At 47.1% G+C, this 57,671-nt stretch carries 51 protein-coding genes and 3 pseudogenes (1 of these 54 running past the window's edge); 10 read left to right on the top strand and 44 right to left on the bottom strand.

The window, feature by feature from the left end; genetic code table 11:
• From AEA42_RS06125 to AEA42_RS06110, 5 genes and pseudogenes are all read right to left on the bottom strand, one after another.
• Positions 1-1,009 carry the 5' portion of an efflux RND transporter periplasmic adaptor subunit gene (locus AEA42_RS06125; protein WP_269464979.1) on the bottom strand. The gene continues 44 nt to the left of window position 1, outside the view, so only the first 1,009 of its 1,053 coding nucleotides appear in the window; it begins with the start codon at positions 1,007-1,009; its stop codon lies off the left edge, out of view.
• 2 nt (positions 1,010-1,011) lie between these two features.
• Positions 1,012-1,266 (bottom strand): hypothetical protein, encoded by a 255-nt coding sequence (locus AEA42_RS23030; protein WP_269464978.1) that lies wholly within the window; start codon positions 1,264-1,266, stop codon positions 1,012-1,014.
• Between the two features lie 362 nt (positions 1,267-1,628).
• The gene (locus tag AEA42_RS06120; protein WP_011788492.1) at positions 1,629-4,283 is read right to left on the bottom strand and encodes a heavy metal translocating P-type ATPase; all 2,655 of its coding nucleotides are present in this window, start codon (positions 4,281-4,283) and stop codon (positions 1,629-1,631) included.
• A 506-nt stretch (positions 4,284-4,789) separates the two neighbouring features.
• Positions 4,790-5,158 (bottom strand): annotated as a pseudogene (locus AEA42_RS06115) (metalloregulator ArsR/SmtB family transcription factor).
• Between the two features lie 44 nt (positions 5,159-5,202).
• Complete coding sequence (locus AEA42_RS06110) at positions 5,203-6,231, bottom strand: cation diffusion facilitator family transporter (protein ID WP_011788490.1); 1,029 nt, start codon at positions 6,229-6,231, stop codon at positions 5,203-5,205.
• A gap of 345 nt (positions 6,232-6,576) precedes the next feature.
• Here AEA42_RS06110 and AEA42_RS21725 point away from each other — a divergent pair, with 345 nt between their 5' ends.
• Both AEA42_RS21725 and AEA42_RS22855 read left to right on the top strand, forming a co-directional pair.
• Positions 6,577-7,275: an FAD-dependent oxidoreductase gene (locus AEA42_RS21725; RefSeq protein WP_015066563.1), complete on the top strand. Its 699-nt coding sequence runs from the start codon at positions 6,577-6,579 to the stop codon at positions 7,273-7,275.
• Positions 7,187-7,555, top strand: coding sequence for a hypothetical protein (locus tag AEA42_RS22855; RefSeq protein ID WP_223420022.1), 369 nt, complete (start codon positions 7,187-7,189; stop codon positions 7,553-7,555). The genes AEA42_RS21725 and AEA42_RS22855 overlap by 89 nt, the downstream gene beginning before the upstream one ends.
• Positions 7,556-7,595: 40 nt before the next feature.
• Here AEA42_RS22855 and AEA42_RS06100 read toward each other — a convergent pair whose 3' ends face one another.
• From AEA42_RS06100 to AEA42_RS22150, 4 genes and pseudogenes are all read right to left on the bottom strand, one after another.
• Positions 7,596-7,949 carry a metalloregulator ArsR/SmtB family transcription factor gene (locus AEA42_RS06100; RefSeq protein ID WP_011788489.1) on the bottom strand — a complete coding sequence of 118 codons (354 nt, stop codon included), beginning with the start codon at positions 7,947-7,949 and terminating at the stop codon, positions 7,596-7,598.
• Between the two features lie 429 nt (positions 7,950-8,378).
• Positions 8,379-8,528, bottom strand: a pseudogene (locus tag AEA42_RS21720) (IS4 family transposase); the annotation flags it as partial.
• A 183-nt stretch (positions 8,529-8,711) separates the two neighbouring features.
• Positions 8,712-9,137, bottom strand: coding sequence for a Cu(I)-responsive transcriptional regulator (cueR, locus tag AEA42_RS06095; RefSeq protein WP_011788488.1), 426 nt, complete (start codon positions 9,135-9,137; stop codon positions 8,712-8,714).
• Positions 9,138-9,444: 307 nt separating this feature from the next.
• The gene (locus tag AEA42_RS22150) at positions 9,445-9,738 is read right to left on the bottom strand and encodes a hypothetical protein (protein WP_055647240.1); all 294 of its coding nucleotides are present in this window, start codon (positions 9,736-9,738) and stop codon (positions 9,445-9,447) included.
• Between the two features lie 386 nt (positions 9,739-10,124).
• On the opposite strand from AEA42_RS22150, the pseudogene AEA42_RS06080 reads away from it, so the two are divergent.
• Positions 10,125-10,640, top strand: a pseudogene (locus AEA42_RS06080) (Cd(II)/Pb(II)-responsive transcriptional regulator).
• An 86-nt stretch (positions 10,641-10,726) separates the two neighbouring features.
• On the opposite strand, the gene cueR (AEA42_RS06075) reads toward AEA42_RS06080, so the two are convergent.
• The 8 genes from cueR (AEA42_RS06075) to traL form a co-directional block, all read right to left on the bottom strand.
• Complete coding sequence (gene cueR / locus AEA42_RS06075; protein WP_011788480.1) at positions 10,727-11,191, bottom strand: Cu(I)-responsive transcriptional regulator; 465 nt, start codon at positions 11,189-11,191, stop codon at positions 10,727-10,729.
• Between the two features lie 25 nt (positions 11,192-11,216).
• On the bottom strand, positions 11,217-13,712 hold the full coding sequence (locus tag AEA42_RS06070) for a heavy metal translocating P-type ATPase (protein ID WP_011788479.1): 2,496 nt from the start codon (positions 13,710-13,712) through the stop codon (positions 11,217-11,219).
• 408 nt (positions 13,713-14,120) lie between these two features.
• Positions 14,121-14,510, bottom strand: coding sequence for a TraA family conjugative transfer protein (traA, locus tag AEA42_RS06065; RefSeq protein ID WP_011788478.1), 390 nt, complete (start codon positions 14,508-14,510; stop codon positions 14,121-14,123).
• Entirely contained in the window at positions 14,507-15,079 is a 573-nt protein-coding gene (locus AEA42_RS06060) for a TraV family lipoprotein (protein WP_015066557.1), read from the bottom strand. Before AEA42_RS06060 ends, traA begins: the two co-directional genes overlap by 4 nt.
• Positions 15,080-15,153: 74 nt before the next feature.
• A complete protein-coding gene (locus AEA42_RS06055; RefSeq protein ID WP_011788476.1) occupies positions 15,154-16,443 on the bottom strand; it encodes a TraB/VirB10 family protein in 1,290 nt (429 codons plus the stop codon).
• 2 nt (positions 16,444-16,445) lie between these two features.
• On the bottom strand, positions 16,446-17,342 hold the full coding sequence (locus AEA42_RS06050; RefSeq protein WP_020743644.1) for a type-F conjugative transfer system secretin TraK: 897 nt from the start codon (positions 17,340-17,342) through the stop codon (positions 16,446-16,448).
• Positions 17,326-17,952 carry a TraE/TraK family type IV conjugative transfer system protein gene (locus AEA42_RS06045; RefSeq protein WP_000667170.1) on the bottom strand — a complete coding sequence of 209 codons (627 nt, stop codon included), beginning with the start codon at positions 17,950-17,952 and terminating at the stop codon, positions 17,326-17,328. The genes AEA42_RS06050 and AEA42_RS06045 overlap by 17 nt, the downstream gene beginning before the upstream one ends.
• The gene (gene traL, locus AEA42_RS06040) at positions 17,949-18,230 is read right to left on the bottom strand and encodes a type IV conjugative transfer system protein TraL (protein ID WP_011788474.1); all 282 of its coding nucleotides are present in this window, start codon (positions 18,228-18,230) and stop codon (positions 17,949-17,951) included. The genes AEA42_RS06045 and traL overlap by 4 nt, the downstream gene beginning before the upstream one ends.
• Positions 18,231-18,518: 288 nt before the next feature.
• Here traL and AEA42_RS06030 point away from each other — a divergent pair, with 288 nt between their 5' ends.
• Entirely contained in the window at positions 18,519-19,106 is a 588-nt protein-coding gene (locus AEA42_RS06030) for a hypothetical protein (protein WP_011788472.1), read from the top strand.
• A 26-nt stretch (positions 19,107-19,132) separates the two neighbouring features.
• On the opposite strand, the gene AEA42_RS06025 is transcribed toward AEA42_RS06030, so the two are convergent.
• From AEA42_RS06025 to AEA42_RS05970, 12 genes are all read right to left on the bottom strand, one after another.
• A complete protein-coding gene (locus AEA42_RS06025) occupies positions 19,133-19,768 on the bottom strand; it encodes a DUF4400 domain-containing protein (protein WP_011788471.1) in 636 nt (211 codons plus the stop codon).
• On the bottom strand, positions 19,755-20,315 hold the full coding sequence (locus AEA42_RS06020) for a hypothetical protein (protein ID WP_011788470.1): 561 nt from the start codon (positions 20,313-20,315) through the stop codon (positions 19,755-19,757). The genes AEA42_RS06025 and AEA42_RS06020 overlap by 14 nt, the downstream gene beginning before the upstream one ends.
• A gap of 9 nt (positions 20,316-20,324) precedes the next feature.
• Complete coding sequence (gene traD / locus AEA42_RS06015) at positions 20,325-22,148, bottom strand: conjugative transfer system coupling protein TraD (RefSeq protein WP_011788469.1); 1,824 nt, start codon at positions 22,146-22,148, stop codon at positions 20,325-20,327.
• 48 nt (positions 22,149-22,196) lie between these two features.
• Positions 22,197-24,338 (bottom strand): MobH family relaxase, encoded by a 2,142-nt coding sequence (gene mobH / locus AEA42_RS06010; RefSeq protein WP_055647238.1) that lies wholly within the window; start codon positions 24,336-24,338, stop codon positions 22,197-22,199.
• A 101-nt stretch (positions 24,339-24,439) separates the two neighbouring features.
• Positions 24,440-27,313, bottom strand: a complete 2,874-nt coding sequence (locus tag AEA42_RS06005) for a DEAD/DEAH box helicase family protein (protein ID WP_055647237.1) — start codon at positions 27,311-27,313, stop codon at positions 24,440-24,442.
• Between the two features lie 3 nt (positions 27,314-27,316).
• The gene (locus tag AEA42_RS06000) at positions 27,317-29,017 is read right to left on the bottom strand and encodes a site-specific DNA-methyltransferase (protein ID WP_055647236.1); all 1,701 of its coding nucleotides are present in this window, start codon (positions 29,015-29,017) and stop codon (positions 27,317-27,319) included.
• The gene (locus tag AEA42_RS05995) at positions 29,007-30,641 is read right to left on the bottom strand and encodes a site-specific DNA-methyltransferase (RefSeq protein WP_055647235.1); all 1,635 of its coding nucleotides are present in this window, start codon (positions 30,639-30,641) and stop codon (positions 29,007-29,009) included. The genes AEA42_RS06000 and AEA42_RS05995 overlap by 11 nt, the downstream gene beginning before the upstream one ends.
• A 46-nt stretch (positions 30,642-30,687) precedes the next feature.
• Positions 30,688-31,455: a hypothetical protein gene (locus tag AEA42_RS05990; RefSeq protein WP_055647234.1), complete on the bottom strand. Its 768-nt coding sequence runs from the start codon at positions 31,453-31,455 to the stop codon at positions 30,688-30,690.
• Between the two features lie 2 nt (positions 31,456-31,457).
• On the bottom strand, positions 31,458-34,277 hold the full coding sequence (locus AEA42_RS05985; protein ID WP_197278423.1) for an SNF2-related protein: 2,820 nt from the start codon (positions 34,275-34,277) through the stop codon (positions 31,458-31,460).
• An 18-nt stretch (positions 34,278-34,295) separates the two neighbouring features.
• The gene (locus AEA42_RS05980) at positions 34,296-35,228 is read right to left on the bottom strand and encodes a WYL domain-containing protein (RefSeq protein ID WP_055647233.1); all 933 of its coding nucleotides are present in this window, start codon (positions 35,226-35,228) and stop codon (positions 34,296-34,298) included.
• A 317-nt stretch (positions 35,229-35,545) separates the two neighbouring features.
• Positions 35,546-35,845, bottom strand: coding sequence for a hypothetical protein (locus AEA42_RS05975; RefSeq protein WP_055647232.1), 300 nt, complete (start codon positions 35,843-35,845; stop codon positions 35,546-35,548).
• A gap of 73 nt (positions 35,846-35,918) precedes the next feature.
• Positions 35,919-36,827: a 3'-5' exonuclease gene (locus AEA42_RS05970; RefSeq protein WP_055647231.1), complete on the bottom strand. Its 909-nt coding sequence runs from the start codon at positions 36,825-36,827 to the stop codon at positions 35,919-35,921.
• Positions 36,828-37,468: 641 nt separating this feature from the next.
• On the opposite strand from AEA42_RS05970, the gene umuD reads away from it, so the two are divergent.
• Positions 37,469-37,918, top strand: a complete 450-nt coding sequence (gene umuD, locus AEA42_RS05965; RefSeq protein WP_031500429.1) for a translesion error-prone DNA polymerase V autoproteolytic subunit — start codon at positions 37,469-37,471, stop codon at positions 37,916-37,918.
• Positions 37,919-37,925: 7 nt separating this feature from the next.
• Positions 37,926-39,194 (top strand): translesion error-prone DNA polymerase V subunit UmuC, encoded by a 1,269-nt coding sequence (gene umuC / locus AEA42_RS05960; RefSeq protein ID WP_055647230.1) that lies wholly within the window; start codon positions 37,926-37,928, stop codon positions 39,192-39,194.
• Positions 39,195-39,204: 10 nt separating this feature from the next.
• Here the strand turns inward: umuC and mobI are convergent, their stop codons facing one another.
• Positions 39,205-39,648 carry a conjugative transfer protein MobI(A/C) gene (gene mobI / locus AEA42_RS05955; RefSeq protein ID WP_023584022.1) on the bottom strand — a complete coding sequence of 148 codons (444 nt, stop codon included), beginning with the start codon at positions 39,646-39,648 and terminating at the stop codon, positions 39,205-39,207.
• 464 nt (positions 39,649-40,112) lie between these two features.
• On the opposite strand from mobI, the gene AEA42_RS05950 reads away from it, so the two are divergent.
• The 4 genes from AEA42_RS05950 (at position 40,113) to AEA42_RS05935 (ending at position 42,889) form a co-directional block, all read left to right on the top strand.
• The gene (locus AEA42_RS05950) at positions 40,113-41,087 is read left to right on the top strand and encodes a ParM/StbA family protein (protein ID WP_055647229.1); all 975 of its coding nucleotides are present in this window, start codon (positions 40,113-40,115) and stop codon (positions 41,085-41,087) included.
• A gap of 2 nt (positions 41,088-41,089) precedes the next feature.
• The gene (locus tag AEA42_RS05945; protein WP_055647228.1) at positions 41,090-41,356 is read left to right on the top strand and encodes a hypothetical protein; all 267 of its coding nucleotides are present in this window, start codon (positions 41,090-41,092) and stop codon (positions 41,354-41,356) included.
• Between the two features lie 14 nt (positions 41,357-41,370).
• Entirely contained in the window at positions 41,371-42,597 is a 1,227-nt protein-coding gene (locus tag AEA42_RS05940; protein WP_055647227.1) for an integrase arm-type DNA-binding domain-containing protein, read from the top strand.
• 88 nt (positions 42,598-42,685) lie between these two features.
• On the top strand, positions 42,686-42,889 hold the full coding sequence (locus tag AEA42_RS05935) for an AlpA family transcriptional regulator (protein ID WP_055647226.1): 204 nt from the start codon (positions 42,686-42,688) through the stop codon (positions 42,887-42,889).
• Between the two features lie 337 nt (positions 42,890-43,226).
• Here the strand turns inward: AEA42_RS05935 and AEA42_RS05930 are convergent, their stop codons facing one another.
• The 14 genes from AEA42_RS05930 to AEA42_RS05865 all read right to left on the bottom strand — a co-directional run bounded on the left by AEA42_RS05930 (position 43,227) and on the right by AEA42_RS05865 (position 57,327).
• Positions 43,227-43,664 (bottom strand): ClpXP protease specificity-enhancing factor, encoded by a 438-nt coding sequence (locus AEA42_RS05930; protein ID WP_037414173.1) that lies wholly within the window; start codon positions 43,662-43,664, stop codon positions 43,227-43,229.
• A complete protein-coding gene (sspA, locus tag AEA42_RS05925; RefSeq protein WP_037414175.1) occupies positions 43,664-44,293 on the bottom strand; it encodes a stringent starvation protein SspA in 630 nt (209 codons plus the stop codon). The genes AEA42_RS05930 and sspA overlap by 1 nt, the downstream gene beginning before the upstream one ends.
• A gap of 96 nt (positions 44,294-44,389) precedes the next feature.
• A complete protein-coding gene (locus AEA42_RS05920; protein WP_055647225.1) occupies positions 44,390-45,088 on the bottom strand; it encodes a cytochrome c1 in 699 nt (232 codons plus the stop codon).
• Positions 45,088-46,302: a cytochrome bc complex cytochrome b subunit gene (locus AEA42_RS05915; RefSeq protein ID WP_011715793.1), complete on the bottom strand. Its 1,215-nt coding sequence runs from the start codon at positions 46,300-46,302 to the stop codon at positions 45,088-45,090. Before AEA42_RS05915 ends, AEA42_RS05920 begins: the two co-directional genes overlap by 1 nt.
• Entirely contained in the window at positions 46,302-46,892 is a 591-nt protein-coding gene (gene petA / locus AEA42_RS05910; protein WP_037414180.1) for a ubiquinol-cytochrome c reductase iron-sulfur subunit, read from the bottom strand. Before petA ends, AEA42_RS05915 begins: the two co-directional genes overlap by 1 nt.
• A 371-nt stretch (positions 46,893-47,263) precedes the next feature.
• Positions 47,264-48,157 carry a protease modulator HflC gene (gene hflC, locus AEA42_RS05905; protein WP_037414182.1) on the bottom strand — a complete coding sequence of 298 codons (894 nt, stop codon included), beginning with the start codon at positions 48,155-48,157 and terminating at the stop codon, positions 47,264-47,266.
• Between the two features lie 3 nt (positions 48,158-48,160).
• Complete coding sequence (gene hflK / locus AEA42_RS05900) at positions 48,161-49,306, bottom strand: FtsH protease activity modulator HflK (RefSeq protein WP_037426991.1); 1,146 nt, start codon at positions 49,304-49,306, stop codon at positions 48,161-48,163.
• 36 nt (positions 49,307-49,342) lie between these two features.
• On the bottom strand, positions 49,343-50,650 hold the full coding sequence (gene hflX / locus AEA42_RS05895; protein WP_037426988.1) for a ribosome rescue GTPase HflX: 1,308 nt from the start codon (positions 50,648-50,650) through the stop codon (positions 49,343-49,345).
• A gap of 23 nt (positions 50,651-50,673) precedes the next feature.
• The gene (gene hfq, locus AEA42_RS05890) at positions 50,674-50,946 is read right to left on the bottom strand and encodes an RNA chaperone Hfq (protein WP_011070934.1); all 273 of its coding nucleotides are present in this window, start codon (positions 50,944-50,946) and stop codon (positions 50,674-50,676) included.
• Between the two features lie 92 nt (positions 50,947-51,038).
• Positions 51,039-51,965, bottom strand: coding sequence for a tRNA (adenosine(37)-N6)-dimethylallyltransferase MiaA (miaA, locus tag AEA42_RS05885; protein WP_082389612.1), 927 nt, complete (start codon positions 51,963-51,965; stop codon positions 51,039-51,041).
• Positions 51,958-53,868, bottom strand: a complete 1,911-nt coding sequence (mutL, locus tag AEA42_RS05880; protein WP_055647224.1) for a DNA mismatch repair endonuclease MutL — start codon at positions 53,866-53,868, stop codon at positions 51,958-51,960. The genes miaA and mutL overlap by 8 nt, the downstream gene beginning before the upstream one ends.
• 14 nt (positions 53,869-53,882) lie before the next feature.
• Complete coding sequence (locus tag AEA42_RS05875; protein ID WP_037414192.1) at positions 53,883-55,274, bottom strand: N-acetylmuramoyl-L-alanine amidase; 1,392 nt, start codon at positions 55,272-55,274, stop codon at positions 53,883-53,885.
• An 8-nt stretch (positions 55,275-55,282) separates the two neighbouring features.
• Entirely contained in the window at positions 55,283-55,747 is a 465-nt protein-coding gene (tsaE, locus tag AEA42_RS05870) for a tRNA (adenosine(37)-N6)-threonylcarbamoyltransferase complex ATPase subunit type 1 TsaE (protein ID WP_037414194.1), read from the bottom strand.
• 80 nt (positions 55,748-55,827) lie between these two features.
• A complete protein-coding gene (locus AEA42_RS05865) occupies positions 55,828-57,327 on the bottom strand; it encodes a bifunctional ADP-dependent NAD(P)H-hydrate dehydratase/NAD(P)H-hydrate epimerase (protein WP_055647223.1) in 1,500 nt (499 codons plus the stop codon).
• Positions 57,328-57,671: the final 344 nt, after the last annotated feature.

Below are 57,671 nucleotides of genomic sequence, written 5' to 3'. Positions count from 1 at the left end.
CCTGATCGGCCCCAGCCGCCCCAGCGGCCTTGGCAGACTCCGCAGGGACTGCCGGGGCACTAGCCGCAGTCTTAGTCGCGTCGGGAGCGCCGGCGGCCGGTGCTGCCGGCCCCTGCATGGGCACCATGCGCGGCGTGACAGTCATACCAGGTCGTACGAGGCCTTTGATTATGATTTTTTCGCCACCCTGCAGGCCACCGTTTATAACGCGCAGACCGTCGACTACGGGACCCAGCTCAATCGGACGATACTGAGCTTGGTTGTTTTCACCCACGACCAGAACATAGTTTCGGCCTTGATCGGTGCCAACCGCTTGGTCGTCGATGAGGACGGCCTGCCGAGAGCTTGCGGTGGAGAGCTTGGCCCTCGCAAACAGCCCAGGCGTCAGCCGTCCATCAGGGTTGGGGACGACCGCGCGAGCGCGGATCGTGCCGGTACTTCTATCAATCGCATTGCCGACGAAGTCGAGCACGCCCTTGTACGGAAAGTTTCTGTCAGTGCTCAAGCCTACTTGAACGGGCAACGAAGCATGAGTCCCTGAACCAGGTCTCGAGCGGCTCACCACATTGACGTAGGTTGCCTCATCGATGTCGAAATAGACGTGCACAGGATCGATGGACACGATCGTGGTAAGTAGCGTGGCTGCTCCTGCACCGCCGCCGCTGACCAGGTTGCCCTCGGTCACCAGCACTCGGTCCACGCGCCCGGCAATTGGTGCCGATACCCGCGCGTAGGACAGGTCGAGCTGCGCCGCTGCGACTGTGGCCTTTGCCGCCTGTACCTGCGCCTGACGCGCATTGCGTGCGGAGACTGCATCGTCATAGGTCTTCCGAGACAGGGCGCCAGTGGCAACAAGCCGCTCGGCACGATCAAAGTCGGCCTGAGCCTGACTGGACAGCACCTCAGCCTGCCGCAACTGCGCCGTGGCGGTGTCGAGCGCGACTTGGAAAGGCCGTGGGTCAATCTGGAACAACAATTGCCCCTTGCGTACCAGACTTCCCTCGGGCACGCTCACCGCGTCGACGGCCCCCCCACACGCGAGCGCAACTCGACCACCTTCGGTGCGGCCAAAAAGCCGGTGAACTCAGTTGACGGCGTGATTGTGCGCGTGATGGCCTCAGCCACAGGCACCTGCGGTGCCATCGGTGCGCCAGCTGGTGGTGCTGCTGGTTTACTTTCATCCTTGCCATCTCGGGCAGCCACCGCTATCCCCCCGACGGCCGCGATGACGCTAGCTACCAAAATGATCCTGATTTTTTTATGCATGGAAGTTACCTTTTTTATTACGGGGCTTCGGTCCATCCGAAGCGGTTCGCATATGTTTCTAAAGGCTAGCCCTTACAACCACGTCAAGGTCAAGCCTTTTTCGATGACCATGACGAGCATGGGACTGGACTACAAGCTCTGGAACCTTCCGGCCTCCCGGTGAACGCATGAGATGCAGTTACGGCCGAAAGGGACGCATCTGAGCCCATTATCCACGTCCGATCATCCCATCTATTTAAACTCGTTGTTCTAAAGGCATTCGTTTATCGCCTAACATCGATGTTTTCGGAGATCGATTTACAGATGAAGATATGGAAGGGCTTGGCGCCGCAACAACGGCAGTTCAAGCCCTCTGCAATACCTCAATGGGCATCCTGTACGGACACAGAGCTTTGATGACCTCCGTTCTGGCCATCGGCTGGCTCTTGGGCACCCTTAAAGCGGAGTAGGCGCAGCGCATTGAGCGTGACCAAAGCGGTGGCACCGGTGTCGGCCAGCACAGCAACCCAAAGGCCAGTGATACCCAGCACACTGGTGACTAGGAACAGGCCCTTGAGGCCAATGGCGAACACTACGTTCTGGTGGATGTTGGCCATCGTCGCGCGGGACAGCGCCACCAGGTGCGCAACGTCCGTGACGCGGCTCTTGAGCAGAGCAGCGTCTGCGGTCTCTAGGGCCACGTCGGTGCCGCCGCCCATGGCGATCCCTACATCGGCGGTCGCCAAGGCCGGCGCGTCGTTGATGCCGTCGCCGACCATCGCCACCTTCGCGTCGCGCTTCAAGTCGTTGACCAGGCGCAACTTGTCTTGCGGAAGCAACTCACTCTCCCACTCGATATCCAGCTTGCCGGCGATGGCCTGCGCAGTTCTCCGATTGTCACCGGTGAGCATGACCGAGCGCACACCCATCGCCTTGAGCTGGGCCACGCCTTCGCGGGCGTCACGGCGAGGTTCGTCACGCAAGGCCAACAGGCCCATGACATTCTTGCTTGCTTCGTCGAACAGAACCACCACCGTCTTGCCACCATCTTCCAGCTTGGCGATTTCCTGCTGGTGCGCGAGGGTCAGCGTGGCCATCTGCCCTGCATGGACGGGCGATCCCACGGCTAGCTTGCTGCCGTTCACGGTAGCGCGAACTGCCTTGCCCGGGATAGCGAATGCTTCGGTGGCTTGTGGAACCTCCACATCGAGGCTCTTGGCGTGGGCAACGATTGCCTTCGCCAACGGGTGATTCGATCCAGACTCGACGGCGGCGGCGAGCGCCAGTACCTGTTGCTGCTTGGATTGCCCGAAAGGCACGACTTCAGTGATGCGCGGCTTGCCCTCTGTCAGCGTGCCAGTCTTATCGAAGGCGACTGTGCGAACGCGACCAATGGTTTCCAAGGCGTTGCCACCTTTAATCAGCAAACCTCGGCGAGTAGCAACAGCCAGTCCCGAGGCAATGGCCGCCGGCGTTGACAAAACCAAGGCGCACGGGCACGCGATTAGCAGCAAAGCAAGACCACGGTACAGCCAAGTGCCCCAATCACCACCCATGGTAAGCGGGGGAACCACGACGATCAGCGCCGCGATGGCCATCACGGCCGGGGTGTAGTAACGGCTGAACTTTTCGATGAAGCGTGCCGTCGGCGCCTTGGAGGATTGAGCTTGCTCGACGAGCTGGATGATGCGCGAGATGGTGTTGTCCGATGCAGCCTTCTCAACCAGAACTTCAAGCACACCGTCGACGTTGATCGAGCCGGCAAATACGTCATCGCCACCGGCCTTTTGACGCGGCACGGACTCCCCTGTGATCGGAGATTCATCGAGACTGCTTTCGCCGCGGAAGATCTTGCCGTCAGCGGGCACTCGATCACCCGGGCGCACCAAAACCCGGTCGTTCACGCTCAGGGAGGCAGCGGGCACTTCGCGCTGCCCACCATTGGCGTCGAGCAAGACAGCAGTTTTAGGCACCAGAGAAGCCAGCGCTTTAATGCCGGCGCGGGCGCGGCCAGCGGCCACACTTTCAAGCAGCTCGCCGACCGCGAACAGGAACACCACAGCAGCGGCCTCCTCGGCCTCGCCAATCACGAGCGCGCCCAGCGAGGCGACAACCATCAGTGTTTCGATGGAGAACGGGGAGCCAGATATGGCCAGCGCGAAGGCTTTGCGCGCGAACGGGAGTACGCCAGCGATCACGGCAGCGGCGAAGATCCATTCGGCATAGCCGGGGATAAATTGAGCAACTGCATAGGCCGAGCCCATGAGAGCTGCTAGGCCCTGCACATGCTTACCCTTCTTCGTCTGCCACCAGCGTTGAGTGATAGCTGAGGGCACGCGGGCAGGCGCGGCAGGCGAGGATCCATCAAGGCGGCGCACGTCGGAGACGCCGAAACCCAGGCTTTTGATGGTCTTCTCGATGTCGCCAATATGTGTAGGACTTCCAGACGCGAGCGTCAGCTCAAGCGTTTCTGCCGTGAAGTTGATGCGGGCATCTGATACGCCCGCCATGCGAGCAAGAGCCGTTTCAATCTTGCCAACGCAGCTCGCGCAGTCCATGCCTTCCACGTGCATCGAAACGTTGGGTGGGTTACCAGGGGGCTCGCGGCGAGCGTGTGAGGTGTGATCATGTCCACTGCAGGAGCCGTGTTCATGCCCGCCGTTTGTCTTTTGCGTGTGGCCGTGCCCATGATCACCGCCGCAAGCGTGACCATCCTTGTGATCTTCGCTGTGGTCATGTGCATGGACCGATTGGCGCGATACGGCCGCAATCGAGAGCGACGACACTGGCAGTTCTTCCACACCGAACCCCAAAGTTTTGATTTTCTTAGCTACATCGCGAGCAGTGAAGCGGCTTTTCAGATTGCGAGTCAACGTCAGCGTTTCACTAGAAAAATTGACTTGCACGTCCGTCAGCCCATCCATTCGGGAAAGGGCCTTCTCGATTTTGCCGACGCAGCTCGCGCAATCCATGCCCTCCACACGGAAGCTCAGCTGCTCCCTAGCCTTGTCCTGGTACTCCGTTATTTCCCTTGTCATATCTACCTCCAAGTTCTCTGAACACTTTGCAAGTTAGGTTCGCCGCACGCCGCACATACTGCTTAAATATAACAAACACATGAACATACATCCATGTGTTAATCATTAAAAAAGAAGGCTGTTGTCCTTCTGTTTACGATCGTCTGTGGTTGTGGCGTGCGGCGTGCGGCGCACGTGCTTACAGTTTCGACACATTTTCAAAATGCAGATTGAATTTTAGCACACATATGAAGATATGTTCAATTATTTAATTCATGAAGTTAGCATGGTTAATTTCTACGCTCACGATGGGGGGGAGTGAAAGCTGGCGTCGGCTGATGAGGCCCAGGGGATTGAGTGCGGTCAGATTCATACAACCGTCACCCAAACATCACGCATGGGCGAAGTCGCGCTTACTCAGGACTGGGATGGCGCATTACAGTTGCTGACGGGCTGGCACCTCTCTTGCGCAATCGCGAAAATGCCCAGCAAAAAGTAGGCATCTTTGCGTTCGACGCAATTCGCAATCATTCCTCAGAGAAGTGACAGACCATGTCCTGAAACACTTGACTGATGTGCTCATCCGCGATGCCGTAGAAGATATGTTTCGCCTGACGTTATCCACGCACAAGTCGAGCTCCACGCAGGAGCCGCAGATGATGACTGACCAAGAATTGGGATAGATCGAGCGTTTCTGCGATGTCGCCCACCGCGACTGATCCGCGCATGCACTGTAGCAGGATCTTCAGGCGCGATTGATCTCCTAACAGGAGAAAAGTCTCAGCGAGAACAGCGACGTCACTATGAGAGAGCGCCAAGAGCTCTGGGGCCGAACGCTGAGCATTGGTGGCGCAATTCTGAGCATTGTCGCCATTGGCGTGTTTTCGAGAAGTCATGGATTTCTTGTCCCTGAGCTGCCAGCACTACGCTGGCTGCAGCATCAGTGTTGATGACCCGGGACGGAATGGTCGTGCTTATGACCCTTTTCATGGCTGTGGCTAGTGTCATGCTCATGTGGGGTGTGCCCTTGCGGCCCACCTGTCGGCTGCAAGCTGCAAAGGTTCTTTTCACCAGGAGAGTTCCATTCGATCCCGACCGTCACGTGCTCGATGCCAAATTGCTCTCGAAGCACCACCTCTACGCACTTGACCACGGTGCGCGCTTCCTCAGCCACACTAGGGCGAACGTGCAGCGTGGCCATCGTGCGACCAGAGGTAAGCTGCCATACATGCACATGACTGACGGCCGCCAAGCCAGGCACCGCGCCCATCAGGCCTTGTTCCACCTGCTCCGGAGAAGCGTCCTCGGGCGCACCTTCGAGCAAAATGTGGATCGATTTCGCCAGGAGCTTCCAGGCGCTGCGCAGGATCAGGGCTGCCACCAGCACCGACAGGATGGGGTCAATTGGCGTCCAACCAATGAGATAGATGACCACTGCAGCGACGATGGCACCGACCGAGCCCAGCAGGTCGCCCATCACGTGCAGGATGGCCCCCTTCACGTTGACGTGATCGGTCTCTCCGCGGGTCATGATCCACAACACCAGAACGTTTACCAACAATCCAAGCACGGCGACGATCATCATCGGGCCGGCAAGGATGGCGGGCGGAGCTTGCAGTCGCTCCCATGCTTCATAGGCGATCCATGCCACGATCACAAAGAGCGTCACAGCGTTCAGGAAGCCGGCGATGACCTCGAACCGAAGGTAGCCAAAGGTGCGCTTGCTGTCAGCTGGTCGGCGCCCGAACCGGAATGCCGCGTATGCCAGAGCCAGCGCTGCTGCATCGGTCAGCATGTGGCCCGCATCGGCCAGAAGGGCCAGCGAGCCCGACAGCACGCCGCCGACAGCCTCCACGATCATGAAGCCGAAGATCAGGAAGAAGGACAGCAAGACCTTGCGTTCGTTAGCGCCGGTCACTTTTGGAGTGTGGTCATGGTCGTGACCATGTTCATCGTGCGATTGGGACATCAGGGCCTCGCGCAGAAATTAGGTGGTTGACTGTACGTAAAATATAATACATGAACATATGTTTATGCAATGTATTTTTAGCAAACCATACTAAGGACTGCGAAAGATGAGTGGCGGCGATGCGGCTATTTAGTACGCCTATCCTCTTGGCCACACCCTGTGCAGGTCGTCCACAATCAGGTCGTGATGATGTTGGCCCAGATCCAAGTGCTGACGCAGATAGAGGATGACCCGCCGGAAGGTTCGGATGGTCGTGAGCCAGATCGGACGGGGCGCTGGCTGGCCAAAACCGCAGCGCGAGCACCACGCAGGAAAGCGCCTGAAAACATCTAGGAGATTTCAATCATGGACACGAACTTCGACGTCATCGTCATCGTCATCGTCATTGGCGCCGGGCCTGGTGGCGACATCGCAGCGATTCGCGCCGAGCAGTTAGGCATGAATGTCGCCTGCGTCGATGCCTGGAAAACCAAGGAAGGCAAGCCTACCCAAGACGGTACATGCAACAACATCGGGTGCATCCCGTCAAAGGCGCTGCTGCAGTCGTCCAAAAACTTAGACCAAGCCAAGCACCACTTCGGCGCGCTCGGCATCATGTCCACGGGCGAGCTACGCATGGACGTGGCTGTGATGCTGGAGCGCAAGAATCAGGTCGTGAAGTCGAGCAACGAAGGCAAACTCTATCTGTTCCGAAAAAACAAGGTGCAGTTCTTAAACGGTCTGGCGTTTATGACTCGGGCCGCCGTCGGCCTTGAACTGGATGGGCGCGGAGCCGTCGTGGTGAACGGCGAATGGCGCACCAGCGTGCCCAGTATCTGGGCCATCGCCGATGTGGTGCGCGGCCTGATGCTAGCGCACATGGCAGAGGAAGAAGGTGTCGCTGTGGTCGAGCGCAGAAGGTGTCGCTGTGGTCGAGCGCATTGCAGGCCATCGCGGTCATGTCGATTTCAACACGATCCCCAACGTCATCTACACCAGCCCGGAAATCGCCTGGGTAGGTCGCACCGAGCAGCAGCTCAAATACGCGGGCGCAGCATATCGTAGCTGTACATTTCCGTTCATGGCTAACGGTCGCGCGCGTGCATTGAGCGAGACAGCGGGTCTCGTCAAGGTGATCGCAAATCCTACGACAGACGAAATCCTCGGCGTACATGTAGTCGGCCCGCAGATCAGCGAACTTGTGGCTGAGGCGGTCATCGCGATGGCATTCAATAAGGCCTCACTTGCGGTCGATAAGCGCGCTGAACTTCTGATTGATCAGAATTGGACCCGCATTCATCTCATTGAGTGTAGCCGCGGGCGGTCATACGGCCCCAGCTTGTAATAGATCGCAATCCGCATCGCAACGAGCGCTTCGCCCGCGGCTAATCGTCGTTGTGCTCTTCGACGATGTGAGTGGACATGTCCAGCAGCACTTGGTTCACATGCTTGTCGTCCACCTCATAGAAAATTTGCTTGGCCTGGCGCACCCCCTTCACAAGGCGGGCTCCACGCAGCAGCCGCAGGTGGTGACTGACCAGCGACTGCGAAAGCTCGAGGGATTCCGCGATGTCCCCAACCGAGGAGGAACCCTTCATGCAGCACAGCATTATTCTCAACCGAGACGGGTCGCCCAGTAGGCGGAAGGTCTCGGCCAGGATCGTAACGTCATTCTGTGACAAAGAAGCCAGATCGTCGCTTGCACCGCGGGGCGCGTTAACTTGTTTGCGTAAAGTCATTTCTCAAAAATTCCAACTCTCGAACAGCTACTCATGCCGTTCAGAATTAACGAGGCTGCGATAATTTGATCGCACTCGCCGACAAAGATCAGGAGACAGCCTGCGAGCCAAGGCGCGCCGCGTCTATGCGCAGCGAAATCGTCCAAACCAGCAGCGCTCAAAATAGGGCTTAACCTTACAACATAGTAACCCTCAAGTACCCTGTATGTCTAATTTCAATTTTGAGAAGACACCTTGAGCATGCCATTAACAAGTGCTGGTCGTGCCACCGTAGCAGCGATCAGCCTGCCCATCGAGGGCATGACCTGCACGAGCTGCATCGTCCGAATCGAGTGCGCCCTGACCAAGGTGCCTGTCTCTTGATCACATCTCATTGATCAAGAGACTTGGCTAACAGGTAACCTTCAAGGATGGTTTGTGGTAAAACTATCCTTCCCATAACCGCTCCCTGCCGACTCGTCCCGTCCTTTTTGAATCAAACCAACCCACTAATTTTCCGAGACTTATACAAACCCAATAAACACTTGGAGTTCGCTTCGGTACTTTTTTCTTTTCGACTTTTGACCACAGCAGCTTCCAATCACTCACAAACTTACTTGTTAGCACTGATTAAATAAAGTTGACTTTAATCATATGAATTTTAATAAATTAAAAATCAGGCCGCATGCGACCTCATCCTGACGACAAAGGTCTAGCTTTCGAGCTAAACTGCGTATTCCCACCCATGGCGATCACCTAATAACATTGAAGGGAGTCGAAAGTTTAAGGGCAGCTTTCTATGTCCTGCAGATGGGAAGTATCCGCGAGGTAGAGAGCCTTCAGTATTGGGCAGTCGGGTTTTTCATTTCCCGCGCAGCAAGCAGAGAGTGTGGTAAGAATTGATGCCATACGTTGAAATTCTTCAATTTTTAAGGTTAAATCATTAATATGAGATTCAACTATACTTTTAACATCTGCACTCTGACGCGAATGATTTCCCCAAAGAGAAAGTAACTCTCCTGCCTGTGACAGAGAAAAACCGAGATCTCGACATCGACGTATAAAATGTAACTTATAAACATCGGCATCTTTGTAGATCCGATAACCAGCCTCTGTTCTGGAGACTGATGGTATTAGCCCAACCTCCTCATAGTAACGAATCATTTTCGCCGAAACTCCCGATAAGCGGGCTGCATCACCAATGTTCATCTTCACCTCCCAAATGATTTTTACTAATACTGTAGTTAGCTTTAAGTAACATAGTTTCGGGTAACATTTATTGAAGGAAATTTCCTAATCCATTGAACCAAGTAACCATTAACCTGTTCCCAAAAATCTCACCAGCCCCCACCTAACTTCAGGTTAAACCTTCCCCTAACCGGAAGGTCAAGAGAAGTCGATAGATTTTTTGTATGATATTAAAATCTTGATCGTTTAGATTTCCCACATGGTTTAATAATAAATAATTCTTAAAGTTCAAAAATAAATGCCGACTTAATTCATCTGACTCCACTGATCATCTAGTGTTCAAAAAATTATCTACCCATTGAACCATTGCTTTAACCAAATCATCATCATATGCGATGTGCTGACCATGGCGCTGTTCTGGCGAGGGCAGCCTCAAGGTGTCATCGTTCATACTGATAGTTGGACCATTGCAGTTTTGAGAGTCAAATTCATTCATTAGAGATCCGATTGCATTTCGAGCTCTATCGAGTGATTTTGCTTCAATGAGTTCAGCAATAGTAAAGAGCACCATAATCATCGCAGCTTCTGGCCACTGTCTAGAATTAAGGCCCATAACTGCCATATACATCCCCTTATTTCTTTTTAATCAGTTTTTCCTCTACAGGACAATCCATTTGCATAATGCGGATTTCAGTTCGCCCCCCCCAGATTATTTAATCTTTGTAGGCGCAGCCGCGCAACAGTCTCCACTAAGGCCATGATCATCTTGATCATGCGATTTCTGGTCATGGTCATGGCCACAACCTTTGTAAGTAGGCTTATCATGATTTAGGTCTTTTTCAACATGCGAATGGTTGCAATCATTATGAACATACAAATGACCATTCGCCTTGTTCAATTCGCCTGATTTCTGAATCTTGCCTCCCACAACCAAGCTTAATTTTTAAATACAACTAGCAGCTTCCTTCCTACTAGAGTTTTACTTTTTTGCGGGACCACTTGCCCAATATGTTTACTATACTGACTACTGAAGACCCTAATCTAACTACAGAGTCAAGTTCAAACGAGGGATATATGAAAATTGGTGAGTTGGCGCGTAAAGCAGGCTGTCCGGTAGAAACGATTCGTTACTACTAGAAAGAAGGTCCACTGCAGGCACCTTTACGAGACATAGGAAATAATTATCGTCACTACGACAAAACCCGTCTTGAAAAACTACTATTCATCCGCCGCTGCCGTTCTCTCGATATGACCCATGAGGAAATTCGCGCTTTGCTGTTAGCAATCAATAATCAGGGTAAAGAATGTGGCCCGATAGATGCAATCATCAACGCCCACCTAATTCACATTCAGCATCGAATCAAAGAATTAGTAGCGTTAGAAGAGCAACGTAAGGAGCTGAATGCTTTTTGTAGCGCTGACCGCAGCATAGATAAATGTTGCATAGTCCAAAAATTGACAGCTGATGAAAGTGATAGCGATCTTTCCTTAACCGCACCAACCAACCATTTAGGGGGGCATTAGTGATGCCACGCGCTTGTTTAAAATGAAAAAAATGTGATGGTGTTAAAACTGCGTAGTCTTACACCATTATGGGCCAATTTAAAGTACTACATTTTGCCGCTCAGCTTATCTCCAGAGCGGCGCTGTACCGCTCCTCCTCGGTTTACGGTGCGGGCTTTGCCCGAAGCATTGGTTAATGTCCTAAGAATAGGACATTCTGACCGCTCATCCCCAGCACAACTCCGGATTAAAACTCGTAGTTTCTCAGTCATTTGACGTATACTTTCCATACGTCGTTCTAAGTCAGCAATGTTCTCCTGAGCCAGGCGTTTAACATCAATGCTCTGGCGAGATTTGTCATTCCATAACGTAAGCAAGCCTTCTATATCTTCCAGAGAGAACCCGAGATCTCGGGCACTACGAATAAAAACCAATCTATGAACATCATTGAGAGCATACTTACGATAACCTGACTCCGTACGCTCGGAGGCAGGGATTAATCCAATTTGCTCGTAATAACGAATCATCTTGGTGGATATTCCTGATTTACGCGATGCTTCTCCGATATTCATAAGCCCACCTTGTTAATGCTCAGCGTTAATGCTCAGCGTCCTCAACCAAAGGAGGCTGGAACCGACGCAGACGCAATGAGTTTCCCAGAACGAACACGCTTGATAGCGCCATCGCCCCTGCTGCAAAAATTGGAGAGAGCAGTATTCCATAAGCTGGGTATAGCAGTCCTGCAGCCACTGGAATCAATGCTGCATTGTAAGCAAATGCCCAAAAGAGATTTTGTCTGATGTTACCGATTGTTGCCTTAGACAATCCAATAGCATTAGGAACTCCCTGCAAGTTTCCTGACATTAAGACAACATCAGCTGACTCCACGGCTATATCTGTTCCTGTACCAATTGCAAGTCCAATATCTGCAACTGCAAGTGCCGGGGCATCGTTTATCCCATCGCCGACAAAAGCAACTTTACCGTAATTTTCTTGCAGTCGACGCACCGCTTCAACTTTGCCTTCAGGTAACACTTCCGCAACCACTTCATCAATATCTAATTGTTTAGCAATAGCCTGAGCTGTATTCGCATTGTCACCGGTAATCATGGCGACCTTGAGACCAAGCTGATGTAATGCCTTTATAGCTACTGGAGTACTTGATTTAATAGGGTCAGCTACAGCAATAATTGCAGCCAACCGACCATCTATAGCAACATAGAGAGGTGATTTCCCCTCATTCCCGAGGCGTTCAGAAATCCGGGAAAAATACGTTACCTCCAATGCTAACTCACGCATAAATCGATCAGCGCCTACTTCTACAAGGCTCCCTTCAACAGTCGCTCGTACTCCCATACCAGTGATTGAATCAAACTCAGTAAGCTCTGGCAGTAAAATGCCGTCTCCTTCTGCCGACTCAACAATAGCGCGAGCAATAGGGTGCTCAGAACGTGATTCAACTGCGGCAACTTTTGCTAATACCTCATTACGTTCAAAACCCTGAGCTAGTTCCAGATCTGTCATGACTGGACGACCTTCAGTCAGAGTTCCGGTTTTGTCTACAGCAACAACTTTGGCATCTTTGAGTAACTGTAGGGCTTCTCCCTTGCGGAATAAAATTCCCATTTCTGCACCACGACCTGTACCAACCATGATAGATGTCGGTGTCGCGAGTCCCATTGCACATGGACATGCAATGATTAGCACTGCCACAGCATTAACCAATGCGAAAGACAGGGCTGGTGATGGACCAAATACTAACCAAATCAGGAATGTAAAAAGTGCTGCCAACATCACAGCTGGAACAAACCACAATGTCACTCTGTCCACAACAGCTTGTATAGGTAACTTTGACCCCTGGGCCTGTTCTACCATCCGTATGATTTGTGACAGCATTGTCTGACCACCAACCGCAGTAGCACGCAACCTCAGTGCTCCTTTCTGGTTCACAGTCCCTCCGACAACTCCACTGCCAACGATTTTTTCCACTGGTATAGGCTCACCAGTTATCATCGATTCATCTATAAAACTGGTACCTTCACTTACCTCTCCATCGACCGGAATCCTTTCTCCCGGGCGAACTTCGATAATGTCTCCAAGCACAACGTCTTTGACAGGAATATCATTCATTACGCCATTACGGAGCACGTGCGCCTCCTTAGCCTGCAAGCCTACTAAGCGTTTGATAGCCTCAGACGTTCTCCCCTTAGCTCTCGCCTCCATAAATCGTCCCAAAAGAATGAGAGCGACAATCACTGCAGCAGCTTCGTAGTACACATTAACGGTACCCTCAGGCAAAAGGTATGGTACAAACGTAGCAACCACAGAATAACCAAAAGCAGCAATAGTCCCGACAGAGACCAGTGAATTCATGTCAGGAGCAAGCCGCGTAAGAGCAGGAATGCCTTTCATGTAGAATCGACGACCTGGAACCACTAAGACTAACAATGTCAATACAAACTGGACGTACCAGCTTTCCTGGATCCCAATGGTATTCATCACCCAGTGTTGCATTCTTGGAATCATGTGAGATCCCATTTCGAGAACAAATACCGGCAGAGCCAGTGCTGTTGCAATAACTAAATCTTTCTTTAATAAAGCCTTCTCTGCGTCCTTTCTTACTTCAGACTCATTACTGACCTGATTTTGGGTATCGATGACACGGGCTTCATAGCCAACTTTTTGAATAGCAGATATGAGATCGTCTATGCCAGCCACTCCGCGAATAGTTGCCCTCTCAGTTGCAAGGTTAACCGTTGCCGCCTTTACACCATCAACCGCTAAGAGTGCCTTTTCAACACGGCCAACACACGAAGCACATGTCATACCTTGCACTGAAAGTTCAACGGATGTTACAGGAACTTCATATCCTACCTTTTCAATTGCTTCGATTAACTTCAGTCGATCAACAGGAGCTTTAAGATGAATATCCGCCAGCTCAGTCGCAAGATTGACACTTGCGTTTACGACGCCTTCAACTTTGTTTAAAGCTGCTTCAACTCGTCCTACACAACTTGCACAGGTCATACCCTCAATAGGTAAGCTAACCCGGGCTTCAGCATTGCTGGAGAGCTGGTTTTTATGAATGCTCATGATGTATTTCTCATTGTTGGTTCAGATATTAAACAGTCTAGGGCTTACCATGATGGGAAGGTCAAGCGTATTATTTTTAACCTCATGAACACAACAAATGAAGCGCCATCATTCCTGATATTCATCCAGCTGTTTGGTAGTGTGTAACTCTAACTCAAAAGAAACGAGCGCCTAAATCTCAAAATATCAGGCTAGTAGCCTGTTTGAATGTGCTCCCTCAAGAAAAGCCCCGCTAACTGCCTTTTGCAGTGGCGGCGCTAGCATTCTTTTCGGTATTCATGGCCGCTGCTTGTAATCAAGCTAAGTGAATGGGAAACCTATTAACTGAAACGCCGTCATGGTAATCGGGGACGGGGTGGGATGACGCCCAAGCCGTCAGAAATCTGGCCGCTTGGGCGTTTTTTATTGTTATAAGGTGCCCAGTAAAACGGCGCTGATTGCTGGAATTGTTGTGCCAATGACTTCTTGAGTGCTAGCAACAACAGGTAAAGTTGCAGACATGACACTTTCAACGACTGTTGGTGTGTTGTAGAGACCCATACCGCCACCAATGCCCAAGGCAAAGGCCATCAAGCTTTGGCGAGCGATACCGCCCACAATACCCACCAGAACCATGGCTCCCGCTACGATCCGTCCCAAAGTACCTTGGGTCCAATCTTTTAGGGTATCCCACACATCGGTGAAAGCATCACCACCGGTGCCTGCAAATGAGGGCTCCGAAATCATTAACGCCATTAAACCAAGCGCACCAATGGTCATTAGGCGCTGAGTCTGAATGCTGCGAACTGCATTTGTCATTCGTTAGTTTCTCCGTAGATACTCAAGTTATCGCGCTTACCATCAGCTCCCGCTGAGGCTGAATCGCTTTGAGTCTGAAGTGGACGTAGCACTGGCGAAACCGTTCGAGGTGCTGACACCCCAATATCCCACCGGCGCGGTTCAATTTCGGTAAACACGTAGCTGGATAAATTCAGATCTCCACGGTCATCCTCCCAAGGCGCAATCCAAATCCGCATTACCCTTGAAGGAATGCGAATAGGTGCAGATTGCTGCGTCTCGGGTAATGCTGGATGGCTCAGCAGTCCTGTCTCTAAATCAGATTGTGAATACCCAGAGGGAGAACCAATTCGAGTCGCCACAGCATCAATCGTCTTGGGTGCAGCGCCATAACTGGTAAGCTCATAGACTTCACGAGCAGATAAACAGCGCACACCGTCAGGCATACCTGGGCATCCATATTCACTACTCCCAAGACCCAATGAACTACAGCCAGACAATAAGGTTGAGCCGACTGCCAATAAAAGTAATCCAGCTTTAGACCACTGTTTTGACTGGTGCTTTGGGTTGTTCTGCATTGATGTCGTCATGGTTAACTCTCCTCTGGATACACATCTTATTGTCTGAAACGGACTTCGATCGGTTAGCAACATGCAGGATTTTTTCATCTTCTTGCACCACCCCCTTGAGAAGTGGCCAACGACAACGAGGCACCACGAGTGACTATGACTTCAATTTTCCTTGCAGCGTCTACCTCTATGACTGGGAACATATTTTCAGCCATGTCCAAATAGAACTTGGCCACTCTATCCAATGCTTTACCTGTGCCTTTAATCGCAGCGCCTTGTAATGCTTCTTGGCTCATGACTTGCTGGTACAGCTGAGTATCACCGGCATTACCCGTCTGAATCGTCGGAACAGGATTTACATCAAATGCGCCAGCCAAGCCCTGAAGGAATCCGGCCATCATCGACTTGGCCACCAGCTGGCCTTGTTTCGACACCAATCGGCCACGAATGCCGGCTTTGCCGTCTTCACCTACAGCATAAGAATCCAGTCGTGTTTCAATGACGCCACCGTCTTCTCTCACACATGAAATGGTCTCGCCTCGCAAATAAGCACGCTCAGAGCTCAAATCACCGTAACCTGCGGCGATCAAGAAACACTCTTTGATATCCGCTCTAAATCGGTTGGGTAAAATGGCTTCCTTTTGAATCCTCAGCAATGCAGGAAAAGGTTCGCGTCTTGCGGACTCGTGAGTAGGTGCATCCAAACCTGTGATCAAAGTACCTGAGATGATGCTGCCCGCCGGTAAATACAAAGGCGGCGCTTCTTGCACAACAACCTCTGGTTCAGCAACCACTTCAGGCTCAATCATACGAATCGTGATTGGCGGCAATGGAACATCCCGTGCTCGTGAACCTTGGCCACTGGCTGGCTGCCGATAGAGCGGATCTGGCAGCGGCGCATTGGCAAAATAGTCGTCTGGGTTAGACGGCAGTGGCTTTTCGTCTTTAGGCAATTCCATGGCAGATAAAGGCACTTCAAAACGGCTATTTGTGCCTTCAACTGCTGCATCACCTCCAGCGCGAACATCATTAAGTTCCGCTCGAAGGCGAACCAACTCCGCATTGACCTCACTTGGTATAGAAGGCGAACCTGGGCTTAGCCGTCCTGAATCGACGTCACGACGCAAGCGCTCAACTTCACGACGTAACTGTTCATTGCGCTCACTGAGTAGTTTTACGTTCGCAGCCAAACTATCGACCCCAACATCACGAGTATTGGTATCCGTAAGAATGTGCCGGATCGTTTCCTGCCGGTTCCGACTGTTCGCGCCATCGTCAGGATTAGGTGAAAACACCATCACCATAAGGATGAGACCACCAGCAATACCTGCAACCGATAGGCCCCGCTTCATGTTCGGGCTCAATTGCTCCCATTGTGCTTTCATCGTTATTCACCTCCTACAAGAAGCGAAGGTCGCTGACTTTCCACCGCTTCTTCACGATGATTGCGAACAACCACATACAACTCAGTCTTTTCGCCCGGCAACAAGATATTGCGAGGCCAGTAGGCGCTTGCCACTATACCTGGTGCATTGCAGGCTATCTCACTGGCTTCTATCGGCTCATCGGCAAAGCTTTCAACCAGTCCTACATAGACGGTGAAGTAATGTCCCGTCACAATTTGCCCCTGTTTAAAACCAAACTTTAAGCCAGGCTGAAAACATTTCGGGCTTGTGTCAGTTTGGCCAGCTAAACGGATGTCATAGCCTTGTGGTAACTCATTTAGTGCAAGGCGTCTGAGTAAATCACGTAAGCTATCGACGTATGGCTGAGCCGTTTCCCAAGTGGCGGCTTTTCGGTTCACGACGCCCTTAATAGGCCACTGCTGACCATCAATAGCTAAGGTGATTTCACGCGGTGGAATACGACGAGGTACTAAGGTGACAGATAATGCGGGAGCTTCCTGACCAGGCGGAGTGATGTAAAGTGAAACCGGTGATTCTTTGTCCGTGGCTACATATACAACATTCCCCTTGATTTGCGTCTGAGCATCACTGGTTGTTCTCACCTGAGGCGATTCAAACGGCGTCACAATCCGATTCAGATGACCAAGTGCTACAGGGATCAGTTCATTAACCCCCGGTGTCATCAGTAGCATTGTTGGCGTATCCGCTGCAACCGAATTGCTTTGAACCGGTGGATTTGCAGTAGCAGACTGCTTCATCACACTGGCTGGTACAATCGGCAATTCCACGTCTGCATAAGAAGCTTGAGATAACAGGACGCCACTCAAGCTCATTGCGATTAAGCTTGGTATCATCCATCGACTAATTTTGGTTCGCATCATTCACCCTCCGGTTTTGCTCTTGGGTCAACTTTTCACGAACTCGCTTCGTTCTAGCTTGCCCCTCATACGTATCCATCCAACTGAGCTTTGGACGGTATTGCTCAATATCGATGTCAAACTCATAGGTGCGAGTTTGGCGCTGTTCATCTCCAGATGGTCCAGAGACCAAGGAATAACCGGTCACAAAGACATGGCCGGTTTCATACTCATACTCCACTTGTCTGGGTTGGAATTTGAGCGTGACTCGGTCTTCCCGGATTTGTCTTGCCTGAATCTCCAGTGCATCGACCACTTGCTGGTACACCGCTGGAGAAAGTAGCGGCTCAATAGCAACCCGGATAAAAGACACATTACCCGGCGTCACGTTGCCCATAAGCTCAGCCAGGTAGAGCCCCCAGGATTCCAAGTAAGGCTGAGTAGCCTGGTTTCGTGACACTTCAGCCGTTTCAGACAAGGTTGGCGGTTGAATGGCTACCACGGTATTGCGAGAAAATGCCGCTACCGCAAGCAGCAAGTTAGATAGCACCAGCACTGCAATCAGGAACCGTTGCCATCGGTTCTCTAATTGCGTGCCTTGCCATGATTTTAAAAACACGTCGAACTTCACGGCAGATAGCTCCTGATAAATGGGTTAGGGATCGTCTTGGCTTTGGTTGGCAACAGTCCGCCCCAGTAGATGGCGTGAAGAATAAAACCATCTGGGCGGCCATCACGAAAACGCCGATAGAGCTTGGTTGTTACCAACCCCAACAGGCATAAAACCAAGGCATTACCGGTAAAAATGCCGATCACTAGCCCCAACAGAATGGGAGCCATCTCATCGGCACTCCAAAGCAGGAAGTGCGGCGGGTCATCGATATAGGATGGAATATTTACAGGTTCCATAGTCACTCCTCGTTGTTTGAATTGAGAAGTGAAGGATGCCTCGGGATTGGCAGCTTCAGTGGTCAGCTAGATGCCGAATTCTTGAAGGTTTTGAGGGTTCTAATCAGACAATACTAACAATTGATCTTTTTGATGCGGTTGATATGATGGGGATATTGGTCGTGTCGAGACCAGCTGCCCACTTTAGCAAACCCGGACGGGACGACATGCATATCAAATTTATTTTTTGCTTAGGTTTTTTCTGCGACCTCGGCAGTGGGCACCGTATTCGCTAATAGGAGAAACTCAATGCAAATTACTAAAATCATTTCCTCTGCCTCGGTTGAACGTTTAAAGCAAAAAGCACGAAAGCTTAAACGTGAAAAATCCATTACACACACTGAAGCACTCGATGAAATTGCAGTATCTGCTGGTTTTAATCATTGGCATCAGGTTGTACAAGCTAATGACGTACTGAAACCATCAGAAGTGGCATTATCTTCTGGATGTGTCATGGCTTTTGATGTCAAAGATGGTATGGATGTCGATACCAGTGATGGGGTTTTAATTAAAGACCACTTATTGGAGATACTTACTGAAAAGCAGCTATTTGAAATTTATGCCAACTCCCCTGATGAGGACGACGAACAAAACAGGCCGCTAAAAGAAACGCTATCGGATTCAGAGCTTCATGAGTATTTTCGAGATGATTGCTCATTCATGTACTTTCGTCTTGCCGAGCCTCATGCAAACAAACCGTTAAAAGAAGTATTGGCTCTTATACGACAGTACTCTTTTTGGATGCCTCAATATATTTGGCTTCAAGGCCACCTTATTGATACTTACCATTTGCCTGCTGAAGACGAGAACGGCAATACCGTAGGCGTAAGGTTTTAGCTCTACAAGATGAGGCCTGATGGGCCTCATATCTTCTTCTGCAAGTGACTTAACGCCAACCCCGCCATCAATGCCAAACCGATGATCAGCGACGGTAACACCACCGGTGGAATAGCCAGTGGGGCGAACAATCCCATAAACAGCAAAATGACACCTGAGCCCAGGATAATCATGCTGTAGCGGTGAATGATAGGGCTCGAAAAATCAAATGTTGTCTTCTTAATCTTCCAGGTCATTAAGCCATCCCACAACGCCGGCAACATGAGAATAAGCGCAAAGGGCAACCAGACCATCAGCAACGCAAATCGAGTGAACACTTGGTACAGCACATCAAAAAATGCCTGAATACGGTCTTCTACCCACACAAACCAAAAGCCTCCCATGTTCTCCATCCCTTTAGAACGAAGTCGCTGTTCTTCAGTGGGGATTAGAAAATCACGCACAGATTGCTCCATCTGCGTATCCACAATCCATGACTGATACCAGCGATGGCTAGTTTGACCAATCCAATAGCTTGTTTGTGCGCCCAATTGGTTTTGGATCATCTGCTTCTCTTTACTGATGACCCGGCCAGTCCAATCACCGGGCACTAACACGCCAATGGCAATAATCTCCAGCATCAGTGCCAGACACAGCAGCCAAACGGACTTATGCTTGCTCATGCCAAACATCCTCTTCTACTCGCGCCAGCATGGCTGCAACGGTTGGCGTCATAATCCGAGCTTTAATCACTTGCTGAAGCCGCTTTGTCGATGTATGGTCACTGACATAACGCACATCAATACGTCCTTCAGCCAAATACGCCATCCGATTTGGACGATTACGAATCCAGGTGTGGAAATACACACCATCCACGGCGGCCCACTCGAAATGGTCAGGATCACGCAGGCGAATCCCCGTTAAAGCACTGGCGGCAGCCCAGGTCAGTGCCTCAATGAAATGCCAAAGGCGTACACTATCATCATCACAACTGACTTCTTCATAACTGCCCAAGCCATTACACAGACACAAATCAAAGATGGAATGGCCATCTAAAGTGAGCGCATCTGTTAAATAGTCCGCCAAACAGTGCACTGAGGCCAAAGCATGAGGCCAGTCGGTTTCAAGTAGTCTTAAGGTTTCCTTGAACTGGGGATTATGTTGCTGCCACTGAGCGAGCATTTCTTTACTGGTAAGTGTTGTCATTTTCAGACAGACAGAATGATGCATACAGACTCCTTATGCTGCCTGTGTAGAGCTGGTTAAAATAGGAATGCGGCCTTTGATCACGCGGCCACCTGAAAGCTTGGCGATGTACTCCAGGTTGGGAAGCTGGCCTAATAACTGCGGTGGAAACATATCGCCTTCTTCCTCCATCAAGCGTTCGCCATGATTGCCGGTAAACAACGCGGGGCTGTCCGAGTTGGACGACATACCTTGAGTTTGCATGATGTACTGCAACCGAGTCTTAGGCAGATTGTCGGTAATGTACTGCTGCGTTTCGGCATCCATCACCCGAAGGGCTATCAAGTTGTTGATGTTACCTAACACCTGGCGAGCCTTAGCTTCACTGCCTGTACGAGCTGCAAAGTCAGCAAAGGTCTGAGTAGCAATTACACAACGCATTTTTGCGCCACGGCCTTTGTTGAGCAGTTGAATGAAGGGATCGTTGACGACTTCAGCCGCCTCATCGATGAAGATATTTACGGGACGATTTTCAACACCATAGTTATAGCGATCACCGGCCACAGCAGTGAGATCGGACAAAAGCAACGAACCAATGGCGCTGCCAACCATGGCGTCAGTTAATGAATCCAAGCCGATATACGCCACTTGGGCATTGTTGATAATACGGCCAGAATCCGTAATTAACCGGCTGTCATCCACATCGTTTGCAATCGGTGATAACAGTGGCCCTAATTCACTTGATGTGAGCATATTGAGCACCGGCATCAGTGAGGCCACCATCTTGGAATAGTGGGTTCTGTCATGCTCAAACATACTCAAAAGTCCTTCCAAATCGGTATTGGCGGCAACGGGCTGAATGCGTTCGTAGTAGAAAAGCAGCATCGCCATGGCTTGTTTAGCCAAGGTATTGGCCTTTTCGGTAAAGCGCTTGATCTCCACACTAAAGTTCGGATACACCTGCTCACCCCAGGCTGTGACGGCTTTTACTACCAAGCCTTCTGGGCCACCTTCCAAGAATCGCCTCAGTGTTTTCAGATCAGGACGTTGTGACGTAAGCAACAGACCTTGCACTATGTTGTTCAATGCCATTTGGCCAAAGGCTTTAAATGGATCAGCACCGGTTTCAGATGGGATTAGTGCCGCAATTCGGCTGGCAATTTCAGTGCCCCGGTTAAAGTTTCTAAGGGGATTAAGCCGTACCGAATGCTCAGGAAAACCCGGATGAAAATACACAAAGCGCTCAGGACTACCGGCGGCAATACAGGCTCGCTGCGCATTATCCTTAAGTTCCTTGTCTCCCTTAGGGTCAATAATAATCACGGCTTCATTACGCAAAATGGCCTGAGTGATCATCGCATCAAAGCATCGGGTTTTTCCGGCACCGGTCGTACCGACAATTAAGGTATGCCCCTCGGTGTGACCAACTGGCTGGTACACATCTTCTTCTTTGGGCTCGACACCATGAATCCAGGTCGAACCCATTTGTTTGCCGTGACCTTGGTTAAGCAAGGTTTGCTTATCCCGCTTTAGGATTTCATAAGCGCGTTGGGCATGGCGTTGGTCCCACTCAAAGCCATAACCTAACCACAATTCATCAGGATGTTTTGCCATTACCTTTTGCAAATGCGACAGCGCCATAAATGCCAATGGTTTGCCTTTTAGCCCCTTCTGCAACTTATAAAGACGGTAAGCCTCAGGCAGGCGATACAACGCCATGCCCGAGGAAATCCCTGTCATCCACCAAAATGGCTCAGGTGGTAGCTCAGTCAGCATTTCTGCGGCAATCGCCCCAGTGGCCCCAACCACCAGCCAACCTGCTGCTGCCATGGCCTCATAGTTCGTGCGCCAGGGCATTTCGTATGCGTTTTCTTTCATTCATGCTCCGCAAAATAACCGTTTGCAATCCACTTAATATCAAATGGATTAACGTTTAGCGTGAGCGGTAAACAGAACCGTTTCCCCCTCATCAAACTGGCATTGGTCACTGGCCGAGATCCCCCGAAGCAGCTGTCCGGCTGGAATGCCATGCTCCTTGGCGACTTGACGTAAGGTTTGAATCGTGACGCGAATACCATCGGCACTATGATCCACGTCTGGGTAATCGCCATCGGTCAGTAAGATGGGCAAATCTTTCACAAAATTAACCATCTGTTGCCGCTGTGCGTGTTTGGGGTCTGTACTTGAGTTCGCATTGGGCGCAATCGGCGTTTGCTTGCGCTCAGCTCTTGTGGCGAGCTCTTTTGCTTGGGCACTGGTTGTCTCAGTTCGACTCGGACGCTGTGAAGCCTCTTTGTTCTGAATTGCTGCCACTGATTCTTCGTCTTGTTTGGAGATGTCTATCAGTGCAGTAAGCCCCTTAGAAATCGATACTTTCAGTAGTAACCCTTGCTCCTGAACGCCATCCTTCGTAGTCACAGTTCTGGCCTTACGTGTCGGGTTTGCGGGATCTAATTCAAGCCAATCTAATTGACTGAGTTCAGCAAGCAGTTTTCGAGGAGCACACCAAGGCCTTACGGCATCGGGATAGCGGATCAGTATCTGTTCACCAACCATAACCAACGCACTGCTGGCCTCTGGGAGCCACGCTAAAGATTCAGGTAGATTCAATGCCTCTGCATCTTGCTGGTTTACGTTATTTGAGATAGCGCCATCATATGAATTGTTAGGCTTTTCATATCCATCACCCGGAACGTTTTCATTTTCCTGAAGGTGATTAACATCACTGGCATGACGAAGTTCATCATCTTGCTCGGACGAGTTTGTCGATGGTGACTCATCCGATTTTCTATGTTCGATTGATGATGACTCTTCAGGCAAGCCTGGCTGCTCACTGGAGCGACTCTGAGGCTCTGCTTGTGTTTGCTTTCTTGCTTCCCATTCAGATTTGCTAAACAGTGTCACACCACTTGGTACATTCGAGCTGAACAATAAATCGGCCTCAGATATATGCAGCATGGGTAGCCAGATTGGCTTGCCGTCTTTGATCAGCACTTCAGGGGCAAGGCTTTCATATCGCTCATTTGAGGCTGATTTTGTGGCCAATCCCCGCTCAATGAGGATGTCCGCAAGGGTATCGGGATCTCTTGGAATGCCAGGTATCTTGTCTTTGGCCAATAGCTCAATGATGTCCTTAGCCGCGCTTTTCCAAACCAGGTAAAGATGGGTTGATTGATTGGATTTTTGTACCCAGACTCTGGCGTCTCGCTGATTAACTAACCACTGAGAACTGGCAAGCAATCGCCTCATGGCATCAAGTAGATAGCGTTCGACTGGGACACCAAGGGCGTTGTCGTCAACGGAAATTCGTTGAGCTTTCAGGTCTCGCTGGACACTGGTTTGGTCAGCTTCAATAACCAATTTAGACAAGACATGCTCGGGATCGGTATTGCCAATTGCCTCCAGCATGGCTTGCAAAATCTCAGGGCCCGGCTGGGTTAACCAGGCGAGCAACTCAGGTGTCATCACCCGGTTTAACACCAGAATTGAAAATTGCTCGTGCCGCTTGCATCGTCCGTCGCGCCAGCGAATGAAATAGCGTTCAATACTGTTATTAGTGGTCCACTGAGATAAGGTTTCTAAAAAAGGATTCCACTGATAGCGTCCATCTTCGTCTGTAATGGACAAGTCTGAAACAGGCTTACCAATATCGTGGAACAAACCGCCAAGAGCAGCCGCAACACGCCACCTTGGTTCCAGCTCTTTTTTCTCAACCGGTGTGCCACTGGCAACAAAGATGATCCCTTCAGCTGCTTGTGCCGCCCAGAAAGCAACTTCCAACGAATGACGTAATAGACCACCTGCACCACTGTGATGATGATGCTCAGAAGCTGGCAACAAATGAACATAAGCAGCCAGATGATCAATGCAGGGCTGAATCAGCCTTTGAAAATCACGCTGATTAAAACCAAGTACCTGGCGCAGTTTGGCAATTAGCTCGTCTTGTGTGGACTGCAAATCCTCGGGTGACGCAGCTGGCAACCCCTTCAGGAATGGCGGATAGCGTGGAATGTCTGTAGAAATTAAATCTACCTTTTTCTCAACATGCTTATTGAACAGCTTGAACATAAGAAAGCCCAAATAAAAACATTATTTGGGCTTTCTTGCTGAGCGGCTATTCAGATAGGTTATAAAAATTTCTAACTATCGCCACTATCACGCCAATTTAGTCACTCTTTGTACTCAAATTCACTCAAAAGGCCATCAACAGTTCTTGATAATGTAATAGCATCATGAGGTAACAAAACGTAATGCCAAGGTTTTCCGCCAACTTTAGCTGCGTTTTCATTCGCATAACTACACCACCTTGTTGCAGCTTTTGCTTTAGCAATTACATCAACATCTTCCAACTCTTTCGCTTTCTTTGGCTCCATTAACAGGAAAAGTGTTTCTGTTTCAACAACAAAATCTGGCTCATAGTTTTGGCCACTTCGGTATTCTATGCGAAACTGTCCTGGGCTTGGTTTCATCCATCTAACAACTGTTCGATCTTGCTCTAGCACCTGAGCTAAACGAAGCTCTCCATCTACTGAATCAAATTTCTGATATGGGTAACAACAGCGGTCAAAACCAGTGAATAGCATCTGCCTTACTTTGTTCTTTTGCCCTGGTGGTATTGGTGCACGGAAGTCTCTAGGTTCCTCATCATTAGCAAAGTTGAAAGTAGTAGGTTTTAACACATCAAAACCTTGAGTCACACTACCAACATAGTCAGTTGGCGTTGTCCACATGTGCTGTTTTATTTGCGACCAAATAAAATCGGCTAAAATACGGCCAGCCGACTTAAGAACTCCCTCTGCATCAACATCGCTCAAATAGCTTTTTAGGTGCGCAACCATTTGACCAGATAGCTTATAAAGCATTCCTGCATGCTCATCGTAATCAATTTCGTCGTGATCCATGAGGTAAAATACCAAATAGTTTTCAAGCCGTGCTTCTGAAACAGCACTTTTCTCCCAGTTAATTGAACTTATTTGACTGGTCTCCAGATTGCTTATGATGATTTCATTAGACTGTGGTTTAAGAGAAATACGTTCCAAACCTGAAAGATCAAAGTCATTAAAACCATAGTTAACATCACGAGTAGGAAGCACCACGATTTTGGGAATGTCTATGGTATATTCTGCAATTTTATGTGTAACGGTTGAAACAATTTCATCTACAGTAGCGGCATCAAATAATTCGACTTGCTCTTTTTCTTGTGCAACAGAGTGGTTATACCCTTCAGTCACCCTGTTTGATCCCTCAGCATTCATAACAAATAATTCTTTCGCGACTTGATGAACACGCTGAGTAATGTGTTTTTTAACGTGCTCCGCTGTCAGTTGCTTACTGCTGTCGAGATTTTTTGCTTCTTGCTGAACTATGGCAACAGTAAGTTCAGCAATCTTCTTCTGCGTTGGGCTATATACTTTGCTTGTTGCATTATCGCTTGAATCAGAGTTATCAATTTGTTTCGAACTTCCTACTTCATAGCTCGCTCGCCCATCCCCTATTGAACTGTTCTCAATGTAAATAGGCTTATTGCCTAAAGCGTAATCCACCATTGAAGGTACGAAAATCTGCTTTGGTTTTTTTTCTGGAATATCATCTTCATCGCTGGAACCTATATAAAGAGTCTTTTTGATGATGGACTCTTTGTCGTTCGCCTGATCGATAATCTCTTGGAATCGGTCGTGCGCAATAATCGTCAACCGATCAACAGCCTCTACATTAGTTCTCTTACCGTAAGGTAAACGAAGCCCTCGACCTATGGTTTGCTCGGTTAAAATTTCAGATGCAGAAGCGCGAAGAGGCACAATAGTATAGAGATTGGTGACATCCCATCCTTCTTTTAGCTTGTTAACATGAATCACTATTTCAGTATCTTTATCATGCTCAACTGCAAGTAATCTCTGAGTCGTCTCCTCTGACTCCTCACCAGTTTGATTGGAGTGAACGGTGATGACTTTCCCTTTATAAGCACCTTCAAAGAAAGAATCATCTTCAATTTTTTTCTTCAATACTTCTGCATGTAACGTATCCTGTGCCACTACAAGCATGAATGGCTTAACTAGCTTAACTCCTGCATTGTTTGCATAACTAGCCAACTCTGTTTTCACATACTCGTGATGGTGAATGCCATCTTCTAATTTAATTTCCTCCAAGCGTTCTAGAGAGTAATCACTAGGTTTAAATTCCTTGCGTGTTGCAACAGCTGGTGTTTTGACATAACCATCATTCAAAGCACTTGCTAATGGATAATGATAAATAATATTTGTAAACTCTTTCGGTTTTGAGCCAACAGTTTTGGGCGTTGCAGTAAGCTCAATACCTAATACAGGCTTCAGATCATTTAATGCTTTTGCACCAGCAGAAGCATAGTATCTGTGTGCCTCATCCATAATAACGACAAGATCAGGCAAATCAGCAAGATAGTTGAAATACGAATCACCGATGTACTCTTGCAATCGCCGCATTTTTGGATCATTAGATTTGTTAGCGCCCACTTTATTGTCTTTCGCGTTTATTTTCGAAACGTTGAAAATATTAATATGTGGCGCTTCTTCGCCTGCAAATAAATCACCTGTCATTGTCGCAGCAACAGCATAGTCTAATCGCACACCGCGGCCATCTTCATAGTCATCACCAGTGATGATGACAGGTGGTGTTTGAACTAACTCCGGAATCCCTTGAAAAACATACTTTGGATTCCCCATAAGGAAATCTTTTTTCAGCTTCTCATAAATCGTCAAGTTAGGCGCAAGCACAAAAAAATGTCTACTACGGCCAGTCAAATACAACCAAGCGATCATTGCTCCCATCAGACGTGTTTTGCCCACACCTGTTGCAAGAGCAAAACAGAGCGAAGGGAAGTCGCGTTCAAACATTTTCATTGATGGGTATTGCGGTTTCAAAACCTCAATCCAACGATTCAAATCTGGATCTTTGCTCAATTCCATTTGTTCAAGAACATCACACAAAATGTATAGTGATTTTTCTTGTGGATTTCGAAGAGAGAGGCGAGCGCTAATTTGATTAACTAATTTTTGGTTATTGCTCATTGACTATGCTCCCTCTTCATCATCGTAAAGTTCAATATCTTCCTCAGCTAAAACATTCAATGTAAAGCTGTAATCGTCGTTGTCCCACTCGCATTTATTCAAAATTGATTGTGGGATTTTCTTAATCGTTAAGTTCGGGAACTCCGTTCCTTCACTCATAAACGCTTTGCAGCAAATCAAGAGCGTTCGATCTTCACCAACATCTTCGCTAATACGCTTGAGCTGGTCATACGCCAACGAGCCTGTGGTTACATAGATGAAATCAGTCTCGGTGCTGTAACCGTGATTCCAGAATTGAGTTTCACTAGGAGCGTAAGTAAAGCCCATGTGTTTACACATGGCAGCTGATAGCATTTCTGCATTGTATTCTTTATTGATAACCCAGTTACCCCATTCATCTTTTTGCAGAAGAGATGGAGCAAGACGTAAATAACGGAAACCACCACCACCTTGCCAGTTGACTGAATTGGATATACCGTCTTTATCTGTACCTAAAATAACTCGTTTCATACGGGGTTGAACATGTGTAAACGCCTGCTCGCCGAGCTCGATTGTAATCCAGCGACGCTTCATTTTATGAGCTACCGCAGCCGTAGAACCAGAACCAGCAAATGAATCTAAAATTAGATCACCCTCTCTCGAACTCAATTCTAAAATTCTTCTAATTAGCGCTTCTGGCTTTTTTCCTTTAGGGAAAGTAACTCCACCTTCTTTATGAAGATTGTTCGAAAGTAAATCATCCCAACTATTTGACAATGCCTCTCCGGTAATATTGCGTCCATCAATTTTTTTTGTTTTGCTTGAATAGAAAAGTAATTGCTCTCCGTTCATGAAGTAATAGTCACTTTTTCCCTCTCGCTCAGCACGAAATACACCATCGCTTTCAACGGACAGCCTTAAAGCCTCTCTTGCCGCTTCATTTACGTCCTTTTCTTTTACTCGTGCTGTACGAACAACTCTTTCTGGCTCTTGCAAAACAAAAGCTTCAAGTTCTTTCTCGAGGGAGACTCCAAAAGTCTTTTTAAGCTCTCTCGAAGTAATGCCATGTTTTTGAGCGAACACCGTATTAACATTTTCCAGCTTCCAGCTACTGAAATGCTCATCATAATTGACAATATATTTACTGTAGCGACTATCCCGTTTAGTCTCTTTGTAGCATTTTTTTGAGAACCAATGCTTTCTGTCCTTGGCATACCATATAATATAGTTAGTTGTCGTAACTAACCCTGGATTCTGTGCTTTGGGGCCCGAAACAGAACTTTGCTTAAAAGAAATTATTGACCGACGGTTTTCACGTCCAAAGATTTCATCACAAAGGACCAACAAATAGCCAAGTTCATTATCATCTATATGAACAAATAGACTTCCTTCTTTTTTCAGCAAAGTATGAAGAATTTCTAGTCGTTGCTTCATTAGACTAAGCCAGATTGAATGCTCTACGCCGTCGTCATAGTTTTCGAAAGCTTCACCAGTATTAAAAGGAGGATCAATATATATACATTGCACTTGACCTGTATAATCTTGCTCTAATGCTTTTAAGGCTAACAGGTTGTCACTATGGATTAGCAAATTATCATTGAAAACACCTTCTTTCTGCTCCCCCAGACAAGAGAGTTCTTCATCTTCAAGAAAAATCCGCGGCTCCAAACGAGGTCGTTTTTCTTTACCAATCCAAGTAAGTTCTAGTTTTTGTTTATTGGTCATCTTCGTCATCCAATTCGTATTCTTCAGGCTCAGCGAGTACATTCAAAGTAAAACTGTAATCGTCGTTGTCCCACTCGCATTTATTCAAGATTGATTGTGGGATTTTCTTAATCGTTAAGTTCGGGAACTCCGCTCCTTCACTCATAAACGCTTTGCAGCAAATCAGGAGCGTTCGATCTTCACCAACGTCTTCGCTAATACGCTTGAGCTGGTCATACGCCAACGAGCCTGTGGTTACATAGATGAAATCAGTCTCGGTGCTGTAACCGTGATTCCAGAATTGAGTTTCACTAGGAGCGTAAGTAAAGCCCATGTGTTTACACATGGCAGCTGATAGCATTTCTGCATTGTATTCTTTATTGATAACCCAGTTACCCCATTCATCTTTTTGCAGAAGAGATGGAGCAAGACGTAAATAACGGAAACCACCACCACCTTGCCAGTTAACTGCTTTAGATATGCCACCTTGGTCTTCACCATCAATGACTTTCTTGAGGCGAGGAACGATGTGCGTGTCGCAATGCTCACCCAACTCAACCATGATCCAACGACGCCCCATTTTTTGAGCAACTGCACCTGTAGTGCCTGAACCCGCAAATGAATCTAGAACCAGATCTCCAGGGTTGGTAGCGATGGTTAATATACGCTGAATTAAACGCTCGGGCTTTGGCGTATCGAACACGTCTTTACGCCCAAACAACTGAATGATTTCCTTTTTTGCTTCGTCTGTATGGCCTACGTCCTCATGTGGCCACCAATTATGAGGCGTCATACCATCACGAACTTCAGATAGAAACAACTTTACAGCAGGTGTAGTATTCGTACCATTAATGCCCCACCAGATGCGCTTTTCTTCTATGTGTTTTCGGTGAGTTTCTCGATCATACTTCCAAGCTTTTTTCGTATTCTTAATCACTTCACCGGTATTAGGATTTGTAATGTCATAACACAAATTAGGGCGCTTTTCAGGGGTTGCTTGGTTCAGGTAATCTACTGACTTCCAAGGTCCTCTCGGATCATTATCTGGATTTTTATATCTAGCAACAGAATCCTCCGTACGAGGAAGCAAGTTGTTAACAAATTTATCGGATTTTCTATAAACAAGAATTCTGTCACAGATTGAGGCTATGCCTTTAAAATTGTTACTTACACTATATTTTCGCTGCCAAGTAATATCAGTAACAAAGTTTGCTCTTCCAAATATCTCATCACACATAACTTTTAAATAGTGAGACTCATTGTCATCAATTGTGATCCACAACGAACCATCTTCAGACAAAAGCTGATGGAGTAACACCAATCTATCTCTCATCAATGTAAGCCACATTGAGTGCTCTAATCCATCATCATAATGTGAAAAAGCACTCCCTGTATTATAGGGGGGGTCAATTACTATACATTTAACTTTACTTGTGTAATCTTGCTCTAATGCTTTGAGAGCCAATAAGTTATCAGATTTAATCAGTAAATTGCTAAACTCCTGTTCGCTGTCCTGGCCAATGTCTACTGAAACATTGAAATAAGAGTATTCTTTACTTTCCAAGAAAATGCGAGGCTCGAGTCTTGGCAACTTGTCCTTACCAATCCAGCTGAGTTCCAACTTGTTATTTTTAATGTTATTCATCTCACAAACCTTAATAGTGGATCGTTTAATAACCATCCATTGCAAATTATTTTTCCAGCATCTCACGAGCAATAGCATTCAAAAAGTCTTGGGTTTGAAGTCCATCTTTTATTAACACAACTCTAAAATTCGTCTTACCCTGCTTCAAAGTCTCACCCTTTTCATCCCAAGCTTTACTGCTAGACATTATTTCAGTAGTAGCTCCACCTAAAATATATAGATCTACCTCTCCATCTTCAAAAAGCCTTAAGCCATCGGAACGATCGTAAGTTTTCATTGGTGGCATATTATTTTGATGATCTTTTTGGTAGTCTCGGTAATTCTTCAAGTGAAACATTGGACGTATATAGAACTCCTTTTCAGACTCTGTTTTGCCTTTAGACTGAGACTGGTATGGCCCCAATATATGCCAATCGTTAATAACCCCAACTAGGCTCTTTTGCACACATAAGGAAGAGCGAACCTCCACTATAGACTCTGCACCACCAGTTTTTATTTTAATGTCGTATAAATCATGCTCTTGGAAATCGTCTGTTCGAACTTGGTCATAACTTTCTACTGTTATTGGCAAATTATGCTTTTCAAAGAACTTTCTCAATAAGTAGCTACATGAAATATCAGCCAAAGCACCCAGAAAGTTTTGGCTGAATCTTTCTTGTTGGCTTCTTGGAGACCCACTTGGATCTCCATGAGCCACTTTAGGGGCTTTTCTGAATGCTCGATGCTTTGCTAGCTCAATTAATTCCGGTTCATCTAAAACTTCCACTTTGTAGAAGTTCCAACCGTTTATTGCGGGCATAAGAGTGAATTTCATGATCAATTCACGCTCCATGTTGCTTCAAAAATGAGCTCTAAACGAGTATCCAGTTTCAACCTAGCCTCAATTTCTTCTAGCAAGCGGTCTTCCTCTTGCTCAATTAACTTTTTCTCTTCATGGTAATTGAGCATCACTTGATCCCTTTCCCGTTCAAGAGACTTTAATGCTCGCTTTGCCGCCATTTTCTCTTGCAGTGTACCAAGTTGCCGAGATGCTTTTCTTGCCTGCTTTATTTCCAGGTCTAACTGCTTAATACGGATATCTAAGGCAATTCTCTTATCTTCCGCCCAGCGTTCTAACTTCTCAACTTCTTCCGCATAATACCGTTCATTGTCTTGCTCAACTTCACTGATGAACACCTGAAGCTGGAGACTGGTATCACCATCCAGTCCAACATAAGAATCAAGTAGTTGAGGTTTACCTTGAAGCGAAATTGGCAATTGCAGGATGCGTTCTACAGTTTCAGGATGAACAATCTCACCAGTATCGGTAATCGCTGCGAGAATTAGTCGCTCACGTTTTTCTTCACTAGAACCAATACTCACTTTTGTTACGCGCAACATACCCTTTTTGGAAACTAAATTTCTTACATCAGCCCAGTGGGTGTCTTCAGGCGTATATACGAAAGCCAAATGGGTGCTTTCAAGTTTATCAACCTTGTAACGCTCTAATAACTCCAGGCCCAAGCCCTCTGATACACGAAACAGATTGTGATCATGTTGCACTGCATGATGCCAATCCAAAGAGTAGAACGAGTCTCCCACGGAAAAGCCATGTTCTGTCACGGTAAAAGAGCTATCTGACGCAAACACCATTCTCGCCAGTAACAGTAATTTCTTCTGATAATGGGATAACTGAGCCGTCACTCTATTACGGCGAGTATTCAAACGGTCAACAACATCTGCGTCAAAGTTTTCCAACAGAGAACGCCGCGTCTCATTCACCTTTACTTCGAGCTGTTCTTTTAACTGCTCTTGTAACTGGTTAAATTCGTGCTCAATTTGGTCATCACTTCTACAGCTCTGATAAATGTCATGGATTCTCCGTTCAATATCCACACCTGACTCGATTGAACCTAGAATCTCATCTGACGCACCAAAAACCCCTTCAAACAACTGAAACTTTTGGCTCAGTAACTCAAAGACACGCTCGTCGGCCCGATTACCCTTGTTGATAAAGTTAACCACTACAACATCATGCTTTTGGCCATAGCGGTGGATACGCCCAATACGCTGTTCAACACGTTGTGGGTTCCATGGCAAGTCGTAATTCACGAGTAGCGAACAAAATTGTAAGTTAATACCTTCTGCGCCAGCCTCGGTACAGATCATCAAAGTAGCTTCATCTTTGAATTTATCGACCAAAGCCGCCTTCATATCCGCAGTTTTGGAGCCTGATATCCTTGTTGAACCGTGGTGTTTTTCTAGCCACTCTTTGTAAATAGCTTTCGAGGCAGCATCATTGTTGCTTCCATTGAGCAAGACAATCTGCCCACTATATCCATTGCTTGTGAGCAGCTCAGCTAACCAGGTTTGAGTTCTGACGGATTCAGTGAAAACAACCGCTTTCCTACTTCCGCCTAACTCACTCGTCTTATCAAATGCTCTTGTCAACACACGAAGTAAAGCCTCAGCTTTGGCGTTACCGCTGATTTTTGCTGCGAGCTCTTTAAATGAACGTAGCAACTCAATTTCAGCACTTAATGCTACTGGATCGATATCTTCGTCTTCTATTGCATCTTCATCTTGATAATCATTCAAGCAGTCAAGATCTTGCAAAGCCTCGATGAGAGGTAGCTTTTGCTCTAACCGATTGATCATGGTTTCAAGTGTACCAAGTACAGCATAGGAGGATGACGCAAGTATTTTGCGGATAACAAGTGTGACTAAATGCCTTGCACCTGATTTGATAGAGAGAAGATCCTCTCTCTGCAAGTACTCAGATACTTCTGTATAAAGCTGTTCTTCTTCTGCTGAGGGACGAAAGTCTTCAGTCATTGAATAACGACGAGTGAAACTAATGCCGCCTTCTTCTTGCACTTGTCGACGTAGCGTACGATTGCAAACTTTGCTCAATCTTGCACGTAATAGGGCTAGCTCAATTTCATCCAAATTTTGTCGGCCATATCGGGCTTTAAATGAATTCAAATCACCAAAAAAGTGAGGATCTAGAATAGAAACCAACCCATAAAGCTCTAATATACTGTTTTGCAAAGGGGTAGCAGAGAGCATTACTTTTTTTCGTCCTTGCAATGCAAGCTCTAATTTTTTCGCGGTTTTTGCACCATCAGTTTTGTAGATATTTCGAAGTTTATGCGCTTCATCTAGGACGACAAGATCCCAAGAAACCCGTGCTAACTCAACTTCTTTCCTAGCTGCAAATTCATAGGAGCAGATACATATTGCTGGCTTTCCTGTGCTAACTTCCACTTCAAAAGGATTAGCGATACCACTTTTTATCGCGGCGTTAAAAGTTGTTGCTTCAAGAATTGCAGACGGTAAGGAAAATTTTTCTTCTAATTCTTGGCTCCACTGCTTTCTTAAAGTAGCAGGTACAATCAATAAGAGCTTTCGTTTACGTTCTGCCCATTTCTGAGCTAGAACCAGACTAGCTTCTATCGTTTTACCTAATCCAACCTCGTCGGCTAAGATAACTCCACTAGACAGCGGTGATGATAAGGCAAACAGTGCAGCCTCAACCTGATGTGGGTTCATATCAACTTTGGAATTAGCAATAGTTTGAGTCATTGACTCTTCTGCTTTTCCAGAGAGCGTTAGAGTGTGAGCTAACCAAGCTTTTTGGTGCGATGAATAATTCAATTTAGCACTTCCATTTTTTTAATTCTGACTAGTTCTATAGCCGGGAAGTAATGCATCATTTTTTACTCCATACAGCGCCTGCCCATTCCTTAACCAAAGTTGATACTCAGGACCAATTAATGAGTAATTATTAGAACAATCTACATTCCAAAGACGAAGCAAATACCCAGCGGTTGCGGCTCTAATCTCAACCTTTAGAACGCCACCCGTCATACCATAATCCAGTTCAATCGCTTCGCTGTGCTTAATACGAGGATGCGGCACTAACTCTAGCTCTACAAAGCGATTCCATTGCCGATCTTGGGTTTCGAGCTCCGTTTCAGACAAAGTGGAATCTTCAAGCACAACCGCTGCTTTAATTCGGGTCAGCACAAAGTCACGGAACTCAGCATGCTTGCGGTCAAAACCACGAACATGCCAACGCAGGCCATTGTCCACCAGCGTATGCGGCACAATTTCACGCGTGGTTTCACCGCTCGATAACGACACATAGGTGATACACAAGGCTTTGCCTTTGTGTATGGCTTCGGTGACTTTCGCCACTATAGATAGGCTTGGCTTGTTTAAGTGATAAGGCGCTTCACAAGCCAGAGGCGGTTTTACCTTTCCAGTAAAGCCATCACCGTACCCTTGGCTAATCGTCGCCAGCGTTCTCACAACGTCATAGTCGAACAAGGGTTCAAATGCTTCACCACGCTTATGCAACTTGAGCTTTTGGTCATACTCAATGTTGCCTGGTGCAAGCTCTCGGTACATGGTGAAGTCTTTCGTTGCTTGTGCGGCCGCTATGCTGAAGCGATCGACTAAATCTGCCCGTACCGCTTCTCCCTTAAACAATAAGGTGAAATCGATGTGGGCAATGCGATCCCGGGTTGCTTGTGGCAACTGCGCTATCTGCGAAAGCCTATCTGGCTTCGCCACTACTGTTTGTTTCAGACCATCATTTGTCATGCGTCTTGTTTATCCAATTCAACCAGATTCTTAAAACTCTGTTTATAAAATACGGTCAGGCATCGCTTAATCACATTGAACGGCATGGCACAAAGCTGCTCTTTATCCGCAATGACTAATCAATCTCTACTGGTTGAAGCTGGACAGATGGCCATAAAACACTGAATAGGCTTCAACCTAATTAATTTTATTAGGTATCATCCTATCACAAATTATTTTGTAGGGAAGACTAAGCGGCAACTTTTTGATCTGGATTGCAATTGCCGCTCAGATATGGGCGTAAAGACATTGTTTTATGCCATTGCTGATAGTCATGATCAATGCGCTACCCGAACCAGTGACACCACGATGTTACTGCTTTGAGACTTTTCTTTTTCTGAGTCTGTGGACATCAGGGCTCGTTGCTCACTCTCCCGAATGCGCCTGGCAACTTCTGCCTGGGCTGGTAGCAATGGCAGCATCCCTTCAGCAATCGCGTCTGGGGCAGACTCTTGACCACAGGACATCAAATGCTTCCATGGATCTTTAAGAAAGCACTCGAACGTGATGCCAAATTCAATGATGCGGGCAGAGACGAAGATTTCGCCCCAGTATTCAATGTAGGTGTCGTGGTACATGGAAAGATTCCTCTTGTTGGTTAAACCATGAGTTCACTTTCCATTTTCCAGAGGTTTTCAAATATGCAAGGGGCTATGACAAAGCTTTAAATCGATTGCGGGCATCTTTGTAGTCATAGTGGGCATGTTCTGAGCCACGATGATACAAATCATCCAGGTAAGTTTGTTCCTGCGGCAACTCGTCTTCGCTGATTTCGCGCCACCAATGCTTGTTGGCACCTTTAACGCCGTCATGCCAACGGTAACCACGTTCTTTTAAATAGTCCTTTACGTCAAACGGCGCACCAAACGCACGAACTAACACAGTTCGCCTGTCTGCTTCAGACAACAAGTTTGCAACGGACTCGGGCAACAAATGGAACAACCAGGCCATCGCCAAACAATCGGTTGCGGCTCGGTGTCCTTCATAAAACCAACCTAAGCGAAGCAGCAGGTACTCAAGCTTTCGACTTTCAAAACCCAGCGCCTTCCAATCTATGCCACTGGCTGAACAGGCCCAAGATAGATGGACTAATGCAGCAAACCGCTTTTCAAAGAAAGGACGATCAAACTGTGCATTGTGTGCAACCACCAGCGGATCATCGGATAACCAACTCGCTACCAGTGAATCATCAATGCGCTGGCCTTGCACCATATCATCGGTGATACCGGTTAACTCGGTGATCAGCTCGGGGATTGGCTTGCCGGGATCTTCATACAGGCTGATCACATCAACAATCGACACAATCCGCATAGCTGATGGGCTGTAAAGCACCTTAACCATACCAAGCTCAATAATGGACTCGTCATCGGCAGACAGTCCGGTTGTCTCTGTATCGAGCAGCACCATTGGCTGTTCATCACCGACCACAGGAGAAAGTTCAAGTGGCCAGGACTGCGGTTCACGCGTTAATGGAATGCGCTCCAGCAATCTAAAATCTTCTGGTCTTTCTGGGATCTCCGCGAGGCGCTCTAGCGGAAATGGCGCAGGGGCTCTTGTCATTGATGGTTCCTCTTCAATTCTATTGTTCGCTTTGGGTTATTTCACTGTGCCACAGGTTGTACAAAATGCACCTTGGATACCTCAGCGTTTTTTTTAATCTTTTTACTGGGTGAACCCATGTATAAAGGCTTTGGCTAAGCCTTTCAGAAAGCCTTAGCTAAACCGTTTAGGTAACCCTTACCAATACCCTTTACGTATGGCTTAGCCAACCCCTTTTCAAACGGTTGAAAAAGGCTTGAACTGAGTTCGACTGAGCATTTTAAAGATGCTCCTTACTTCGTTTTAAGCCTGTAAATTCAATACGAAGCAGAATTTTACTAACTGTTTTTAAACCCTTTGCAAAGGGTTCAACAAGCCTTGTCTGACGGTTACTTGACCCATGCGTTAACCAGTAGCAGTAACAGGATCAGTAACAGAAACAAGAGCAGTAGGCAGAAGCAGTATTGTCCAAGCCTTGCAGGCTTTGACGAGGACGAGCGATCCCCCACATCTAGTTTTTCATCACAAAAAATAAATCACCGACAACACAGCGTCTTACTCGAACAACTACAGTTTTACCTACAATTTTACTTGTAGAAATCAGCATAGCATTAGATACTGTATAAACAAACAGTACCAATTGTAATTTTTCGAGGTTCGTCATGAGTGTCTCGCTGATAGGCCGTAGCGGCGCACTTGCCTTCATCAAAGCCAAGCGCCTTCGTATTCCATTGTTCATGGAACGTGTTTCTGCTGGTTTTCCCTCACCAGCGCAGGATTATGTTGAGCAAACGCTCGACCTCAACGAGCTGTGCATCAAGCGACCGGCTGCAACGTTCTTTGTGCGTGTTGAAGGTGATTCAATGATTGATGCTGGGATTCACCCAGATGATATCCTGGTGGTTGATCGCTCTGTCCAAGCAGAACACGGTGACATTGTCATCGCTGGTATCCATGGTGAACTCACGGTAAAGGAGCTTCAACTAAGGCCGTGCGTCATGCTGCTCCCAAGAAACCAGGTGTATGAGCCCATTCATATTCCTGAAGGGACAGAGTTAGAGATATTTGGTGTGGTCACCAATGTGGTGCGAAACATGCGCCGTAAGTCGTGACTATCCCATGCCAGTATTTGCCTTGGTGGACTGCAACAACTTTTACGCCAGTTGTGAGAAGCTGTTTCGTCCTGATTTAAAAGATACGCCGGTTGTGGTGCTGTCCAACAATGACGGCTGCGTGGTTGCACGGTCGCGTGAAGCTAAGTTACTCGGTATTAAAATGGGCGTACCCGTCTTTCAAATCAAAGCTGAAATGCAGCGTCATGGTATTTTGGCATTCTCGTCCAATTACGCGCTGTACGCAGATTTGAGCAGTCGAGTGATGCGCACTTTGGAGGAGATGGCACCACGAGTAGAGGTTTACTCCATTGACGAAGCGTTTTTGGATTTAACCGGTATTGAGTCGGCCATATCCCTTGTCGAGTTCGGACAACAAGTGCGAGAGCGCATAGGCCACTGGATTGGGATCACCGTTTGTGTAGGCATTGCACCGACTAAAACACTCGCCAAGCTGGCTAACCATGCCGCCAAAAAGTATCCGGCCACTCAGGGGGTTGTAGACCTGACCAATCCAGATCGGCAACGTCGATTGCTCGCATTAGTCCCGGTTGATGATGTTTGGGGCGTTGGTAAACGGCTTTCTAAGCGGTTAAATACGTTGGGTATCACCACAGCCTTAGACCTCGCCAATGCCTCTCCTAGAGCCATCAGAGACCAGTTTTCAGTAGTTTTAGAGAGAACCGTCAGAGAGCTCAATGGTGAGTCGTGCATTGAACTTGAAGAGATCCCGCCAACTAAGAAGCAAATCGTCTGTAGCCGTTCATTTGGCGTAAAAGTAACGCAATTTGAATTGTTACGTGAGGCCGTATGCGAATACGCAACCCGCGCCACTGAGAAGCTACGCAAAGAACAGCAGCAAGCCAAAGTGATGACCGTGTTCATACGTACCAGCCCCTTTAAGGACAACGAGCCGCAATACAGCAATTCCGCATCGGGCGAGTTGTTGATCCCCAGTTGCGATACGCGTGATTTTATCGAGCTGGCCAATCACTTACTCAAGCGGATTTGGAAGAATGGTTTTCGTTACGCCAAAGCGGGCGTCATGCTGTCTGACTTTTACGATCCTGGCATGTTTCAACCAGGACTATTCGATGACATATCGACCCGCTCTAATAGCCAACAGTTAATGTCTGTATTGGACACAATTAACCAAAGCGGTGCCGGAAAGGTTTTCTTTGCTGGACAAGGTACGAAGAAAGATTGGTCGATGAAGCGAGAGCATTTGTCTCCCGCTTATACAACACGCTGGGACCAGTTACCGCGAGTGAAATAGCGCAGTTGACTCAATACGCATTCACTCTGCGACGCAGCATGTTGAGCTTATCAACCTGGCGTCGAACATCACTGAAGAATTCTTCTTTCTCCATAGCCAGCGCTAACTCCCATTCTTTGGCTAGACCTTGGCAGTCCAAAAATGAGTATCTCAGCTTCGTCTTTGAAATACGCAGTCCCTTGCTAAAGACCACGCGCTTGCCTCGTTGACCGTGAAAACTGTTGATGTACCACTCTATGCCAAAGCCATACTTAAAGTCTCTGATACGGACACCAAGCAGCCCCCAGTCTTTAAAGGGCTCATTCTCTCGAACCTTGTAATGGGTAACCCAAAAGTCATCAACTTCAGCTCGTGCCAGCGCTTTTAGCCTGTCCGTTTCTTGCTGAAGTAAATCTGATACCTCTGCTTTCCATTGTTCATTGACGATTTCTACCAAACCAATTTCCCCATCCAATTAACCCCAAAAGCCAAAACCACTATCCGTTTGGCTTTTGGATCGAAACGCCAAACGTAAAACTGCCGTAACAATCACTGTTTGGCGTCTCAATATAAATCAACTCGCGCAATCCCATACCTGACAAGGGATACAGGCCGATTTCATATAGAAAAGCCTGAAAAGACGGATCGCCATGAAGATACAAACCGTTTGGCAAGTTCAGGCCAGAATGCAAACGACGTTTGGCGTCTCGATTTTTTTGGCTAGGTCATCCGCCGCCAAACAGAGCCTATTCTCATACTTTTGCGAAAATGCAATAGGTAGATAGATGAAAGGATTTGTCACCTTTCTGCCCACCGCCAGTGCACCGAATCCTGATAATGACATTTGAGTGAACCGCCAGAGCACTTGGAAATGCCCAAGCGTGGCCAGTGCGGTTGATTGAAAACCGTTAGAGCACTTTGAGTGCACAGGAGATAAGTATGTTTGTATTAGGCGTAGATATCGGTTACTCAAACCTGAAGCTGGCCATTGGCCAATCAGGCAGTGAACCGAAAACCATTATTCTGCCTGCGGGTGCCGGTCCTGCGGATCGTATGCCGGAGCGTATCGGTGGAGGCGATGATGAAACTTGTTTGTATGTGTCAGTCGATAATGAGCGTTGGGCCGCTGGTGTTCCTGCTGGACGCCTTCAAGGCTGGGAACGAGAGCTTCACCCGGAATATCCCACCACAAAAACCTATAAGGCACTTTTTCATGCCGCCTTGTTAATGGCTGAAACAGAATCCATCGATTTGGTTGTTACTGGATTACCGGTTTCCCAGTTTCATGAACCACAACGTAAGTCTGACCTTGTGCAGCGTTTAAAAGGTGTCCATCAAGTGACGCCTAAGCGCAGCATCACCGTTCATGACGTCAAAGTGCTGCCGCAGCCTGCCGGTGCCTATATGGATCTGGTTCAAACAGGTGGTGATTTGGGCTTGATTGAAGAAGGTCGCGTAGTCGTCATAGATCCGGGCTTCTTCTCTGTTGATTGGGTTGCCCTTGAGGCCGGAGAAATTCGCTACAGCTCATCAGGAACCAGTCTTCAGGCAATGTCCGTGCTACTGGAAACGATTGATAAGCTGATTTCGGAAGATCACGGTGCTAAAGTAGGTATGGATCGACTTGAAAAAGCCATGAGAACCGGCGACTTGCAGGTTCTGCTGTTTGGAGAAAAAGTCGATATTTCACCTTATCTAAATGCTGCCATGAAAAAGGTAGCGCCTGTTGCTCTTACAGCCATGCGCCAATCCATGCGTGACGAAAGCATCAATGCGGACTTGGTATTGATCGCCGGAGGTGGAGCCATGACTTATAAGGAAGCGGCCAAGGAGATTTTTTCACGAAGCAAGATCATCGTGCCGGAACAGTCTGTTTTAGCGAACGTCCGAGGCTTCTGGTTTTATGGGGCCTGATCATGAGAGTTGTCGTCAACATTCCCCCAGGGAGCCACCCTGAACTGCTTAAAGAATTAGAAAAGACGCCACCACGGGAACGCGCTGAGCGTCTGCGGATGCTGGCCACCTTTGGGTTAATTCACATGAGCCAACCCAACTTATCCACGATATCTGTACCGGTGGATGGCATTGCACCAGATGGTGAAGTGACTTCTATGAGTACAGCGCCAGAACCCAAAGAAGAATCACGTAAACAATCATTAAAATCAAAACTTCGGTTTGACTAATTAGGCGGGTATTTATGAAGTTGTCAGATGCAAAATGCAGAAATATCAAACCTACCGAAAAAATACAAAAATTAACCGATGGCGCAGGTCTGTATTTAGAAGTTAAACCATCAGGAGCAAAAAAATGGCGTTACCGGTATCGCATTGCTGGAAAAGAAACAATTTTTACAATTGGTGATTATCCTACAATTAGCCTTAGTGAAGCCAGAATTAAGCGCCAAGAGGCGACTGAACTAGTAAAAGAAGGTAAACATCCAACGACAATCAGACAGTCTCGAAAGGTTAAAAACGAATGGGAAAGCGTTAATACCTTTCAAGCGTTGGCTCATGAGTGGATAGAAAAGAATAAGTCCAAGTGGTCCGAAAACTACAAGCGCCAGATTGAAATCAATTTACGGCGTTATGTGTTTCCGTCAATTGGCAAGTTGCCAATCAAGTCTGTTGAATCTGCCCATATTTTGGTAATTGTCCAAAAAATAGAGAAACAAGGTGTTGATAAAAGAAAAGGTAAGAAAGGATCACCGTCAATTGCATTGCTTGTAAAGCAATGGTGCGGAGCAATTTTCCGGTATGCAGTAGTAACATTAAGGGCTGAATACGATCCAGCAGCCCCCATTCAAGGAGCTATTACAAGACCAAGAGTCAGGCATCACCCTCATTTAGAAGGCCCAGAACTAAGCGGTTTTATGAGAGCGTTAAACGCCTATGAAGAACGAGGAATGCGACAAACCATAATTGCATTGAGGTTACTACTGCTTACCTTTGTTCGAAACGGCGAGCTACGTCTTGCAATTTGGGATGAGTTTGACCTAGAAAATGCGATATGGCGAATTCCTGGCGAACGTATGAAAATGCGGGAGCCCCATGTCGTACCATTATCCAAACAAGCCATGCAACTTTTAAGAGAGCTTAAAACTTTTACAGGGCCATTTGGTTTTATTTTTCCAAATCGCTCTACTGCAAATACGGCGATGAGCAACACCACGATAAATAGAGCCATAGAGTACATGGGCTATAAAGCCCGTATTACTTCGCATGGATTCAGGGGTACGGCATCAACAGTGCTTCATGAGCACGAATGGCCACACGAAATTATTGAGAGGCAACTCGCGCATGCCGAACGAAATTCTGTAGTAAAAGCTTATAACCATGCTCAGCATCTATCTAAGCGCAGAGAGATGATGCAATGGTGGGCGGATTATTTGGATGAAATCGAATCTAAGGCACTGGAGGTTGATTGATTAAGTGATGAATTTTTGCATCTTGCTGACCCGCACTGGTTCTCCTCACACTTCATAATACTCCTGAATTAAACATTAGGAGTTAGTCATGGATAATCGAATTTTACGTTTACCCCAAGTTATTGAGTTAACTGGTTTCAGTCGAAGCTCAATTTATGCACTCATGAAGACTGGAGAATTTCCGCTCAACATCAAGCTTGGACAAAGGGCTGTGGGGTGGAAGGAGCAGGATATCACCAACTGGATAAATACCAGAGCATCATATACTCAACACTATGCATCCAGTAACTAAAGATAATGCGGGTATGGCCAGAATCATACCCACATTCGTACCCGCAATTTATCAAGATGATGCTAGTTCGTAATAAACGCTACAGGAAAAAAACGTTTTTTAATCAACCAAATGACCTGTAACCACTGGACGCTTACACACCACTCTAGATGCTCATGCAGATTATCGATCATTAGCAACATACAAAATCCATTGGCTCAAATGGGAAGTCGATGCACTCCACGGCTGAAATGCGGCGCAAATGCTACCACAGCACCAGCTTGGGATTAAGCATTAAAAAAACAAAAAGCCAGTCAATTGACTGGCTTTCCATAGTATAGATCAGAGCACAAGTAACTTATTTGACTAAGGTTAAATGGCTACGACGCTTAGGCGGTTCATCCGTTGGTTCGGTTGGCTTGTCTTTTGTCTCAATGATAGACAAGGCCGATTCGGCTTCCTCTTCGACTAAGTACGCATCTTCAATATCGAAGACAGTCCCAGCGCCATTTTCACGAGCGTAAATGGCCACAATCGAAGCCATTGGCAATAATACCTGCTGAGGTACACCACCAAAACGCGCATTGAACTCCACAAATTCATTACCAATTTGCAAATTGCCCACTGCACCAGCCGCGATATTTAATACAATCTGGCCATCCTTCACATATTGCTGCGGTACTTGAGTGCCCTTGACAAAGGCATCAACCACAACGTGAGGTGTTAATTGGTTATCCATCAACCAATCGTAGTAAGCCCTGAGTAAATAAGGACGATTTGGAGTCAACGCTTTCATTACATACCCATGCGCATTTCGCGTTCAGCTTCAGTCAACGAAGCTTTAAAAGATTCACGCTCAAAAATACGTGTCATGTAAGCTTTGATGTCTTTTGCTACGCGGCTGTCTAACTCAATACCCAATACAGGCAAACGCCATAATAATGGGCCGAGGTAACAATCCGCTAAACCAAATTCTTCACTCATAAAGTAAGGCATTTCAGCAAATACTGGCGCGATTGACAGTAAACTTTCAGTCAGCTCTTTACGAGCAGCCTCTGCGCGGTCACCTTTACGAATACGTGCGACGAGTGAGTACCAATCAGTATCGATACGATGCATCATCAAGCGGCTTTGACCACGAGATACAGGGTAAACAGGCATCAAAGGTGGATGAGGGAAACGCTCATCCAAGTATTCCATAATGATACGTGACTCATAGAGTACGAGCTCACGGTCTAATAAAGTAGGTACTGAGTTATAAGGATTTACTTCGAGTAAATCCTCTGGCATTTCATTAGGGTCGACCTGTAAAACATCAACAGTAACCCCTTTCTCAGCTAACACGATACGGACTTGATGGCTATAAAGATCATCAGCACCTGAAAACAGTGTCATGACAGAGCGTTTGTTGGCAGCAACAGCCATTGATACCCTCCAGAGTCGAAATAAAACAAAAGTAAACGAGGGGCAAAGCCCCCCGTTTACACTATGCGGATACTATATTTTACCCGTTATTGGTGCCTAGTGTACATCTTTCCAATACTCTTTCTTCAAGAGGTAGGCCACAATAAAGAATATAAACAGGAATCCGAGCACCCACCAACCTAAAGCTTGACGCTCTAACTTAACAGGTTCAGCTGAATAAACTAAGAAACCAGTGATATCACGTACCGCTTGGTCATACTCTTCAGCATTTAACTTACCACCAGAAACCACAATTGTACCATCTTCTTGCTTAACAGGCGTGCCTTGCAGTTCTTCAAGAACATGTGGCATACCCACAGAAGGGAATACAGTGTTATTTACGCCAAATGGGCGGCTTGGATCTTTATAGAAGCCTTTGAGGTATGAATACACCCAATCTTCGCCACGAACCCGTGCCACTAAGGTAAGATCTGGTGGTGTTGCACCGAACCACTTAGCCGCATCTTTATGTGGAATTGCGTTTTGCATCAGCTCACCGATTTTGGCATCGGTAAACATGTACTTGCTACGCATATCATCGGCAGAAATACCGAGATCGTTCGCCACACGCTCATAGCGTTGATACTGAGTGCTATGACAACCAGAGCAATAGTGTTGGAACATATCCAGACCACGCTCTAAAGAAGCCTTATCATGCAGATCAACGTTGGCTTTTTCTAAATGTACATTGTGTCCAGTTGCGGCCATCGCCAGCGTTGGGAGCAATGTAACTAATGCAATCAGTAATTTTTTCATTAGTGTGTCAACCTCGCTGGAACAGGCTTAGTTTTCTCATTTTTGCTGTATAACCACAGTAATAAGAAGTAGCCGAAATACGTCACAGTGAAGATACGTGCAACAATAGTCAGCTCTGGTGTTGCAGGTACAGCGCCTAAATAACCTAAGACGATGAACGATACAGCGAACTGAGCGATGTTCAACTTGTGCAGCGTGCTGCGGTAGCGAATTGACTTCACTTTACAACGATCTAACCAAGGCAATACGAACAGTACTGCAATCGACAGCCCCATCATAACCACACCGCCCAATTTATCGGGAACAGCACGTAAGATGGCGTAGAAAGGTGTAAAGTACCATACAGGCGCAATATGCTCCGGTGTCTTCATTGGGTTAGCCGCTTCAAAGTTTGGCTTTTCAAGGAAGTAACCGCCGCCTTCTGGGATGAAGAACAGCACGTAACAGAACACAATCAGGAAGCCCGCAACGCCCATAATATCTTTAACTGTGTAGTATGGGTGGAATGGAATACCATCAACTGGCCAGCCATTCTCGTCTTTGTTCTTCTTGATTTCGATACCGTCTGGGTTGTTTGAACCCACTTCGTGCAGAGCGATTAAGTGTAAGAACACTAAAACCACTAACACTAATGGCAGTGCGATAACGTGCAGAGCAAAGAAACGGTTCAGTGTGGCGCCAGAGATCACGTAGTCACCACGGATCCATAGAGTTAAGTCATCACCGATAACAGGGATAGCACCGAACAGAGAAATAATTACCTGCGCACCCCAGTAAGACATTTGTCCCCATGGCAGCAAGTAACCCATAAAGGCTTCAGCCATCAGCACGAGGAAAATCAACATACCGAATAGCCACAGCAGTTCTCTAGGCTTTTGATATGAACCGTAAATCAGACCACGGAACATATGTAAGTAGATCACCACAAAGAACGCAGACGCACCCGTTGAGTGCATATAACGCAATAACCAGCCGTACTCTACGTCACGCATGATGTATTCAACAGAGGCGAAAGCACCTTCTGCTGTGGGTACATAGTTCATCGTTAACCAGATACCCGTCAGTAATTGGTTAACCAATACCAACATCGCTAGCGAACCAAAAAAGTACCAAAAGTTAAAGTTAGTTGGCGTAGCATACTGACCCACATGGCGATTATACGTCGCCGTCATTGGGATCCGAGCATCAATCCAATTAATTAAATTCTTAACCATTACGCCACTCCTTTATCTACACCGATGATAACAGTGCCATCATCAACATATTGATGTGGAGGGATAACTAGGTTCAATGGAGCTGGAACGCCTTGGAACACGCGGCCCGCCATATCGAACTTAGAACCATGACATGGGCAGAAGAAACCAGAAGTCACACCTTGAACTTGCTCAGCAAATGAATCTGGCAAATAAGTGGGTGAACATCCTAGGTGGGTACAAATACCGACAGCAATAAAATACTCTGGCTTGATTGAGCGCAGAGGATTTGTTGCATATTCAGGCTGCTGCATTTCAGCAGACGCTGGATCTCTTAACTTATCGTCGTGTGTTGGCAGTTCATTGATCACAGCTTCAGTGCGACGAACAACCCATACAGGTTTTCCTCGCCATTCAACACGGATCAGCTGACCTGGCTCTACTTTACTGATATTTACTTCGACCGGTGCACCTGCAGCTTTCGCTTTGGCACTCGGATTCCATGACTTGATGAAAGGAACCGCTACAGCGACGGCACCAGCACCACCTACTACGGCGGTTGCGGCTGTCAGGAATCTGCGACGTCCGGTATCGACTGGCGCATTGCTCATCCACTTATCTCCCAGAGGGTGTTGGAATTTTTATATTTCAAAGACTTTTTGCCTCTTAGTTATCACCATGGGCAAAAATCGAAGTTTGAAGCGGGGCTCATTATAGCTAAAAATTAGAAGCAGATCATAGTGAAAACAAGCAAGTAAGTTAGGGAGATTGCGAGTTTTTTAAAAAAAGGGCAAAAAAAGTACAGCTGTTAAGCAATTTTAATCGTTTTGAACTGTTTTTTGAGCATATTGACTGTGTGATAGGCATAAACAATGCATTGCTAATGTATTTTTAGCGCTCACTTTGTCACTTACTGTTTTCATTTAGGATAAAAAAAATGGGCCCTAGTGATTGGGGCCCATTCTGAACGATTTAGCATCGCTTATTTCTTAGTAGCACTACTCTTCATGTATTTGAAGAATTCGCTATCTGGCTCTAACACCATAACGTCTGAACTTCCGGAGAAGCTCGCACGATAAGCATCTAAACTACGCAAAAAGCTAAAAAATTCAGGATCTTTGTTATAAGCATCCGAATAAATTTTTGCAGCTAATGCATCACCTTCACCACGAATGGTTAAGGCTTTACGCTCAGCTTCCGCAATTTTAACTGTAACATTGGCATCAATCGTAGCGCGAATAATTTCAGATTGCTCTTTACCTTGAGCACGGTGCTCTTTAGCCACAGCTTGACGCTCAGCGCGCATACGTTGGTAAATACTGTTACTCACGTTTGCGGGTAGGTTGATCTGCTTAACACGCACGTCAACAACTTCAATACCTAAATCTTTAGCACTCTCAGCAGCATTCGCTAACGCGTTATTTTGTAACTCATCACGCTGCCCAGAAACGATCTCTTTGATCGTACGACGACCAAACTCGGTACGTAAATCGTTGTTGATCTTACGTTGCAGCAAGGTCTCAGCATTCGATTTAATCCCTCCATTAGTAGAGAGGTAGTATTTTTCGAAATCAAAAATACGCCACTTCACATAGGAGTCGACCATTAAGTCTTTTTTCTCAGAGGTGACGAAACGATCTGCAGCGCCATCTAAAGTTTGGATACGCGCATCAAGCAACTTCACTTTATCGATCACAGGCACTTTAAAGTGTAAACCTGGGCCGAAAACACGTGTTACTTGTTTGCCATCAACTTTATCTTTAACGATTTCGCCAAAGCGCGCCACAATCGCACGTTCGCCTTCGTTAACCACCATCACAGATGACAAACCAATGCCTAATATAACGGCGATCAGAACAATACTTAATCTACCCATGAATTACTCCCTCCCCTGGCGAGCACGTTCCTCGCGAGATGGGCGTTCACTCAAAGGCTCACCAATGCGTGTCGTTGAAATAGATGAAGAATTGACATTCTGTTGAGGTTTAGGCTCAACGTCTGGCATAGTCGCAGGCTTCTCTTTGATTAACTTGTCTAGTGGCAGATACATTAAATTGCCGTTGTTTTTAGCATCGATAATGACTTTGTTAGTGTCAGTCATCACCTGTTGCATTGCATCGAGATACAAACGCTTACGGGTCACTTCAGGTGCAGCTTGGTATTCAGGTAAGAGCAACTCGAAACGAGCCACTTTACCGCGCGCCTCTAAAATTTCACGTTCTTTATAAGCATTAGCTTGTTGCGCCATGCGCTCGACTTCACCACGTGCTTTCGGTTCAATCTCACGGGCATAGGCTTCAGCCTCACGAATAAAGCGTTGTTCGTCTTCTTGCGCTGAAATGGCATCGTCGAATGCATCTTTCACTTCTTCAGGCGGACGCGCTGGCAAGAAGTTAACGTCAACAATAGCCAAGCCCAACTTGTACGGCTCAAGAATGCGTTCTAATTCTTTCCAAGTATCGCGACGAATAGCATCACGGCCTGTGGTCAGAATATCGTCCATCTTGTTGTGACCAATGACATAGCGCAGCGCACTGTCAGTGGCTTCACGTAAACTGGCATTGGCGTCTACCGCACTAAAAAGATAGGCATACGCATCAGAAATACGATATTGCACGTCTAGCTCAACCTTCACGACGTTTTCATCAGAAGTTAGCATGCTGCCAGATGATGGCACAGAGCGAACTGATTGCACGTCAACAGGATAAATTTCATCGATAAACGTTGGTTTCCAGTGAAGACCCGGTCCCACCTCACCATTATGTTGACCAAAACGCAACGCTACGCCCCGCTCGGCTTCTTTAATGGTGTACAAACCCGAAAGTCCCCAAACAACAAAAGCGATGGCAAGAATGATGATTAAGCTAAAGGAACTAAAGTTTTGGCCAGAAGAGCCATTACCTTTGCCGCCAAAGCGTTTTGAAAGATTACGAAAAACCTCATCAAGGTCCGGTGGTCCTTTGTCGTTACCACCTTTATTTCCCCAAGGATCATTACCCTTGTTACCGGGCTCGTTCCAAGCCATTTAGCACTCCATAAGTGGATGAAATAAATTAGATTATTAACAAACAGCCTTTTCTATCGACGCATCGTAGATAAAGGTTTCTAACTCACCCTGACTCTGTTTAGCTAATCGGCGCCAATCGGCATCCGATAAACGAACAGACAAAATACAGTTCCCCAGATCGTCGTACTCTTTCTGCTGTATCGCATCCAGTCGATAAAACTGGCCAAGATAATGTCCAGCTGTTGCCGGAATCTTAAGTGTAAACTCATGAATAACTTCACCAATTAACTCAGTGATCGCCTTCAAGAGCAGATCAAACCCCAAACGCTTTTGTGCCGAAACCCAGACTCGTACAGGCTTACCGCGTTCATCATATTCGATACGCGGCGTAACATCTTCAAGCAAGTCAATTTTATTGCAAACAATCAATTGCATCACTTTATCAGCATCGATATCTTTAAGCACTGATTGCACTTGCTCAAAATTATCCGCCATATTTTCATCTGCACAATCAACAATATGCAGTAACAAATCTGCTTGACGCGTCTCTTGTAATGTTGCTTTAAATGCAGCAACGAGATCATGTGGCAAATGACGAATAAAACCTACAGTGTCCGCTAAAATTACGGCACCGTCGGGTAGATCTAACTTTCTCAATGTAGGGTCAAGAGTCGCAAATAGCTGGTCAGCTGCATAAACATCAGATGAGGTTAAGGCATTAAACAGCGTCGACTTGCCCGCGTTGGTATAACCCACTAATGAGACGGTTGGCATGTCACTACGCTTACGGGCGCGGCGACTCTGCTCACGTTGTTTATCAACACGCTCTAAGCGTTTGTTGATATTTTTAATGCGCCCCCGAAGCAAGCGCCTATCTGTTTCGAGCTGGGTTTCCCCTGGGCCACGTAAACCAATACCACCCTTTTGGCGCTCAAGGTGAGTCCAACCACGCACTAGGCGAGTCGACATGTGGCGCAATTGCGCTAGCTCCACCTGTAGCTTACCTTCATGAGTCCGAGCTCTTTGGGCGAAAATATCTAAGATCAGTGATGTCCTGTCCAATACTCGGCACTGACATACCTGTTCAAGATTTCGCTCCTGAGCTGGACTCAAGGCGTGATTGAAAATAACCACATTAGCCTCGGTGGCTGCCACTAAGGCGGCTAACTCCTCGGCTTTACCAGAACCAATAAAAAACTTACGGTCTGGTGAGCGTCGACTTCCAGTAATGACCCCGACTGAGCGTGCTCCAGCTGATTCGACTAATAGCTGTAACTCCACTAAGTCTTCTCGGCGTTCCTCATCGAAAAAGTCGATATGGACAAGAACCGCTGTTTCTCCCGCCTCATAACGATCAAACAAGAAGCAAACTCCTTAACTAAACTTTATTCGCCACTTGGCATATCGTCTTGCGCGCCATAACCGCCCTGGGCATTTTGATGGCCAGCAACGTTAAATGGACGAGCAGGAACCACAGTAGAAATAGCGTGTTTGTAAACCATTTGGCTCACTGTGTTTTTCAACAGAATGACAAACTGATCAAACGACTCTACCTGTCCTTGGAGTTTAATGCCGTTTACCAAGTAAATAGATACAGGAACGCGCTCGCGGCGTAGTGCGTTCAAAAATGGGTCTTGTAAAGATTGCCCCTTAGCCATTTTATTATTTCCTTTTTAATTTATATAAAAATAAATCGATATCAGTGAAGTTTTTTGTTTAGTTTTAGTATTATACAGCAAGGGCTAATAAGCTAGCGGCATTGACGCATAAGTGTAACTAAATTCCCCTCAGCACCACTTTCCAGCCAATTCAACTCTGGCCAACTACGCAACCATGTTAATTGACGCTTAGCTAATTGCCTAGTAGCGGCAACGGCTTTTTCGACCATAGTATCATAGTCAAATTCACCATCGAGATATTGCCAACATTGTCGATATCCCACGCAACGCATTGAGGGTAAATCTAAATGCAAGTCACCTCTCGCTTTAAGCTGGACGACTTCATCAATAAAGCCTTGCTCTAACATTATGCGAAAACGCTGCCCGATTAACGCATGCAACACTTTACGCTCTCGCGGTGCAATGGCAAATTGCACCACATCATAGGGTAAAGGAGTCGACTTGGTCATTGTTAACTCAGTCAAACTCTTACCGCTTATTCTATAGACTTCTAACGCTCTTGAAAGCCTTTGTGGATCATTAGGATGAATTCTTTCTGCAGAGACGGGATCTATCTCCCTCAATTGCTCGTGCAGCGCTTCCCATCCGTTTGTATCCGCCTCGGCTTGAATATCGGCGCGAATAGCCTCATCAGCACTGGGTAGCGGCGATAATCCCTCTAATAGAGCCTTAAAATACATCATGGTTCCGCCCACTAATAAAGGGGTCTTGCCCATGCTGATAATCTGTTCAATCTCGCGCAGCGCATCGGCTCTAAAATCGGCAGCCGAATAACTTTCACTCGGATCGCGAATATCAATCAAACGATGCGGACCTCGCGCTAATTCCTCGGCAGAGGGCTTAGCACTGCCGATATCCATGCCGCGATAGATTAATGCTGAATCAACCGAGATAATTTCGCAATTATGCTTTTCGGCTAATTCAAGAGCTAAAGCCGTTTTTCCTGACGCCGTTGGCCCCATCAAAAAAACCACTTTAGGCTGTAATTCTTTATTCAATTGCTTGCTCTTCTAGCCACGATTGCCAAGGTAAGGATACTGCTTTACTGGCAATTTGCTGTCTTTTATCTTCCGTTAACTGGCAATAAGCGGCCCAAATATCGGGTGCCGAGATAAATCCAGTTAGGCTCTGCTCTGCCAGCCATAACGCTAATGCATTGGGTGCTGGCGCTTCAAAACGTAGCGATTGTAACCACTCAGGAATGACCTTCGCTAACTGACAGTCCCTCAGATATGGGGGCACTTTTTTAATAATCAACTGCTGGTAACGAATTGTTAGCTCTAAACCAAGTTGACGGATAAGTGTTGCATGCTCTTCGAGTAACGCTGCCCAATCAGGATCAGCGGCGACCGATACTGGCATCAATAAAGGCTGCCCAATCAACCCTGTAGCCAGTTTTATTTCAATCTCATGGCTACGGACTGCTAATGCTGCAGACTCAATACGTAATAAACTTAATTTTGGCCCATCACTAAATACCCAAAATTGTCCATCTAGTATCGATGGCATAGGTAAAACAGCTTGATAAGCCTTGTCCTGTACGCTGTAAGATGGGGTCTCCAGTAATGCACCATAACTGGCAATCGCTGTCTTAGAAGGCAGCTCAGCTCTTGCACGGCTTTCTCCAGCCGAACTACTGCGTGACTCCCTAGGTACCGCCATGCTTCCATAGGCATTGCTCTGCACCATAGTCCCCGCCCGTACGGTGGCAATATCTCGAGCACGAGACTCACCAATAGCCGTATCGACTTGACTCCCTCGATAATTTTCAGGTTGAGGAGTATTAGTCCAAGCTAAGTTAGCTTTCGGAGATTGCAGCTCGAAGGCAGTATGTTCAGACTTGGGTTCTGAAACATCATCCTCCACTTGGGGCGAACCAAGCTCGAAAGGACGTTCAAAACTAAGCTCTCCGGCTTCTTCTAACGCCGATTGCAGCGCCTGCAAAATATAATCATGCACATAACGGCTTTGATGGAACCGCACTTCATGTTTTGCTGGATGCACGTTCACATCCACCTGATGAGGATCAATATCCAGCATCAGCACATAGCTGGGTTGTTCTACTTCGGCCTTTTGTGCAAATGCTTGACGTACCGCATGATTAACTAAACGATCGCGCACTAGACGGCCATTCACATAAAAGTAATGAGTATCGGTCTGCACGGTTGACCAAGGCGATTGCAGATAACCACTTAAACGTAAATCATCGTGTTGACATTCGATTCGAAGTGCTTGATCGGCAAACGGCCGGCCCGCAACCTGGGTCAGTCGTTGTAAATATTGTGACTCATTCATCGCAGGGCGATAATTGCGCACGGTTTTACCATTGTGTGTCAGGGTAAAATGGATATCCCCCCGCACCAAAGCAATTCGCTTTAACCATTCATCAATATGGGTAAATTCGGTTTTGTCACTTTTTAAAAAGCGTCGACGCGCCGGAGTATTAAAAAATAGATCAACGACTTCAATGGTTGAACCCACCGGATGCGCCGCTGGCATGACTTTAACAGCCATATCGACGCCTTCAGCGTAAGCTTGCCACGCTTCGGTTTGCTCAGCAGTGCGCGACGTTAAGGTTAAACGGGAGACGGAGCTGATACTTGCTAAAGCCTCACCGCGAAAGCCAAAGCTGAGGATAGCTTCAAGATCGTCAAGGGAATGCAGTTTCGAGGTGGCATGGCGCGACAACGCCAAGGCTAATTCATCCTTTGGGATCCCCGAACCATTGTCACGGATCTTAATCAGCTTACTGCCGCCCTTATCGATTTCGATATCGATACGGGTTGCGCCAGCATCTAAGCTGTTCTCAACGAGTTCTTTCACCACTGAGGCCGGTCTTTCGACAACTTCGCCAGCGGCGATTTGGTTCGCCAATTGCGGCGGAAGGATCTGGATCCCCATAGAATTCATCCTATTTAGCTCTCAGGAATCACAAGTGTCTGCCCAAGCTGTACCACATCAGTCTTCATGCCATTAGCACGTATAATGCTAGCCATCGGGACTTTATAGCGCTGGGCAATAGCAGAAAGCGACTCCCCCCGACTCACCTTATGCTTAATATTTCCCGCAGATTTTGTACTTGATGGCGCCGTTGAACTTCCATGATTGCGCTTGGCCAATAAGGTATCAGCCGGTGGGTTGTTTTGGAAATAACGATTAACGCCCTTGTAAATCGCAGTGGCAATACTCTCTTGATGACGGTTGCTGCTCAGCAAACGCTCTTCCTTCGGGTTCGAGATAAACCCTGTTTCCACTAGAATTGAAGGAATATCCGGGGATTTCAATACGGCAAAACTGGCTGATTCAGGACGATTCTTATGCAGCTCCGTCACTGCACCTAAATCTTTTAAAATATCCCCAGCAACCGAGTGACCAATGGCCATAGAGCTGTTCATAGACATGTCGAGTAAGGTCATAGCAAGATACTGTTCATTATCAGTATTTTGAATAATTTCCCCTGCGCCTCCCAGCAACTCTGAGTGTTTCTCTTTTTGTTCTAACCAACGACCAATTTCACTGTTTGCACGGCGCATCGACAATACCCACACAGATGCACCTCGTGGATTGGGTGATGTAAAAGCATCCGCATGAATAGAGATCAGCAAATCTGCCTTACTGTTACGAGCAAGTTCAGAGCGTTTATTCAAATTCACAAAGTAATCACCAGTGCGGATCATCACTGCACGCATTCCAGGTGTGTCGTTAATTTTGCTCGATAACCGTTTTGCAATTTCGAACACGACTTTTTTCTCATAGAGACCGGATGGTCCAATCGAGCCGGGATCATCACCACCATGCCCAGCATCAATCGCGATAACAATATCGCGGGAAGATGGCACACTTTGATTAACGGATTTTTTAACTGAAGTTGAACTCGTGACTGACGGCGAAGCCGTCACAGTTTTATCCTCTAGGTCAACCACTAGCCGATTACCATAAGGGGCAGTCACAGGTAACGAAAATAAGTTCGCATTTAAGGGTTTAACCAAATCAATAACCAGACGTAAATCGCCTTTCGTCGGAGATTTGCTGACTCGTATGCCTTTGACTAACTTACTGTTGTTATCGATATTTTTCAGGCTCAGTTTAGTTGATGCCTTTTTTAGATCGACCACTAAACGATGAGGACCATCGAGGGAAAAATAACTGTAATTGGGCACCTCACTCAAATCGAACACAATTCGTGTCGACTCGGGTGCGGCCCAAATACGCACACCTTCGAGCTGGTTGGCCGCGTGGGCTGCAACAGCAAAAAACGCGCATAAAAAAAGAATAATTCTTTGAAAGTAATACTTATTTTTAGTCATCTTTGTTTTTATTTTATCGCGGCTAATAGCGTTTTACCTGATTCGGTTAAGGCTCGAATATGGATTTCACGTCCTTGGTTAAAATATTTTAAATGTAGGTGGATATCAGCATCGGGTAACAACCCTTCACCTTTGTCAGGCCATTCTACGATACAGAGGCTGCTCTGGGTAAAGTAATCACGGATCCCCATAAACTCTAACTCTTCGGGATCGTTTAAACGATACAAATCAAAATGATAAACTTCGACACCGTCGAGCTCATAAGGTTCAACTAAAGTGTAAGTTGGGCTTTTGACTGCACCTTTATGTCCTAATCCTTGAATCAAACCGCGGCTCAGAGTGGTTTTACCCGCCCCCAAATCCCCCGTTAAATACAGAGTCAAAGGCGCTTGAATATGGCGAGCCAATTTTTGCCCAACCGCAATAGTCTCGTCTTCATTATGTAATTGAAAGGTTAACTCTGTCTCTGTCATGTCCGCTTATATCACTGCCGTTATCGATTAAGGAGGCAATTTAAGCGCGGCAGTCCACCTGCGCTTAAATTTTACAGCGCCTAGAGTAAATCACTATTTACTAATTGGCGAATAAAAGGCATCAAATCGCTGGCTAACATGCCCCGTTCACCTTGAACCGCAGCAAGGTCCGCCGCGCAACCATGAACGACAACGCCAACGACTGTCGCCTGCATGTTATCCATACCTTGAGCCATAAGGGCGCCTATAATACCAGATAACACATCACCGCACCCACCACTCGCAAGACCTGGATTACCAACTGGCGCCACGACCATCTGTTTTCCATCAAAAATGATGGTTCCAGCCCCTTTAAGCAGCACTACTCCACCGTATTTTTGCTGCAAAGCACGCACGGCCGCGAATCGATCATGCTCAATATCAGCGACACTGCATCCCAGCAGTCGTGCGGCCTCTCCCGGATGGGGCGTGAGTACCCAGTTAGTTTGCCTGCGCGGTTCTTGACTGAGCAGATTCAGGGCGTCGGCATCGAGTACACAGGGTTTATCGCTTAACCCCGCGGCTTTAAACAAGTTATAACCCCAATCGTGTTTACCTAACCCAGGGCCAAGCACAATCACCTGTGCCCAACCAAGGCGCAGATACACCTCCATATCGACTAGCTCACAACCCCAAAACATTAACTCAGGTCGAGATACATTTACCGTAAGTTGGTGCTCAGGCCGACTGATCACTGTGACTAATCCAGCCCCCGCACGCAAACAAGCTTCACTGGCAAGCCGAATAGCTCCAGCCATGCCAAAGTCACCACCAATCAGGGTCACTTTACCCGATTGACCTTTGTGGCTATCCCTTGCTCTGGCGGCAAAATAGCTTTTTAGGATTTCACCACCCACTCGAGTCGCGCTTTCACCATTAAAAAAGGGAGTTAATCCCAGATCGGCAAAAGCAAGATGACCGCAGTGATGTCTTGCCTTACTGGTGAGTAGGCCTTGTTTTAAACCGCCAAAGCATAAAGTCGCATCCGCCATCACTGCGACTTGAGCGACAACACCGGTATCGGCCAAGATCCCCGAGGGGAGATCCAAACTAAGCACCCAAGCATTACTCTGATTAATGGCATGGATAAGCGCAGCAACCTGTTCTCGCACCGCGCCCTGAACGCCAGTCCCCAGCAATCCGTCGATAAGGATTGGCGCCTGTAAGATCGCATCAATATTAGGAGAATCGACTATCCCACCTTGATTAAGGTAAGCCGAAAGCGCTTGTTCAAATTCTGGCGTACCCTTGGTCTTTAGTAAAAAAACGTGGACCTTATGTCCTGCTTCTAGAGCTAGACGAGCACAAACGAGGGCATCAGCACCGTTATTACCATTACCTGCGAGTACCAATAATGGCATAGCCCCAAGCTTAGGCTGGCGCACTATCTGCTCTGTTAAATAGTTAAACGCTGCGCATCCAGCACGTTCAACTAATTGATACAACGTAGCTTCCCCTTCTGAAACTGCGAGCAGTTCCGCCGCTCGCACCTGCTCTTGCGTATAAAGCGCTGTGGGTAAACTCGATAAATCTTGTGCCATAGAGGATCTCCTGCGCGACAAAATAACAAAAGGGTGACTCATCTAATCGACCATCGCTATGGATGAACACTAAACAGTTAATGGTCAAATCAACTAATGAGATCAAGAAAGTAGCAAAAAGCTTCGAGAAAAGTTATGACGTAAATCAGATGCCATGCAAAAAGCAGTGAATATGGATAACACTTATCATCCAAAAACAACAAAGCCAGCATTTAGCCTGTCTCTTGATCACAAGTCTTCGTGATTGAGAGACATGGCCAATTCGTAACCCTCAAGGATGGTTTGTAACCTAAACCATCCTTCCCACAATACCTCTACACAAGCTCGACCTGTCCGCTTGGTAT

The sequence above is a fragment of the Shewanella sp. Sh95 genome, assembly GCF_001308045.1.
GTDB classification, from domain to species: domain Bacteria; phylum Pseudomonadota; class Gammaproteobacteria; order Enterobacterales; family Shewanellaceae; genus Shewanella; species Shewanella xiamenensis.
This window is presented reverse-complemented; position numbering and strand designations above follow the sequence as displayed.

What these genes read in the sequence shown, in the direction of transcription:
- AEA42_RS23030 (WP_269464978.1), bottom strand. Translation starts at nt 1,266, where the DNA reads ATGCATAAAAAAATCAGGATCATTTTGGTAGCTAGCGTCATCGCGGCC.
- AEA42_RS06120 (WP_011788492.1), bottom strand. Translation starts at nt 4,283, where the DNA reads ATGACAAGGGAAATAACGGAGTACCAGGACAAGGCTAGGGAGCAGCTG.
- AEA42_RS06110 (WP_011788490.1), bottom strand. Translation starts at nt 6,231, where the DNA reads ATGTCCCAATCGCACGATGAACATGGTCACGACCATGACCACACTCCA.
- AEA42_RS21725 (WP_015066563.1), top strand. Translation starts at nt 6,577, where the DNA reads ATGGACACGAACTTCGACGTCATCGTCATCGTCATCGTCATTGGCGCC.
- AEA42_RS06100 (WP_011788489.1), bottom strand. Translation starts at nt 7,949, where the DNA reads ATGACTTTACGCAAACAAGTTAACGCGCCCCGCGGTGCAAGCGACGAT.
- cueR (WP_011788488.1), bottom strand. Translation starts at nt 9,137, where the DNA reads ATGAACATTGGTGATGCAGCCCGCTTATCGGGAGTTTCGGCGAAAATG.
- AEA42_RS22150 (WP_055647240.1), bottom strand. Translation starts at nt 9,738, where the DNA reads ATGGCAGTTATGGGCCTTAATTCTAGACAGTGGCCAGAAGCTGCGATG.
- cueR (WP_011788480.1), bottom strand. Translation starts at nt 11,191, where the DNA reads ATGAATATCGGAGAAGCATCGCGTAAATCAGGAATATCCACCAAGATG.
- AEA42_RS06070 (WP_011788479.1), bottom strand. Translation starts at nt 13,712, where the DNA reads ATGAGCATTCATAAAAACCAGCTCTCCAGCAATGCTGAAGCCCGGGTT.
- traA (WP_011788478.1), bottom strand. Translation starts at nt 14,510, where the DNA reads ATGACAAATGCAGTTCGCAGCATTCAGACTCAGCGCCTAATGACCATT.
- AEA42_RS06060 (WP_015066557.1), bottom strand. Translation starts at nt 15,079, where the DNA reads ATGACGACATCAATGCAGAACAACCCAAAGCACCAGTCAAAACAGTGG.
- AEA42_RS06055 (WP_011788476.1), bottom strand. Translation starts at nt 16,443, where the DNA reads ATGAAAGCACAATGGGAGCAATTGAGCCCGAACATGAAGCGGGGCCTA.
- AEA42_RS06050 (WP_020743644.1), bottom strand. Translation starts at nt 17,342, where the DNA reads ATGCGAACCAAAATTAGTCGATGGATGATACCAAGCTTAATCGCAATG.
- traL (WP_011788474.1), bottom strand. Translation starts at nt 18,230, where the DNA reads ATGGAACCTGTAAATATTCCATCCTATATCGATGACCCGCCGCACTTC.
- AEA42_RS06030 (WP_011788472.1), top strand. Translation starts at nt 18,519, where the DNA reads ATGCAAATTACTAAAATCATTTCCTCTGCCTCGGTTGAACGTTTAAAG.
- AEA42_RS06025 (WP_011788471.1), bottom strand. Translation starts at nt 19,768, where the DNA reads ATGAGCAAGCATAAGTCCGTTTGGCTGCTGTGTCTGGCACTGATGCTG.
- AEA42_RS06020 (WP_011788470.1), bottom strand. Translation starts at nt 20,315, where the DNA reads ATGCATCATTCTGTCTGTCTGAAAATGACAACACTTACCAGTAAAGAA.
- traD (WP_011788469.1), bottom strand. Translation starts at nt 22,148, where the DNA reads ATGAAAGAAAACGCATACGAAATGCCCTGGCGCACGAACTATGAGGCC.
- mobH (WP_055647238.1), bottom strand. Translation starts at nt 24,338, where the DNA reads ATGTTCAAGCTGTTCAATAAGCATGTTGAGAAAAAGGTAGATTTAATT.
- AEA42_RS06005 (WP_055647237.1), bottom strand. Translation starts at nt 27,313, where the DNA reads ATGAGCAATAACCAAAAATTAGTTAATCAAATTAGCGCTCGCCTCTCT.
- AEA42_RS06000 (WP_055647236.1), bottom strand. Translation starts at nt 29,017, where the DNA reads ATGACCAATAAACAAAAACTAGAACTTACTTGGATTGGTAAAGAAAAA.
- AEA42_RS05995 (WP_055647235.1), bottom strand. Translation starts at nt 30,641, where the DNA reads ATGAATAACATTAAAAATAACAAGTTGGAACTCAGCTGGATTGGTAAG.
- AEA42_RS05990 (WP_055647234.1), bottom strand. Translation starts at nt 31,455, where the DNA reads ATGAAATTCACTCTTATGCCCGCAATAAACGGTTGGAACTTCTACAAA.
- AEA42_RS05980 (WP_055647233.1), bottom strand. Translation starts at nt 35,228, where the DNA reads ATGACAAATGATGGTCTGAAACAAACAGTAGTGGCGAAGCCAGATAGG.
- AEA42_RS05975 (WP_055647232.1), bottom strand. Translation starts at nt 35,845, where the DNA reads ATGTACCACGACACCTACATTGAATACTGGGGCGAAATCTTCGTCTCT.
- AEA42_RS05970 (WP_055647231.1), bottom strand. Translation starts at nt 36,827, where the DNA reads ATGACAAGAGCCCCTGCGCCATTTCCGCTAGAGCGCCTCGCGGAGATC.
- umuD (WP_031500429.1), top strand. Translation starts at nt 37,469, where the DNA reads ATGAGTGTCTCGCTGATAGGCCGTAGCGGCGCACTTGCCTTCATCAAA.
- umuC (WP_055647230.1), top strand. Translation starts at nt 37,926, where the DNA reads ATGCCAGTATTTGCCTTGGTGGACTGCAACAACTTTTACGCCAGTTGT.
- AEA42_RS05950 (WP_055647229.1), top strand. Translation starts at nt 40,113, where the DNA reads ATGTTTGTATTAGGCGTAGATATCGGTTACTCAAACCTGAAGCTGGCC.
- AEA42_RS05945 (WP_055647228.1), top strand. Translation starts at nt 41,090, where the DNA reads ATGAGAGTTGTCGTCAACATTCCCCCAGGGAGCCACCCTGAACTGCTT.
- AEA42_RS05940 (WP_055647227.1), top strand. Translation starts at nt 41,371, where the DNA reads ATGAAGTTGTCAGATGCAAAATGCAGAAATATCAAACCTACCGAAAAA.
- AEA42_RS05935 (WP_055647226.1), top strand. Translation starts at nt 42,686, where the DNA reads ATGGATAATCGAATTTTACGTTTACCCCAAGTTATTGAGTTAACTGGT.
- AEA42_RS05930 (WP_037414173.1), bottom strand. Translation starts at nt 43,664, where the DNA reads ATGAAAGCGTTGACTCCAAATCGTCCTTATTTACTCAGGGCTTACTAC.
- sspA (WP_037414175.1), bottom strand. Translation starts at nt 44,293, where the DNA reads ATGGCTGTTGCTGCCAACAAACGCTCTGTCATGACACTGTTTTCAGGT.
- AEA42_RS05920 (WP_055647225.1), bottom strand. Translation starts at nt 45,088, where the DNA reads ATGAAAAAATTACTGATTGCATTAGTTACATTGCTCCCAACGCTGGCG.
- AEA42_RS05915 (WP_011715793.1), bottom strand. Translation starts at nt 46,302, where the DNA reads ATGGTTAAGAATTTAATTAATTGGATTGATGCTCGGATCCCAATGACG.
- petA (WP_037414180.1), bottom strand. Translation starts at nt 46,892, where the DNA reads ATGAGCAATGCGCCAGTCGATACCGGACGTCGCAGATTCCTGACAGCC.
- hflC (WP_037414182.1), bottom strand. Translation starts at nt 48,157, where the DNA reads ATGGGTAGATTAAGTATTGTTCTGATCGCCGTTATATTAGGCATTGGT.
- hflK (WP_037426991.1), bottom strand. Translation starts at nt 49,306, where the DNA reads ATGGCTTGGAACGAGCCCGGTAACAAGGGTAATGATCCTTGGGGAAAT.
- hfq (WP_011070934.1), bottom strand. Translation starts at nt 50,946, where the DNA reads ATGGCTAAGGGGCAATCTTTACAAGACCCATTTTTGAACGCACTACGC.
- mutL (WP_055647224.1), bottom strand. Translation starts at nt 53,868, where the DNA reads ATGGGGATCCAGATCCTTCCGCCGCAATTGGCGAACCAAATCGCCGCT.
- AEA42_RS05875 (WP_037414192.1), bottom strand. Translation starts at nt 55,274, where the DNA reads ATGACTAAAAATAAGTATTACTTTCAAAGAATTATTCTTTTTTTATGC.
- tsaE (WP_037414194.1), bottom strand. Translation starts at nt 55,747, where the DNA reads ATGACAGAGACAGAGTTAACCTTTCAATTACATAATGAAGACGAGACT.
- AEA42_RS05865 (WP_055647223.1), bottom strand. Translation starts at nt 57,327, where the DNA reads ATGGCACAAGATTTATCGAGTTTACCCACAGCGCTTTATACGCAAGAG.